The organism is Variovorax sp. Root411, assembly GCF_001425205.1.
In the GTDB taxonomy this organism is placed as follows: Bacteria; Pseudomonadota; Gammaproteobacteria; order Burkholderiales; family Burkholderiaceae_C; genus Variovorax.
In genome coordinates this window covers 1-57,671 of sequence record NZ_LMDW01000019.1, presented here as the reverse complement: position 1 = coordinate 57,671, position 57,671 = coordinate 1, and the positions used below count along the sequence as shown (strand labels likewise).

48 protein-coding genes and 5 pseudogenes (1 of these 53 running past the window's edge) are annotated in these 57,671 nt (G+C 66.9%); 42 read left to right on the top strand and 11 right to left on the bottom strand.

Annotated elements, in window-relative coordinates:
• The 12 genes from ASC92_RS23220 to ASC92_RS23165 form a co-directional block, all read left to right on the top strand.
• Positions 1-98, top strand: the final stretch of a protein-coding gene (locus tag ASC92_RS23220; protein ID WP_056520478.1) for a carbohydrate ABC transporter permease. Its footprint begins 715 nt before the window's first position; only the last 98 of its 813 coding nucleotides appear in the window; its start codon lies off the left edge, out of view; the stop codon is at positions 96-98.
• A 134-nt stretch (positions 99-232) separates the two neighbouring features.
• Positions 233-541 (top strand): DUF2160 domain-containing protein, encoded by a 309-nt coding sequence (locus ASC92_RS23215; protein ID WP_007831606.1) that lies wholly within the window; start codon positions 233-235, stop codon positions 539-541.
• Between the two features lie 100 nt (positions 542-641).
• The gene (locus tag ASC92_RS23210) at positions 642-2,375 is read left to right on the top strand and encodes an ABC transporter substrate-binding protein (RefSeq protein WP_007831607.1); all 1,734 of its coding nucleotides are present in this window, start codon (positions 642-644) and stop codon (positions 2,373-2,375) included.
• Between the two features lie 201 nt (positions 2,376-2,576).
• Entirely contained in the window at positions 2,577-3,581 is a 1,005-nt protein-coding gene (locus ASC92_RS23205) for a hypothetical protein (RefSeq protein WP_056520476.1), read from the top strand.
• Entirely contained in the window at positions 3,571-4,704 is a 1,134-nt protein-coding gene (locus ASC92_RS23200; protein WP_056520475.1) for a beta-ketoacyl-ACP synthase III, read from the top strand. The genes ASC92_RS23205 and ASC92_RS23200 overlap by 11 nt, the downstream gene beginning before the upstream one ends.
• Positions 4,705-4,706: 2 nt before the next feature.
• Entirely contained in the window at positions 4,707-5,102 is a 396-nt protein-coding gene (locus tag ASC92_RS23195) for a hypothetical protein (RefSeq protein WP_056520473.1), read from the top strand.
• Positions 5,099-6,079, top strand: coding sequence for a BtrH N-terminal domain-containing protein (locus ASC92_RS23190; RefSeq protein WP_056520471.1), 981 nt, complete (start codon positions 5,099-5,101; stop codon positions 6,077-6,079). The genes ASC92_RS23195 and ASC92_RS23190 overlap by 4 nt, the downstream gene beginning before the upstream one ends.
• A gap of 330 nt (positions 6,080-6,409) precedes the next feature.
• The gene (locus tag ASC92_RS23185) at positions 6,410-7,318 is read left to right on the top strand and encodes an ABC transporter ATP-binding protein (RefSeq protein ID WP_056520469.1); all 909 of its coding nucleotides are present in this window, start codon (positions 6,410-6,412) and stop codon (positions 7,316-7,318) included.
• Between the two features lie 7 nt (positions 7,319-7,325).
• Positions 7,326-8,483, top strand: a complete 1,158-nt coding sequence (locus ASC92_RS23180; RefSeq protein WP_056520468.1) for an ABC transporter permease — start codon at positions 7,326-7,328, stop codon at positions 8,481-8,483.
• Complete coding sequence (locus tag ASC92_RS23175) at positions 8,480-8,755, top strand: acyl carrier protein (protein WP_235505970.1); 276 nt, start codon at positions 8,480-8,482, stop codon at positions 8,753-8,755. The genes ASC92_RS23180 and ASC92_RS23175 overlap by 4 nt, the downstream gene beginning before the upstream one ends.
• On the top strand, positions 8,752-9,822 hold the full coding sequence (locus tag ASC92_RS23170) for a beta-ketoacyl synthase N-terminal-like domain-containing protein (protein ID WP_056520466.1): 1,071 nt from the start codon (positions 8,752-8,754) through the stop codon (positions 9,820-9,822). Before ASC92_RS23175 ends, ASC92_RS23170 begins: the two co-directional genes overlap by 4 nt.
• Positions 9,819-10,310, top strand: a complete 492-nt coding sequence (locus tag ASC92_RS23165; RefSeq protein ID WP_056520464.1) for a hypothetical protein — start codon at positions 9,819-9,821, stop codon at positions 10,308-10,310. The genes ASC92_RS23170 and ASC92_RS23165 overlap by 4 nt, the downstream gene beginning before the upstream one ends.
• A gap of 9 nt (positions 10,311-10,319) precedes the next feature.
• Here the strand turns inward: ASC92_RS23165 and ASC92_RS23160 are convergent, their stop codons facing one another.
• Genes ASC92_RS23160 through ASC92_RS23140 form a run of 5 tightly spaced genes read right to left on the bottom strand, consistent with a single transcriptional unit; the run spans position 10,320 to position 16,028 of the window.
• Positions 10,320-10,940 carry a hypothetical protein gene (locus ASC92_RS23160; protein WP_056520462.1) on the bottom strand — a complete coding sequence of 207 codons (621 nt, stop codon included), beginning with the start codon at positions 10,938-10,940 and terminating at the stop codon, positions 10,320-10,322.
• Between the two features lie 4 nt (positions 10,941-10,944).
• Positions 10,945-12,045: a lytic murein transglycosylase B gene (gene mltB, locus ASC92_RS23155; protein ID WP_056520460.1), complete on the bottom strand. Its 1,101-nt coding sequence runs from the start codon at positions 12,043-12,045 to the stop codon at positions 10,945-10,947.
• Positions 12,046-12,098: 53 nt separating this feature from the next.
• Positions 12,099-14,120, bottom strand: coding sequence for a transglutaminaseTgpA domain-containing protein (locus ASC92_RS23150; protein WP_056520458.1), 2,022 nt, complete (start codon positions 14,118-14,120; stop codon positions 12,099-12,101).
• Between the two features lie 13 nt (positions 14,121-14,133).
• A complete protein-coding gene (locus tag ASC92_RS23145) occupies positions 14,134-15,111 on the bottom strand; it encodes a DUF58 domain-containing protein (RefSeq protein ID WP_056520456.1) in 978 nt (325 codons plus the stop codon).
• Complete coding sequence (locus ASC92_RS23140) at positions 15,108-16,028, bottom strand: AAA family ATPase (RefSeq protein ID WP_007831639.1); 921 nt, start codon at positions 16,026-16,028, stop codon at positions 15,108-15,110. Before ASC92_RS23140 ends, ASC92_RS23145 begins: the two co-directional genes overlap by 4 nt.
• Before the next feature lie 80 nt (positions 16,029-16,108).
• On the opposite strand from ASC92_RS23140, the gene ASC92_RS23135 reads away from it, so the two are divergent.
• The 14 genes and pseudogenes from ASC92_RS23135 to cydX all read left to right on the top strand — a co-directional run bounded on the left by ASC92_RS23135 (position 16,109) and on the right by cydX (position 31,029).
• A complete protein-coding gene (locus ASC92_RS23135; protein ID WP_056520455.1) occupies positions 16,109-17,062 on the top strand; it encodes a histone deacetylase family protein in 954 nt (317 codons plus the stop codon).
• A gap of 39 nt (positions 17,063-17,101) precedes the next feature.
• Positions 17,102-18,382, top strand: a complete 1,281-nt coding sequence (locus tag ASC92_RS23130) for a mechanosensitive ion channel family protein (protein WP_056520452.1) — start codon at positions 17,102-17,104, stop codon at positions 18,380-18,382.
• 134 nt (positions 18,383-18,516) lie between these two features.
• A pseudogene (locus tag ASC92_RS28255) lies at positions 18,517-18,860 on the top strand (electron transfer flavoprotein subunit beta/FixA family protein); the annotation flags it as partial.
• A gap of 1 nt (position 18,861) precedes the next feature.
• Positions 18,862-19,396: electron transfer flavoprotein subunit beta/FixA family protein (locus ASC92_RS23120; RefSeq protein ID WP_157609120.1), on the top strand; the 535-nt coding region annotated here is incomplete at its 5' end.
• Between the two features lie 2 nt (positions 19,397-19,398).
• A pseudogene (locus ASC92_RS29435) lies at positions 19,399-19,583 on the top strand (electron transfer flavoprotein subunit alpha/FixB family protein); the annotation flags it as partial.
• Position 19,584: 1 nt separating this feature from the next.
• On the top strand, positions 19,585-20,430 hold an 846-nt coding region (locus ASC92_RS23115), incomplete at its 5' end, for an electron transfer flavoprotein subunit alpha/FixB family protein (protein WP_235505968.1).
• A gap of 74 nt (positions 20,431-20,504) precedes the next feature.
• Positions 20,505-22,295: an acyl-CoA dehydrogenase gene (locus ASC92_RS23110; RefSeq protein ID WP_056520445.1), complete on the top strand. Its 1,791-nt coding sequence runs from the start codon at positions 20,505-20,507 to the stop codon at positions 22,293-22,295.
• An 80-nt stretch (positions 22,296-22,375) separates the two neighbouring features.
• Positions 22,376-23,338 (top strand): NAD(P)H-dependent flavin oxidoreductase, encoded by a 963-nt coding sequence (locus ASC92_RS23105; protein WP_056520443.1) that lies wholly within the window; start codon positions 22,376-22,378, stop codon positions 23,336-23,338.
• A 59-nt stretch (positions 23,339-23,397) separates the two neighbouring features.
• Complete coding sequence (locus ASC92_RS23100; RefSeq protein ID WP_056520953.1) at positions 23,398-24,510, top strand: acyltransferase family protein; 1,113 nt, start codon at positions 23,398-23,400, stop codon at positions 24,508-24,510.
• Positions 24,511-24,666: 156 nt separating this feature from the next.
• The gene (cydD, locus tag ASC92_RS23095; RefSeq protein ID WP_056520442.1) at positions 24,667-26,355 is read left to right on the top strand and encodes a thiol reductant ABC exporter subunit CydD; all 1,689 of its coding nucleotides are present in this window, start codon (positions 24,667-24,669) and stop codon (positions 26,353-26,355) included.
• Positions 26,352-28,064 carry a thiol reductant ABC exporter subunit CydC gene (gene cydC / locus ASC92_RS23090; protein WP_056520439.1) on the top strand — a complete coding sequence of 571 codons (1,713 nt, stop codon included), beginning with the start codon at positions 26,352-26,354 and terminating at the stop codon, positions 28,062-28,064. The genes cydD and cydC overlap by 4 nt, the downstream gene beginning before the upstream one ends.
• A 38-nt stretch (positions 28,065-28,102) precedes the next feature.
• On the top strand, positions 28,103-29,713 hold the full coding sequence (locus ASC92_RS23085; RefSeq protein WP_056520437.1) for a cytochrome ubiquinol oxidase subunit I: 1,611 nt from the start codon (positions 28,103-28,105) through the stop codon (positions 29,711-29,713).
• Complete coding sequence (cydB, locus tag ASC92_RS23080) at positions 29,710-30,864, top strand: cytochrome d ubiquinol oxidase subunit II (RefSeq protein ID WP_056520434.1); 1,155 nt, start codon at positions 29,710-29,712, stop codon at positions 30,862-30,864. Before ASC92_RS23085 ends, cydB begins: the two co-directional genes overlap by 4 nt.
• Before the next feature lie 15 nt (positions 30,865-30,879).
• Positions 30,880-31,029, top strand: a complete 150-nt coding sequence (gene cydX / locus ASC92_RS23075) for a cytochrome bd-I oxidase subunit CydX (protein ID WP_007828837.1) — start codon at positions 30,880-30,882, stop codon at positions 31,027-31,029.
• Between the two features lie 235 nt (positions 31,030-31,264).
• Here the strand turns inward: cydX and ASC92_RS23070 are convergent, their stop codons facing one another.
• Positions 31,265-31,843 carry a GbsR/MarR family transcriptional regulator gene (locus ASC92_RS23070; RefSeq protein ID WP_056520432.1) on the bottom strand — a complete coding sequence of 193 codons (579 nt, stop codon included), beginning with the start codon at positions 31,841-31,843 and terminating at the stop codon, positions 31,265-31,267.
• 101 nt (positions 31,844-31,944) lie between these two features.
• On the bottom strand, positions 31,945-32,901 hold the full coding sequence (locus tag ASC92_RS23065) for a LysR family transcriptional regulator (protein ID WP_056520430.1): 957 nt from the start codon (positions 32,899-32,901) through the stop codon (positions 31,945-31,947).
• Positions 32,902-32,987: 86 nt separating this feature from the next.
• On the opposite strand from ASC92_RS23065, the gene ASC92_RS23060 reads away from it, so the two are divergent.
• From ASC92_RS23060 to rhmD, 4 genes are read left to right on the top strand one after another with little or no spacing between them, the layout of a single operon-like run.
• On the top strand, positions 32,988-33,845 hold the full coding sequence (locus ASC92_RS23060; RefSeq protein ID WP_056520428.1) for a fumarylacetoacetate hydrolase family protein: 858 nt from the start codon (positions 32,988-32,990) through the stop codon (positions 33,843-33,845).
• Positions 33,842-34,603, top strand: coding sequence for an SDR family NAD(P)-dependent oxidoreductase (locus tag ASC92_RS23055; RefSeq protein WP_056520427.1), 762 nt, complete (start codon positions 33,842-33,844; stop codon positions 34,601-34,603). The genes ASC92_RS23060 and ASC92_RS23055 overlap by 4 nt, the downstream gene beginning before the upstream one ends.
• 53 nt (positions 34,604-34,656) lie before the next feature.
• The gene (locus tag ASC92_RS23050) at positions 34,657-35,967 is read left to right on the top strand and encodes an MFS transporter (protein ID WP_056520426.1); all 1,311 of its coding nucleotides are present in this window, start codon (positions 34,657-34,659) and stop codon (positions 35,965-35,967) included.
• A 39-nt stretch (positions 35,968-36,006) separates the two neighbouring features.
• Complete coding sequence (gene rhmD / locus ASC92_RS23045; RefSeq protein WP_056520420.1) at positions 36,007-37,194, top strand: L-rhamnonate dehydratase; 1,188 nt, start codon at positions 36,007-36,009, stop codon at positions 37,192-37,194.
• A 6-nt stretch (positions 37,195-37,200) separates the two neighbouring features.
• Here rhmD and ASC92_RS23040 read toward each other — a convergent pair.
• From ASC92_RS23040 to pip, 4 genes and pseudogenes are all read right to left on the bottom strand, one after another.
• A pseudogene (locus ASC92_RS23040) lies at positions 37,201-38,093 on the bottom strand (DUF2167 domain-containing protein).
• Positions 38,094-38,178: 85 nt separating this feature from the next.
• Positions 38,179-38,865, bottom strand: coding sequence for a Fe2+-dependent dioxygenase (locus tag ASC92_RS23035; protein ID WP_056520419.1), 687 nt, complete (start codon positions 38,863-38,865; stop codon positions 38,179-38,181).
• 26 nt (positions 38,866-38,891) lie between these two features.
• Positions 38,892-41,192 carry a TonB-dependent receptor gene (locus ASC92_RS23030; RefSeq protein WP_082519693.1) on the bottom strand — a complete coding sequence of 767 codons (2,301 nt, stop codon included), beginning with the start codon at positions 41,190-41,192 and terminating at the stop codon, positions 38,892-38,894.
• A 196-nt stretch (positions 41,193-41,388) separates the two neighbouring features.
• Positions 41,389-42,339 carry a prolyl aminopeptidase gene (gene pip / locus ASC92_RS23025; RefSeq protein WP_056520416.1) on the bottom strand — a complete coding sequence of 317 codons (951 nt, stop codon included), beginning with the start codon at positions 42,337-42,339 and terminating at the stop codon, positions 41,389-41,391.
• 147 nt (positions 42,340-42,486) lie between these two features.
• Between pip and ASC92_RS28250 the strand changes: the two genes are divergently transcribed.
• The 12 genes and pseudogenes from ASC92_RS28250 to ASC92_RS28735 all read left to right on the top strand — a co-directional run.
• Complete coding sequence (locus ASC92_RS28250) at positions 42,487-42,948, top strand: ArsR/SmtB family transcription factor (RefSeq protein WP_157609119.1); 462 nt, start codon at positions 42,487-42,489, stop codon at positions 42,946-42,948.
• The gene (locus ASC92_RS23020) at positions 42,834-43,298 is read left to right on the top strand and encodes an SRPBCC family protein (protein WP_056520414.1); all 465 of its coding nucleotides are present in this window, start codon (positions 42,834-42,836) and stop codon (positions 43,296-43,298) included. Before ASC92_RS28250 ends, ASC92_RS23020 begins: the two co-directional genes overlap by 115 nt.
• 101 nt (positions 43,299-43,399) lie before the next feature.
• A complete protein-coding gene (locus ASC92_RS23015; RefSeq protein ID WP_056520412.1) occupies positions 43,400-43,585 on the top strand; it encodes a hypothetical protein in 186 nt (61 codons plus the stop codon).
• Between the two features lie 32 nt (positions 43,586-43,617).
• A complete protein-coding gene (aroC, locus tag ASC92_RS23010; protein WP_056520411.1) occupies positions 43,618-44,721 on the top strand; it encodes a chorismate synthase in 1,104 nt (367 codons plus the stop codon).
• A complete protein-coding gene (locus tag ASC92_RS23005; protein WP_056520410.1) occupies positions 44,721-45,914 on the top strand; it encodes an MFS transporter in 1,194 nt (397 codons plus the stop codon). Before aroC ends, ASC92_RS23005 begins: the two co-directional genes overlap by 1 nt.
• Before the next feature lie 93 nt (positions 45,915-46,007).
• A complete protein-coding gene (locus tag ASC92_RS23000) occupies positions 46,008-48,197 on the top strand; it encodes a LamG-like jellyroll fold domain-containing protein (RefSeq protein WP_056520951.1) in 2,190 nt (729 codons plus the stop codon).
• A 306-nt stretch (positions 48,198-48,503) separates the two neighbouring features.
• Complete coding sequence (locus tag ASC92_RS22995) at positions 48,504-51,335, top strand: type VI secretion system Vgr family protein (RefSeq protein ID WP_056520408.1); 2,832 nt, start codon at positions 48,504-48,506, stop codon at positions 51,333-51,335.
• Between the two features lie 45 nt (positions 51,336-51,380).
• A pseudogene (locus ASC92_RS22990) lies at positions 51,381-55,108 on the top strand (DUF6531 domain-containing protein); the annotation flags it as partial.
• Positions 55,109-55,555: 447 nt separating this feature from the next.
• Positions 55,556-56,437: RHS repeat domain-containing protein (locus ASC92_RS22985; protein WP_235505963.1), on the top strand; the 882-nt coding region annotated here is incomplete at its 5' end.
• Between the two features lie 3 nt (positions 56,438-56,440).
• Positions 56,441-56,959, top strand: a complete 519-nt coding sequence (locus ASC92_RS22980; protein ID WP_162245737.1) for a hypothetical protein — start codon at positions 56,441-56,443, stop codon at positions 56,957-56,959.
• 124 nt (positions 56,960-57,083) lie between these two features.
• Positions 57,084-57,422 (top strand): hypothetical protein, encoded by a 339-nt coding sequence (locus tag ASC92_RS22975; protein ID WP_235505962.1) that lies wholly within the window; start codon positions 57,084-57,086, stop codon positions 57,420-57,422.
• Positions 57,423-57,488: 66 nt separating this feature from the next.
• A pseudogene (locus tag ASC92_RS28735) lies at positions 57,489-57,671 on the top strand (hypothetical protein); the annotation flags it as partial.

Below are 57,671 nucleotides of genomic sequence, written 5' to 3'. Positions count from 1 at the left end.
TGGCCGCGGCGGGCGTTCTGACCATCGTGCCGGGCGCGATCGTGATCTGGTTCGTGCGTCACTACATCGCGAAGGGTTTCGCGATGGGGCGCGTGTGAAGAATGGTTTCTCTCCCTCCCCTTCCGGGGGAGGGCAGGGGTGGGGGCAAGCGGCGCATCCATCGAGCGCCGATGCCCCCATCCCAACCTTCCCCCGGAAGGGGAAGGAGCAAGAAAAGACAAGGAGATAGAGCATGTTCGACTGGATGGTATGGACCACCCCCGTGGCCGTTTTTTTCAGCTGCATCGCACTCATGCTGGTCGGCATGACGGTGTGGGAATTCAAGTCGCCCACCACGCTGCGGCGCGGCTGGCTGCCGATGGCCACCACGCGTGGCGACCGGCTGTTCATCGGGCTGCTGTCGGCGGCGTATGTGAACCTGGTCTTCATCGGCCTGGCGGGCAAGTTCCAGGAGTGGTTCAGCCTCGAGGCAGAGCCTTCGATCTGGATCAGCTTCGTGCTGTCGATGGGCCTGCTCGCGCTGGTGATGCGCAAGGGCTGAACATTTCCTTTCGTCTTCTCAGACGCGTTCCGGCTCTCCGCCTCCCCGGAGCCGTGATCGAACACAACACCGGGGAAGCAACAACCGAGGAGACAACTTCATGAAGATGCGCTACACGGCATTGGCACTGGCGGCGGCGATGTTCGCCGCGCATGGTGCGGCGACGGCTGGCGAGGCCGAAGCCAAGAAATGGATCGACAGCGAGTTCCAGCCATCGACCTTGTCCAAGGACAAGCAGATGGAGGAAATGAAATGGTTCATCGATGCGGCCAAGAAGCTGCAGGCCAAGGGCGTGAAGGAGGTGTCCGTCGTCTCCGAAACCCTGACCACCCACGAATACGAGTCGAAGACACTGGCCAAGGCCTTCGAGGAAATCACCGGCATCAAAGTCAAGCACGACCTGATCCAGGAAGGCGACGTGGTCGAGAAGCTGCAGACCTCGATGCAGTCGGGCAAGTCGATCTATGACGGCTGGATTTCCGACTCCGACCTGATCGGCACGCACTATCGCTACGGCAAGATCATGTCGCTGACCGACTACATGAAGGGCGCCGGCAAGGAGTTCACCAACCCCGGCCTCGACCTGAAGGACTTCATCGGCACCAGCTTCACCACCGCGCCCGACGGCCAGCTGTACCAGTTGCCCGACCAGCAGTTCGCCAACCTGTACTGGTTCCGCGCCGACCTGTTCGCGCGCAAGGACCTGCAGGACAAGTTCAAGGCCAAGTACGGCTACGACCTGGGCGTGCCGCTGAACTGGAGCGCCTATGAAGACATCGCCGAGTTCTTCAGCGTCGACGTGAAGACCATCGACGGCAAGCCGATCTACGGCCACATGGACTACGGCAAGAAAGACCCGTCGCTCGGCTGGCGCTTCACCGATGCATGGCTGTCGATGGCCGGCTCCGCCGACAAGGGAATTCCCAACGGCATGCCGATCGACGAATGGGGTATCCGCGTGGCCGACGACAAGTGCACGCCTACCGGCGCCTCGGTGTCGCGCGGCGGTGCCACCAACTCGCCAGCCGCCGTGTACGCGCTCACCAAGTACATCGACTGGATGAAGAAGTACGCGCCCAAGGAGGCCATGGGCATGACCTTCGGCGAATCCGGTCCAGTGCCGGCCCAGGGCCAGATCGCGCAGCAGATCTTCTGGTACACGGCCTTCACCGCCGACATGACCAAGAAGGGCCTGCCGGTCGTGAACGACGACGGCTCCCCCAAGTGGCGCATGGCCCCCGGCCCGAACGGTCCGTACTGGAAGCAGGGCATGCAGAACGGCTACCAGGACGTGGGCTCGTGGACCTTCTTCAAGGGCCATGACGCCAACAAGACGGCGGCAGCATGGCTCTACGCGCAGTTCATCACGGCCAAGACCACCTCGCTGAAGAAGTCGATCACCGGGCTGACGTTCATCCGCGACAGCGACATCCGTGCGGACTACTTCACGCAGAACGCCAACAAGTACGGTGGCCTGATCGAGTTCTACCGCAGCCCGGCACGCGTGGCATGGACGCCGACCGGCACCAACGTGCCCGACTATCCGAAGCTCGCGCAGCTCTGGTGGAAGAATGTGGCCGAGGCCGTCACGGGCGAGAAGACCCCGCAGAAGGCAATGGACAACCTGGCCGACGAGATGGACAACGTGATGGCTCGCCTCGAGCGCGCCGGCATGGCCCATTGCGCGCCCAAGCTCAACCCGAAGGGCGACCCGGCCAAGTACCTGAGCGACGACCACGCCCCGTGGAAGAAGCTGGCCAATGAAAAGCCGAAGGGCGAGACCATCGACTACAACAAGCTGCTGACCGCCTGGAAGGAAGGCAAGGTGCGCTGAGCCTTGCGCACAGCGTCCGCGTTCTGAAAAGATCGCCGCGACAGGGGGCCGTGCCGCGAGGTGCGGCCCTTTTTTGTTCTTTTCCCGCATTGCGGCCATATGACCGATCCGGCCGTCTGATTGGCGCGACGCATGACCAATGGCAGATGCGCTTGGCACGGGCTTCGCGTACATTCGACGGCCCCCGAAACGCCACCGCCAGTGACTTCCAGCCTTTCCAGCCCCCCACGCACGGACCCAGCAGCCGCCCCTCGAAGCGTCAAGCGCGTCCTGGTTCTGCGCTATTCGCAGTCCGGCCAGCTCGACGAGGTTGCCGAGCAGATCGCCGCCCCGCTGCGCGCCGACCCGTCGATCCAGGTGCACGAAGAAACACTGCGGCCGCAGAAGCCGTATCCCTTTCCCTGGCCCTTCCTGACTTTCTTCGACGCCTTCCCCGAGTCGGCCCACATGAAGCCGCAGCCGCTCGGGCCGCTGACGCTCACGGGCGAGGAAGACTTCGACCTGATCGTGCTGCCGTACCAGGTGTGGTTCCTGGCACCTTCGCAGCCCGTTGCGGCCTTTCTGAAACACCCGGTGGCGGCGCGCCTGCTCGAGGGCAAACCGGTGGTCACGGTCATTGCGTGCCGCAACATGTGGCTGCTGGCCCACGAGAAGCTCAAGGGCATGCTCGACGACGTGGGTGCGCGCCTGATCGACAACGTGGTGCTCACCGACCCCGGCCCCACGCTCGCCACCTTCTTCACCACGCCGGCCTGGCTGATCTGGGGCCGCAAGCGCGGCTTCTGGGGCATGCCCGATGCCGGGCTCAGCACCGCACAGATCCGCGGCACCGCCCGCTTCGGACGTGCCCTGCGCGATGCATTGCACAGCGGCCAGGAGCGCGGCACGCAGCCTTTGCTGGCCGGTCTGGGCGCCGTGCGGGCCGACGCGAAACTGCTCATCAGCGAGAAGGCCGGCACCCGCAGCTTCTACCTGTGGGGCAAGCTGATCATGGCGGCCGGCGGCCCCGGTGCATGGCAGCGCAAGCCGCTGCTGCTGCTGTACGTGCTGTTCCTGATCGCGCTGATCGTCACGGTGGTGCCGGTGAGCCTGACGCTGCAGGCGCTCCTGCGGCCTTTGTTCAGAGGGTGGCTGACTAAAATGACGGCTCAATTCGAGTGCCCGTCGGGCTCGGCCACGGATCGCACCGCTCTCTATGACAACTGATGTCTTCCTGACCCGCACCGCCGCCTTTCTGCCGTTTCCCCCCGTCAGCAATGAAGACATCGAAGACGTCCTCGGCCGCATCGGCGGCAAGGCCTCTCGCGCGCGGCGGCTGATTCTTCGCAGCAACGGCATCCAGTCGCGCCACTACGCCATCGATCGCGCCACCGGCGAGCTGGCCATGACCAATGCGCAGCTCACCGCCTCTGCCATCCGCGCGCTCGGCGATATCGGCCCTGTCGACTGCCTCGTCACCGGCACCTCGTTGCCCGACCAGCTCATGCCCAACCACGCGGTGATGGTGCATGGCGAACTCGGCTGGCCGCGGCTCGAAGTGGTGGCCTGCGCGGGCATCTGCCTGGCCGGCGCCACCGCGCTGAAGCATGCGTGGCTCTCGGTGCGCGCGGGCGATGCGCGGCGTGCGGTGGCCACGGGCTCGGAGCTGGCCTCGGCCGTGATGCGCGGCTCGCGCTTCGAGGCCGAGCTGGAGCACAAGCTCGAGGCGCTGGAGGCGCGGCCCGAACTGGCCTTCGAGAAGGACTTCCTGCGCTGGATGCTGTCCGACGGCGCTGGCGCCGTGCTGCTGGAGCGCGAGCCGCGCGGGCCGCTGTCGCTGCGTGTCGATTGGATCGACCTGTCGTCGGCTGCGCATGAGCTGCCGGTGTGCATGTACGCAGGTGCCGAGAAGAATGCCGAAGGCGGCCTCGACGGCTGGGGGCGCAAGACGCCCGCCGAATGGCAGAGCGAGTCGACCTTCGCCGTGAAGCAGGACGTGCGCCTGCTCAACGAGAACATCGTGCGCGCCACGCTGGGCGAGCCGCTCGCGGCCATCATCGAGCGGCGCGGACTGAAATCGGCGGACATCGACTGGTTCCTGCCGCACCTCTCGTCGCAGTATTTCGTCGAGCCGGTGAGCCAGTGCCTCGAATCGCTCGGCCTGCACATTCCGCGCGAGCGCTGGTTCAGCAACCTCGCGAGCAAGGGCAACACGGGGTCGGCGTCGCCGTACATCATGCTCGACGAGCTGTTCCGTTCGGGGCGCATCAAGCCCGGCCAGAAGCTGCTGATGTTCGTGCCCGAAAGCGGCCGCTTCTCCAGCGGTTTCATCCACATGGAAGCGGTGTAGCCATGGATCTCGACGCAGTACCCCAGGAGGGCAATGCGACCCTCGACGGCCATTCCAAGCTGATGTACGCCCGCGACGCGCAAGGCCGTGTCGTCACTACCACCTCGCGCGGCTGGGAGGCGGAAGAGATCGTCACCAGCCATGCGGTCGACGTGCTCGTCGAGCAGGCGCAGGCTGCGAAGGAGCGCGTGAAAGCGGGGCAGGCCTCGCCGCTCGAATACTGGATGTACGAGCGCCGCATGGACGTGGCGCTGCTCTCGCAGACCAGCGGCTTCTGGCAATGGCGCGTGCGGCGCCATCTGCAACCGCGCCATTTCGCCGCGCTATCGCCGGCCCAACTCGCGCGCTACGGCGAAGCGCTGGGCCTGCCCGTTTCTACCTTGCGGGGCTTGCCGTGAACTTTCAACACCAACAGGCGGCGCACTGCGAAAGCGGCGTCATCTCCAGCCTGATGCGCCACCACGGCGCACCGATGAGCGAGAGCATGGCGCTCGGCCTGTCGTCCGCGATCTCGTTCGCGTACCTGCCGTTCATCAAGCTGTCGGGCCTGCCGCTCATTTCGTACCGCATGCCGCCCAAGGCCATCATCAAGGGCCTGCTGGCGCCGATGGCCGCGCGCTTCCGCTTCGAGACCTTCAGCAGCCCTGAGGCCGGACAGCGGCGGCTCGATGCGCTGCTGGCTGACGGCCAACTGGTCGGGCTGCAGACCTCGGTCTACTGGCTGCCTTACTTTCCGCCGAACATGCGCTTTCACTTCAACGCGCACAACCTGCTGGTGTACGGCAAGGACGGCGACGACTACCTGATCAGCGACCCGGTGTTCGAGGAGCCCGTGCGCTGCCCGAGCGGTGACCTGGCACGCGCGCGCTTCGCCAAGGGCGTGCTGGCGCCGAAGGGGCTCATGTACTACCCGCAGGCCATCGATCGCAAGACGGTCGATGCGGCCTCGGTGGTCAAGGCCATCCGCAAGACGGTGCGCAACATGCTGGCGCCCATTCCCATCGTCGGCGTGCGCGGCATGCGCACGCTGGCCAAGCGCATGCAGAAGCTGTCGCCAACGGATCCGCGCAGCGTCGACTTCATCGGCCACGTGGTGCGCATGCAGGAAGAAATCGGCACGGGCGGGGCGGGTTTCCGCTTCATCTACGCGGGCTTCCTGCAGGAGGCGGCGCAGCTGCTCGACAAGCCGCAACTGCAGCAGATGTCCGAACGGCTGATCGCCATCGGCGACGGTTGGCGTGCGTTCGCGCTCAAGGCGGCGCGCATGGTGAAGGGGCGAGAGGCGGTCGACCCCGCCGCGCTGGCTGCGAGGCTGCACGAGCAGGCGCAGCAGGAAGAAAACTTCTTTCGCGACCTGAAGGCTGCCGTGGCCTGAGATGGGTCGTTGTTCTTTTCTTCTTGTTGTTGTTCGTTGTTCGGGGCGCGATCACGCCGACGCGGTGACCTTTTTCGCGAATGTCCCCCGGCCTTCGGCCTCCTCCTTTATTTCGCGAAAAAGGCCCCCGCATCGGCGTGATCGTTCAGAGCACTGGTTGATCAGCGGTACACCAGCAGCGTGCCCACGTGCACAGGGCACCGGGTGCTCCCCGCAGCGAAATAAAGGAGGAGCAAAGCGGGGGACATTCGCGGAGGGGAGCACCCGGTGGCCTGTGCACGCACCCCGAACAGCAGCGCCAAGAATCAAGGCACCTCAAGTGCTAGGCCAATGCTCGAACTGAAGAACCTCAGCTACCGCTATCAGCACGCAGGTGCACCCGCACTGGCCGATGTGTCGCTGACGGTTCCGAGGGGCTGCGTACTGGGCCTGCTGGGCCCCAACGGCGCAGGCAAGACTACGCTGATCTCGCACTTGTCGGGCGCGCTTGCGGTGCAGTCGGGCGAGATCCTCATCGACGGCCAGCCATTGCAGCAGGTGCGCGCGAAGGCTCCGACGCGCATCGCAGTGGCACCGCAGGAGCAGGCCTTCTATCCGATGCTCACCGTGGCCGAGAACCTGGCGGTGTTCGCTGCTGCGGGAAGGCTGTCGGGCGCGCGCAAGAAGCAGCGCATCGAGGTCTGCACGCAATTCGCGCAGCTGGAGCAGTTCGCGGGCGTGCGCGCCGAGCGGCTCTCGGGCGGCCTCAAGCGCCGGCTCAACCTTGCGATCGCCTTGCTGCCCGAGCCCGAGCTGATGCTGTTCGACGAGCCCACCGTGGGCGTCGATCCGCAATCGCGCGCCTTCATTCTCGATGCCATCCGAAGCCTGGCGCAGCAGGGCGCGGCTGTGATCTACGCCTCACACTACATGGAAGAGATCGAGGCCATTGCAGATCGCGTCGCCATCCTCGATCGCGGCCAGGTGCTGCGCGAAGGCGCACTCGACGAGCTGCTGTCGAAGAGCTCGATGCTGCTCACGCTGGCCGCCGATGGGCTCGACACCGGCATGCTCTCGCGCTTCGGTACGGTAGAGCAGGGCGGCGCGCACTGGCGCATTCACCTCGACGCCGGCAGCGGCCCGGGCCCGGTGCTGGCCGCCCTGGAAGCGGCGGGGATCGAAGTGCGCCACGCCGAATTCGGCCGCCACGACCTGGAGCAGCTGTTCATGGCGCTCACCCACCGCTCATTGCGCGACTGAAGAATCCATGCTCCTCGCGCTCATCAAGAAAGAACTGCTCGCCCTCGTGCGCGACATGCACGGCCTTGCCGCGCTGTTCCTGATGCCAATGGTCTTCATCGTGTTGATGTCGCTCACGCTGAAAGATATCTACCGCCCGCCGCTCGCCGAGCTGACCTATGCCATCGACATGCGCGACACGGCCACGCCCGCACAGTGGCTCAAGCAACTCTGGCAGCGCAACCATGGCGCGCCGCAGCCGCTTGGCAACGACTGGCAGGCACGGCTGCGCAACGGCTCGCTCAAATACGTGATCGTGATGGAGCCGGGCCTGTCGCAAGAGTTGGAGTCGGCCGCGCTGTCGACCAACGCGTACATCCATCTGCTGACCGAACCCGGCATCGACGCCAACCTGTTCAATGCACTGCGCGCCGAACTCATCGGCGCCTCGGGCGAGCTCAAGGCGCGCCTTGCGCTGGCGGTGCCCGGCACGGCCAGCCCCACGCCCGAGGCTTCCATCGAGGCGATGGTGCGCGCCGAGCGCTTCTCCACCGCCGGACCGCGGCCGACCTCGGTGCAGCAGAACGTGCCGGCGTGGCTGGTGTTCGGCATGTTCTTCGTGGTGGCCTCGCTCTCCAGCCTGTTCGTGCAGGAGCGCAGTTCGGGCGCGCTCGGACGGCTGCAGAGCCTGGGCGTGTCGCGCACCATGCTGCTGATGTCGAAGGCGCTGCCGTACCTGGGCGTGAACGCGCTGCAGGCCGTGCTGATGCTCGCGGCCGGCATCTGGTTCATGCCGCTGATCGGCGGCGACGCGCTGTCGCTCGCGGGCATCCACTGGGGCGCGCTGCTGCTGTCGCTCGCGGCCCTGAGCCTCGCTGCGGTGAGCCTGTCGCTCGCGCTGGCCTGCCTGGTGCGCAGCCACGCGCAGGCCGCCACCATCGGGCCGATGGTCAATGTGCTGATGGCGGCGGCCGGCGGCATCATGGTGCCCAAGTTCGTCATGCCGGGTTTCATGCAGCGGCTGGTCGAGATTTCCCCGATGAACTGGGGGCTCGAAGCGCTGCTGACCGTGCTGCTGCGCGGCGGCGGAGTTGCCGATGCACTGCCGCAGATCGGCCGGCTGGCCGTGTTCGCGGTGCTGATGTTTCTTCTGGCTGTTTTTCTGTTTCGCAGGCGCGCATCGTGAGCACCACCGTCACCCCTGAATTCATTGCCAGCCTCAAGGCCATGGTGCTCGAAGCCGTCGAGAAGGACGCGCCGCCTGGCGGCCTCGGCGACGACGAGCCATTGTTCGGCCCCGAGGCCCGGCTCGACCTCGACTCGCTCGACGCCCTGCAGGTGTCGATGACGATCCAGCAGCGTTTTGGCGTGCGCATGCCCGACAGCAAGGAAACGCGCCGGGCGATGACTTCCATCGCTCATCTGGCGGAACACCTCGCGCTGACGGGCAAGGCATGAGCGATGTCTACCTGGACGGCATGGGCCTGGCCTGTGTGCTCGGCGACGACATGTCGTCCGTGCTGGCGTCGCTGCAGCGCGGTGGTGTGGCGCCGACGCCGGTAGGGGTGGCCGAAGGGATTCGCTGGCCGGTCTACGCGCTGGCGCAGAGAGAGGGCGACTGGACGCAGCGCCTGTGCAGCACCGTGCGCAGCGTGACCGCGCAGACCGGCGACTGGGGGCCGAGCACCGCGCCGCTGTTCGTGGCCTCGTCATCGCTCGACATCGGCTTCATGGAGCACGAGAAGCAGGACCTCCGGCTCGGCGGCGACCTGCAGGACTTTGCCGGTGTCGTGGCCCGCGCGCTGGATTGGAAGGGGCCGGTGTTCACCGTCTCGACCGCCTGTACATCGGCGCTGAACGCGGTGCTGGCGGCGGCCGACCTGATTCGCAGCGAAGAAGCCGACGAGGCACTGGTGATCGGCATTGAACTCGACAACCGCTTCACGGTCGCCGGCTTCGGTGCGATGCAGCTGCTGGCGCCCGACCGCGCGCAGCCCTTCGGCGCACAGCGCAAGGGGCTGGTGCTCGGCGAAGCGGTGGCCGCATTGCGGCTGACATCGCGCCCTGCACGCTGGCAGGTCGCGGGCGGCGCCAACGTGGTCGACGGGCGCAACCCATCGGGCACCGAAGCCACGGCCGTGCACGCGATGTGCCGCGGCGCGCTGGCGCAGAGCGGCCTGCAGCCCGGCGACATCGACCTGATCAAGGTGCAGGCGGCCGGCAGCCCCGTCAACGACGCCATCGAGGTGGAGGCGCTGAAGCAGGTGTTCGATCCGCTGCCGCCGCTGGTGTCGCTCAAATCGGCGATCGGCCACACGCTCGGGGCGGCGGGTGCGGCGGAGCTGGCCTTGCTGGTCGGCTGCATCGAGGGCGGCGAATGGCCGTCGGTGGACTATCCGCTCGATGCATCGCTCGGCGTTGCGCTGAGCGGGGAGGCACCGCGGAAGCTGCGCAACATCCTGCTCAACGTGGTGGGCTTCGGCGGTGGGCATGCTTCGCTGGTGTTGAAGGACGCCGGCCCATGAGCAGCACCTGGCACGCCACCGCACATTTCATCGCGCATCCGCCGCCGGTCGACTGGCGCGACGACCTCGCCCGCCGCATCGGCCGCCGGCCGCGCCGCGTCGGCCTGTGGACCGAGCTGGCGATGTACGGCGCACGTTGCTGCCTCGACGCGGCGGGCGAGGCCGCATTACCGGCCGGCGCGCGCATCCGCGTCGCCAGCCAACGCGGCGCATGGGGCGCCACGCATGCCGGCCTGACCCAGCTCGATGCAGGCCTGCCGATGCCCTTCACCTTCATGCAGAGCCAGCCCGCGCTGATGCTGGCCGAGGTCGGCCGCTGTCTCGAATGGCAGGGCGACGCCAGCTTTGCGCTGTGCCGCGATGAGGCGCGCACGCTGCAACTGGCGAAGCTGGGTGCGGCGCGCGACGGCCTGTTGTTCGGCATCGTGGAAGAAGAGCGCAATGGCGAGCCGCCGCGCACCGAATGGTGGCGGCTGGTGCCCACCTGACGAGGCCGGTCAGCCCGCGATGGAACGCTGCAGGTTGAGGCGCGCCTGCGCTTCGAGCTGCGCGTGCATCCGCGGCGTCGCATAGATGGCTCGGCGGTCGAGAAAGCGCTGAAGAATCGCGCGGCGGCGCGGCAGCCGCACCTCGTCCGGGACGAAGGCGTACTCGGCATGCACCTGCCGCTCGTATTCGTCGAAACGCCCACGTTCCGCGCCGAGGATCGACAGGTCGATGTCGATCAGCAGCTCGGCATCGCGGCCTTCGGGCACGGCGTCGTGGCGCGTGGCCATCACGAGCGAATGGACTCGTGCAGCGGCTGCTCTGTCCGCACCGGCTTCGAGCAGGGCCTCGCGCGCCCAATCGGCGCTGCGTGCCTCGTTGTCGTGGGCGTGCACGTCGTAGATGGCGTCGTGGAACCACAGCGCGAGCGCCACTTCACCGGGGCGTTCGGCCAACGCCTTCTCGCGCTCGAACCACGCGAGGCATTCGCCCAGGTGCTGCACCGTGTGGTAGTGGCGCTGCGGTTCGCCGTAGCGGCGCTGCAGTTCGGCGCACAGCGCTTCGCCGGGCGATTCGACGCCCAGCGCATGCCAGGCCTCGTTCCAGTTCGCGCGCAGCGCCCCGGGTGTCATGGCGCTATTGCTCCATCGCCGCCTTGACCTCCTGCCCGAGGTCGAGCACGGACATGGCGTAGTAGCTGCTCCAGTTGTAGCGCGTGATCACGTAGAAGTTGCGCGTACCGGCCACGTAGGTCGGTGGCGCGTCGGCGCCGTTCTGCAGCTCGATCAATGCGAGCAAGCCCTTGTGGTTGATGCCGTCGCCTTCGGGCACTGCGCCGGCAGCCACGAAGCTGTCGGTGCTGAAGGTCGGCAGGATGTCGGGCGCCAGCAGCAGCGCCTTCTGCAGCCGCGCTTCCTCGAAATGCATCGGATAGATCGCCGGCATGCCGGCCTTCCAGCCGAAGGCCTTGAAGTAGTTGGCGACCGAGCCGATCACGTCGGCTGGGTTGTTCACGAGGTCGATGCGGCTGTCGCCGTCGAAGTCGACCGCGTACTTGGCGATGCTGCTGGGCATGAACTGCGGCATGCCCATGGCGCCGGCATAGCTGCCGACGGGCGTGAGCGGATCGTCGGCGGTGCGGCTCTCGGTGCTCAGGAAGCTTTCGAGTTCGCCACGGAAGAAGGCCTGGCGCTCGGCCGCGCGCGGATGGCCTTCGGGAAAGTCGAACGAGAGCGTGGCCAGTGCGTCGATCACGCGGAAGTTGCCCATGTTGCGGCCGTAGATGGTCTCCACGCCGACGATGCCGACGATGATTTCCGGCGGCACGCCGTACACCTGCTCGGCGCGGGCGAGCGTGTCGGCATTGGCGCGCCAGAAGCGCACGCCGGCCGCGATGCGCACCGGGTCGATGAAGCGGCTGCGGTAGGTCTGCCAGTTCTTCACCGTGCCGACCGGGCCCGGCAGCATGAGGCGCGGCACGTTGGGCAGGAAGCGCGCGCTGCCGATGGTGGCGCGCACCCAGTCGCGGTCGAGGCCGCGCCGTTCGGCCACTTCGTCGGCGAACTTCATCGCGTCATCGCGCGTGGCGTAGGGCGTGCTGCCGCGCACCGGGCTGGCCGCCGTGCTGCGGCCGTTGGAAGACTTCTGGGCTACAGCCCCCGTGGACCATGCGCAGCAGGCGGCGAGGAGGGCGGCTGCCGCAGCGGCGCGCGAAGGCGTGGGGAGGAAAAATCGCATGGGCCGATTGTGCCGTCCGCCCACACGGCCCCTCTTCAGGGACACATGTGGTTTCAGCCGCGTGGATTGTCGGTCGGCCAGGCGATGCGCCGGAACTCGGCGCGCAGGGTGGAGAGCGAGTCGGGCGTGGCCGGCGCGTAGCGCTGTGCCTCGAGCTTGAGCAGCCAGTCGCGCACGGCCTGCGCGGCGGGGCCGAAGCGTGCGTCGGCCGCCTGCGCCATCTGGCGCGGCGGGGCGGTGTCGGGCAGCTGCAGGCCGGCCTTGGCGAGCCGCGCGCGCGCCCGGCCCAGCAGGCGCAGCCACGGGTCGTGCCGGCTGCGCTCCCACAGCGTCCAGCCGGCGCCGGCCAGGCTCGCGCCCACCAGCAGGTAGAGCAGCACATAGGCCAGGTCTTCGAGGCTCGGCGCCTTGAAGCCGATGTTCTTCAGCAGGTTGAGCTGGCGGCTCTGGGTGTAGTTGAGCACCCACTGGTTCCAGCCGTTGTTGACGGCTTCCCATGCGGCGCGGATGTTCTGCGCGAGGGTGGGGCTCATCGAGCCGAAGGCGCCCGCGATCAGGCCCGGTTGCGGCTGGAGCCGCTGTGTCTGGCCAATGCGCCCCGGGGCCACCGAGCCCGTGGGATCCACGCGCGTCCAGCCGATGCCTTCCTGCCAGATTTCGGCCCAGGCGTGGGCATCGCTCTGGCGCACGATCCAGTAGTTGTCGACGCCGTTGAGTTCTCCGCCCTGGTAGCCCGTCACGATGCGTGCCGGAATGTTCAGGTTGCGCATCAGCACCACGAAGGCCGAGGCGATGTGCTCGCAGAAGCCTTCCTTGCGGTCGAACCAGAACTCGTCGGCGGTGTCGTTGCCGTAGACGCCCGGCTCCAGCGTGTAGCCGTAGCCGCCGGTGCGCAGGCGCCGCAGGGCGGCCTGCACGAAGGCTTGTGCGTTGGCGTTGGCCAGCGCGGGGTCGGCACGCATCTTGGCGGCGAGGGCGGCGGTGCGCGGGTTGGTGCCGGGCGGCAGCGCCAGGTAGGCCTGGAGCTGGCCGCCCGCGCGCTTCAACGGGCCGCTCTGGAACTGCGTGTAGCTCTCGGCGCGGTAGCGCACCAGGTCGGTGACGGGGCGGTTCGCGATCCATTGCAGGTCGGGCGTGCCCGCGACCTCGAAGCCGGGTGCTGCGGGCGGTTGCTGCGACGCGTCGAGGGTCAGCAGCCAGGGGCGGTTGCTGGCCTCGAGCGTGACCTCGTAGCGCACGGGTTCGCCGCTCACGCGAAGATTTGGGGACCATTGCGCGCCGCGCGCCCATGACGGCAGCGCGGTCCATTCACGGCCGTCGAACTGCGTCAGCACCGGTCCGCGGAAATAGAGCTGGCTTTGCGGCGGCGCCCGGTCGCCGTCGAACTTGATGCGCGCGGCGATGCGGTCGTCGAGCGCCAGTTCGGCGATGGTGCCGACGCGCATGGTGTTCGACAGGCCGCTGCGCCCCACCATGGCGTCGCTGGGTGTGCCCCACAGCGGCGCCAGGCGCGGGAACAGCAGGAACAGCGCGAGCATGATCGGCGCGCCCGCCAGCGCCATCCAGCCCGCCATGCGTGCGGCCTGCATCAGCGGCGGCCGACCCACCGGCATGTGCGCGTTGACCAGCGCGGTCAAAAGGCCCAGCAGCGCCAGCAGCATGGTGAATGCGGTCAGCAGCGACTGCGAGTAGAAGAAGTTGGTGAGCATCGCGAAGAAGCCCAGGAAGAAGACGACGAACGCATCGCGCCGCGCGCGCAGCTCCAGCGTCTTGAGCGCGAGCAGGCTGACGATCAGCGTCACGCCCGCGTCGCGGCCCAGCAGCGTGCGGTGCGTGGCGTAGGTGGCGCCGAGGATCAGCGCCAGCAGGGCGATGCGCCACCACTTGCTGGGCAGGGAGCGCGCCTGTACGGACAACGAGGCGCGCCAGAGCAGCACCATGGCCGTGATGGCCGTGCACCACCAGGGCAGGTTCTCGATCTGCGGCAGCAGGATCAGGCCGATCACGCAGAGCAGGAAAAGGGTGTCGCGCGCGTCCCGGGGGAGTGCTGCGAGTTCCCGTATGACTCGGTTCATGCGACGGTTCCGTTCAACACAGCGCCAAGGCCTCGAGGCAGGCGCGCCGGTGGGCTTCGCCTTGCGACGGCTTCACGACCCGGCCTTCTACCCGGATGCCGTAGTCCACGCCCAGCCGGTCGGCCATCAGCACCCACGCGCACAGGCGCGAGAGGCGGGCTTCGGCATCGGCAAGGCCGGTGGTTCGCGCGTCTAGCCAGAGTTCTTCGCGCTGGGTCTGCTGCGTGTCGCGGCTCACCAGCTCTTCCGATCCGGCTGCCTGTGCGCGCGCGGCCTTCTTCCAGACCACGAGTTTCAGCGGATCGCCGCGGCGGTAGGCGCGCACGCCGTCGTACTCGCCGGCGTTGTGCGCCCGCAGCGAGGCGGACACCGCCGCCGGCCCCGACAGCGGCTCGCCCGGCGGCAGCGGCGGCGGATGCGCCTCGGGCCTGGGGTAGACCAGCATCTGCGCGGCCGGCCGCCAGACCGTCCACACGCGGAAAGTGCCGAGCGGAAAGCGTGTCTCGGCCGTGAGCGGCGGTACCGGGTGCAGGCCGCGCCGCTCGGGCTGGAACGCGATCTCGACGGTGGACGTCCCCTCGGCCGGCACGTCGGTCCAGGCCCATTGCCCGCTGCCGCGCACGGCCATGCCGATGCCGTAGCGCACGCGGCGCCGGGTGTTGTGCAGCACCACCCGGAAGACGGCGGCGGCGCCCGCGTAGTGCGCATCGGGCTGCACCATGTGCATCGCCAGCCCGCGCAGCGTGCCGTGGCACACGTGCATGCCCACGGCCACGCTGCCGGCGAGCAGGAAGGTCAGCAGGTAGCCGAGGTTGAGCTGGTAGTTGATCGAGGCGATCAGCAGCACCAGCAGCGTCGCGCCCAGCGTCCATCCGGCCCGCGTGGGCACGATGTAGACATTGCGCTGCGTGAGTTCCAGCGTGTCCGACGGCGGCCGGCGCGACAGGAACCAGCCGTCGATGCGCGAGCGAAGGGCGCCTGCAGGGCTCACGGCAATGGCACGGCGGCGATCATCGCGCGCACCTGCTCCACGGCACCGCGCCCGGCGTCGCCCACGGGCGTGAGGCGGTGCGCGATCGTTTGCGGCAGCACGGCCTGCACGTCGTCGGGTGCGACGTAGCTGCGGTTGGCCAGCAGCGCCTGCGCCTTGGCCGCACGCAGCACCGCGATGCCGGCGCGCGGCGACAGGCCCTGCAGGAACCAGCGGCCAGAGCGCGTGGCCGCGATCAGGTCCTGCAAATAGTTCAGCAGCGGCTCGGCCGCATGCACCTGCTGCACGCGCTGCTGCAGGGCGGTCAGTTCGCCGGCGGTCAGCATGGCGGGCAGGGAGGCCAGCATCTCGCGGCGGTCGCCGCCCGCGAGCAGCAGCCGCTCGGCGGCGCGGTCGGGGTAGCCGAGCGAGATGCGCATCAGGAACCGGTCGAGCTGCGACTCGGGCAGCGCGAAGGTGCCGAGCTGGTCCTGCGGGTTCTGCGTGGCGATCACGAAGAAGGGCGTGGGCAGCGGGCGGGTCTCGCCTTCGACGGTGACCTGCTTTTCTTCCATCGCTTCCAGCAGCGCGCTCTGGGTCTTGGGGCTGGCGCGGTTGATTTCGTCGGCCAGCAGCACCTGCGCGAAGATCGGCCCGGGGTGGAACACGAAGGCCTGCTGCCCCCGGTCGTAGATCGCCACGCCCGACAGGTCGCCCGGCATCAGGTCGGCCGTGAACTGCACCCGCGAGAACTGCATCCCGAAGGTATGCGACAGCGCGTGCGCGAGAGTGGTCTTGCCCACCCCCGGCACGTCCTCGATCAGCAGGTGCCCACCCGCCAGCAGGCAGGCCACGCAGTCGCGCACCTGGGCCTCTTTGCCCACGATCACCGTGTTAAGCTGACTCAGCAAAGTGGCTAGCTTCGCAGCAACGTCCATATTTGTATCCATATGCAAACGATACCGTAAGACCTGCCGGCCCCATGCCGCGTGAGGTCTAGGCGTGGCGACAGAGACACATGGGCAAGACAGGCTACTTCACACACCGCGACTTCTGGAAGCACGACATGGGCGAGGGGCACCCCGAGTGCCCGGGTCGGCTGGATGCCATCGAAGACCGCCTGCTGCTCACCGGCGTGGGCGATGCGCTGGAGCACTGCGAGGTGCCGCTGGCCACCCTGGAACAGATCACCCGGGCGCACAGCACGGCGCACGTCGAGTACCTCGAGGCGCTGAACCAGCGCCTGGTGGCCGACGAACCCGCCGGCGGCCCCGACCATGCGCAGGTCGACCCCGACACGGTGCTCAACCGCTTCACCCTGCTGGCCGCGCGCCGCGCCGCCGGCGCCGCGATCGCCGCGACCGACGCGGTGATTGCCGGCGACCTGGAAAACGCCTTCTGCTCGGTGCGCCCGCCCGGCCACCATGCCTGCCGGGAGCAGGCGATGGGCTTCTGCTTCTTCAACAACGTCGCCATCGCGGCGCGCCACGCCATCGAGGTGCACGGCCTGGAGCGCGTGGCCATCGTCGATTTCGACGTGCACCACGGCAACGGCACCGAGAACATCCTCTCGAACGATCCGCGCGTGCTGATGGTCGGGTTCTTCCAGCATCCGTTCTACCCATACAGCGGCACCGAGCATCCGGCGCCGAACATGCTGAACCTGCCGGTTCCGGCCTACACCAGGGGCATGGACGTGCGGGAGATGATCGAAGCGGCCTGGATGCCGCGGCTCGAGGAGTTCAAGCCGCAGATGGTCTTCATCAGCGCCGGCTTCGACGCCCATCGCGAAGACGACCTGGGCCAGCTGGGCCTCAACGAGAACGACTTCGCCTGGATCACGGGTCGCATACACGATGTTGCGAGGCGCCATGCAAAGGGCCGTATCGTCTCGATGCTCGAAGGCGGCTACAACCTCGACGCGCTCGCGCGCAGCGTGGAAGCCCACATCCGCGTTCTCGCGGACCTCTAACGCAGCCGGCGCGAACGGCGCCTCGCTACCTTTCAACAGATGAATTTCAACGATTTCACTCAACGACTGAGCCAGGTCGATGCGCGCGGCCTCGGCATCGAGCTTGTCGCGCTGGTGGTCTGTGTGGCGCTGGCCTGGGCCGTTTGCAAGTGGTTCGGCCGCGACCAGCCCAAGGATTCGATCTGGTTCGGCGAGAGCACCTTCGACGGATTGCTGTTTCCGCTGCTGGCGCTGGTGTTCACTGATCTCGCCCGGCGCGTGGTGCTCGATTTCCAGACCGTGCTGGTGCTGCGCATCGCGGTGCCGGTGTTCCTGTCGCTGGCGGTCATTCGGCTGGTTGCGCGGGTGCTGCGGGCGGTGTTTCCCGCGTCCAACCTCGTGCGGCTGATCGAGCGAACGATCTCGTGGCTCGCGTGGATCGCGGCGGTGCTCTGGATCGTCGGACTGCTGCCGCCTGTGCTGGCCGAACTCGACGACATCACGCTGGCCTTCGGCAAGACGCGCGTGAGCCTGCAGACCATCTTCCAGGGTGTGCTGTCGGCGGGGCTGGTGCTGGTGGTCGCGCTGTGGATCGCGAGCACCATCGAGAAGCGCATCCTGCGCGAGGCCGTGACTGACCTGTCGATGCGCAAGGTGGCGTCGAATGCGGTGCGTGCCTTCCTGCTGCTGATCGGCCTGCTGTTCGCGCTGTCGGCGGTAGGGGTGGACCTGACGGCGCTGTCCGTGCTCGGCGGCGCGCTCGGCGTGGGCCTGGGTTTCGGCCTGCAGAAGCTGGCGGCCAACTACGTGAGCGGCTTCGTGATCCTGCTCGAACGCTCGATCCGCATCGGCGACAACGTGAAGGTCGACACCTTCGAGGGCCGCATCACCGACATCAAGACGCGCTACACCCTGATCCGCGCGGGCAACGGGCGCGAGGCCATCGTGCCGAACGAATCGCTGATCACCAGCCGCGTCGAAAACCTCTCGCTGGCCGACCGCAAGTTCAACATCACGACCACCATCGTGGTCGGCTACGAGAGCGACGTGGCGCAGGTGCAGTTCATCTTGTGCGAGGCCGCCAAGGCCCAGCCGCGCGTGATGTCCGACCCGGAGCCGGTGGCTTTCCTCATGAACTTCGCGCCCGATGGCCTGGAGTTCACGCTGAACTTCTGGGTCGCCGACCCCGACAAGGGCAAGGACAACCTGCGCTCGGCCATCAACATCGCGATCCTCGACGGGCTGCGCGGCGCTGGCATTGACATTCCTTATCCGCAGCGCGTGCTGCGCGTGGAGTCTTTACCCCCAGGAATCGCCCAGGCGCCCAACGCTGTTTTATAATCACGAAAAAGCACGATCGTTCTTTTTATTGGCTCTTGTGCCGACAAGAAGAATGGAGAGGTGGCAAAGGTCGCGTCCTAAAATGACCGGTTGCCCTCGAAACCCCCTTTTTGCAATCCAATGGAGTCAAGTCAATGAAGGTTCTTGTGCCTGTCAAACGGGTCGTCGATTACAACGTGAAGGTGCGCGTGAAGAGCGACGGCACCGGGGTGGACATTGCCAACGTCAAGATGAGCATGAACCCCTTCGACGAGATCGCTGTCGAAGAAGCGGTTCGCCTGAAGGAAAAGGGCGTGGTCACCGAGGTCATCGCCGTCTCCTGCGGTGACGCCAAGTGCCAGGAAACCCTGCGCACCGCCATGGCCATCGGCGCCGACCGCGGCATCCTGGTCGAGACCACCGAAGAGCTGCAGCCGCTGGCCGTCGCCAAGCTGCTCAAGGCGCTGGTCGACAAGGAGCAGCCTCAGCTGATCATCCTNGCGCACCGCCATGGCCATCGGCGCCGACCGCGGCATCCTGGTCGAGACCACCGAAGAGCTGCAGCCGCTGGCCGTCGCCAAGCTGCTCAAGGCGCTGGTCGACAAGGAGCAGCCTCAGCTGATCATCCTCGGCAAGCAGGCCATCGACGACGATGCCAACCAGACCGGCCAGATGCTGGCTGCGCTGGCCGACCTGCCGCAGGCCACCTTCGCCTCCAAGGTCGAAGTGGCCGGAGACAAGGCCACCGTCGCGCGCGAAGTCGATGGCGGCATGGAAACGCTGACGCTCACGCTGCCGGCCGTCATCACGACCGACCTGCGCCTGAACGAGCCGCGCTACGTGACGCTGCCCAACATCATGAAGGCCAAGAAGAAGCAGCTCGACGTCTTCAAGCCCGAAGACCTGGGTGTGGACGTCAAGCCGCGCCTGAAGACCCTGAAGGTCGCCGAGCCGCCCAAGCGTGGTGCCGGCATCAAGGTGCCTGACGTTGCAACGCTGGTGGACAAACTGAAGAACGAAGCGAAGGTGATCTGAACATGACCGCACTTGTTATTGCCGAACACGACCACGCGACCGTCAAGCCCGCGACCCTCAACACCGTGACCGCGGCGCTGGCCTGCGGTGGCGACGTCCACGTGCTCGTGGCCGGTGCCAATGCCGCCGAAGCCGGCAAGGCCGCCGCGCAGATCGCGGGCGTGGCCAAGGTCATCGTGGCCGACAGNGGCGACGTCCACGTGCTCGTGGCCGGTGCCAATGCCGCCGAAGCCGGCAAGGCCGCCGCGCAGATCGCGGGCGTGGCCAAGGTCATCGTGGCCGACAGCCCGAGCCTGGCCGAGAACCTCGCCGAGAACGTCGCCGCCCAGGTGCTGGCGATTGCGTCCAACTACAGCCACATCCTGTTCCCCTCGACCGCCAACGGCAAGAACGTCGCGCCGCGCGTGGCCGCCAAGCTGGACGTGGCCCAGATCAGCGACATCACTTTGGTTGTCAGCCCCGACACCTTCGAGCGTCCGATCTACGCTGGCAATGCCATCGCAACGGTGCAGAGCAGCGATGCCACCAAGGTGATCACCGTGCGCACGACCGGCTTCGACGCCGCAGCTGCGACCGGTGGCAGCGCAGCGGTCGAAACGGCCGAAGGCGTGGCCGACAGCGGCAAGAGCAGCTTCGTCGGCCGGGAAGTCACGAAGAGCGAACGCCCCGAGCTGACGGCCGCCAAGATCATCGTCTCCGGTGGCCGTGCCCTGGGCAGCGCGGAGAAGTTCCAGGAAGTGATGGCGCCGCTGGCCGACAAGCTCAACGCGGGCCTGGGCGCCAGCCGCGCTGCGGTGGACGCGGGCTACGCCCCGAACGACTGGCAGGTGGGCCAGACGGGCAAGATCGTCGCGCCGCAGCTGTACATCGCAGCGGGCATCTCGGGTGCGATCCAGCACTTGGCCGGCATGAAGGACTCCAAGGTGATCGTGGCGATCAACAAGGACGAAGAAGCACCGATCTTCTCGGTGGCCGACTACGGGCTCGTGGCCGACCTGTTCACGGCGGTGCCGGAACTGGTGAAGGCGCTCTGACCGCATCGCTGCACTGAGCCAGAGGGCATCGTTCGCGATGCCCTTTTCGTATCCGCTGTATCTGGAGACAAGACATGAGCTACACCGCCCCCCTCAAGGACATGCTGTTCGACATCGAGCACCTGGCCAACATCGGCGAGATCGCGAAGCTGCCGGGCTTCGAAGACGCCGGCCTCGAAACCGCGCAGGCCGTGCTCGAGGAATGCGCGCGCTTCAACCAGGACGTGGTCGCGCCGCTGAACATCGAGGGCGACCGCAACCCGTCGTCGTTCAAGGACGGCGCGGTCACGACCACGCCGGGCTTCAAGGAGGCTTTTGCGCAATACGTGGCCGGAGGTTGGCAGGGCCTGCAGCATCCGGCGGACTTTGGCGGCCAGGGCCTGCCCAAGACCATCGGCGCGGCTTGCGGCGAGATGCTCAACTCGGCCAACATGAGCTTCGCGCTGTGCCCGCTGCTGAGCGACGGCGCCATCGAGGCGCTGCTCACTGCCGGCTCCGACGAACTGAAGGCGGTGTACCTCGAAAAGCTCGTGAGCGGCCAGTGGACCGGCACGATGAACCTCACCGAGCCGCAGGCCGGCAGCGACCTCGCCATGGTGCGCAGCCGCGCCGAGCCGCAGCCCGACGGCACCTACAAGGTGTTCGGCACCAAGATCTTCATCACCTACGGTGAGCACGACATGGCAGAGAACATCGTGCACCTGGTACTGGCCCGCGTGAGCGGCGCGCCCGAGGGCGTGAAGGGCATCAGCCTGTTCGTGGTGCCCAAGTTCCTCGTCGGCAAGGACGGGTCGCTGGGCGCGCGCAACGACGTGCACTGCGTGAGCATCGAACACAAGATGGGCATCAAGGCCTCGCCGACCGCTGTGCTGCAGTACGGCGACCATGGCGGCGCCGTCGGCTACCTCGTCGGCCAGGAGAACCGCGGCCTCGAGTACATGTTCATCATGATGAACTCGGCCCGCTACGCAGTGGGTATGCAGGGCATCGCGATTGCCGAGCGCGCTTATCAGCACGCCGTGGCCTACGCCAAGGACCGCGTGCAGAGCCGCCCGGTCGACGGCTCCATCAACGCCAGTGCGCCGATCATTCATCACCCGGATGTGAAGCGCATGCTGATGACGATGCGCGCGTACACCGAAGGCTGCCGCGCGATGGCCTCGGTGGCCGCCGCCGCCTATGACGCCGCGCACCACCACCCCGACGCGGATGCGCGCAAGCAGAACCAGGCCTTCTATGAATTCATGGTGCCGCTGGTCAAGGGCTACAGCACCGAGATGAGCCTCGAAGTGGCCTCGCTCGGCGTGCAGGTGCACGGCGGCATGGGCTTCATCGAGGAGACGGGCGCGGCGCAGTACTACCGCGACGCGAAGATCCTCACGATCTACGAAGGCACCACCGCCATTCAGGCCAACGACCTCGTGGGCCGCAAGACCGCGCGCGACGGCGGCCAGACCGCGAAGGCGATTGCCGCGCAGATCGAGAAGACCGAAGTAGAACTCGCCAAGAGCGACAGCCCCACGGCCGCCGCGGTGCTCAAGCGCCTGAAGGCCGCGCGACTGGCGTTCATCGAGGTGGTCGACTTCGTCGCGGGCCAGACCAAGGCTTCGCCCAATGCGGTGTTCGCGGGCAGCGTGCCCTACCTGATGCTCGCGGGCAACCTCGTGGCCGGCTGGCAGCTTGCGCGCTCGCTGATCATTGCGCAGGACCTCGCCTCGCGCAGCTTCGATACCGACTTCATGCTGGCGAAGATCGCCACCGCGCGCTTCTATGCCGAGCACATCCTCAACAAGGTGCCGGGCATGCGCGACAGCATCGTGGACGGCGCCGAGAGCGTCACGGCGCTCGCGCTCGACGCTTTTTGAGCCCCGCCCCGTGTCGCCCACCTGACGGGCGGCAGGGGCGCCTCTCTCTTATAAAACCGACATCCATTTCCGGAGACAACATGTCCAAGCTGCCCCCCGTCCTCGCGAACCTGCCGCTGCCGATCATCGGCTCGCCGCTGTTCATCATCAGCAACCCCAAGCTCGTGATTGCGCAATGCAAGGCCGGCGTGGTCGGCTCGATGCCCGCGCTCAACGCGCGTCCCGCGGCGCAGCTGGAAGACTGGCTCGCGGAGATCACCGAAGAACTCACGGCCTACAACAAGGCCAATCCGGACAAGCCCGCCGCGCCGTTCGCCATCAACCAGATCGTGCACAAGAGCAATGACCGGCTGGACCACGACATGGAAATGGTCGTGAAGTACAAGGTGCCGATCGTAATCACCTCGCTGGGCGCGCGCACCGACGTGAACGACGCGGTGCACAGCTACGGCGGCGTGACGCTGCACGACATCATCAACAACAAGTTTGCCCAGAAGGCGATCGAAAAGGGCGCCGACGGCATCATCGCCGTGGCGGCCGGTGCCGGCGGCCACGCGGGCGTGAAGAGCCCATTCGCGCTGGTGCAGGAAATCCGCCAGTGGTTCGACGGCCCGATCGCGCTGTCGGGCTCCATAGCCAATGGCGGCGCTGTGCTCGCAGCGCAGGCCATGGGCGCCGACTTCGCCTACATCGGCACCGCCTTCATCGCGACCGAGGAAGCGCGCGCCAGCGAAGACTACAAGCAGGCCATCGTCGACGGCACCTCGGACGACATCGTCTATTCGAGCCTCTTCACCGGCGTGCACGGCAACTACCTCGCGCCCAGCATCGTCAAGGCCGGCATGGACCCGGCCAACCTGCCCGAAGGCGACGTGAAGACCATGAACTTCGGCGGCGGCGAAGGCAGCAAGGCCAAGGCCTGGAAGGACATCTGGGGCTCGGGCCAGGGCATCGGCGCCGTGACCGAAGTGGCGAGCGCCGCGGCCTTCATCGAGAAGCTCAAGCGCGAATACCAGGAAGCAAGGCAACGGCTCGCGCTTTGACTTCCATTGCGAACGGCGCGGCGCCTGCTGGCGGCGCATTGCCGCCATCGCTGGGGCGCATGCCGCTGCTCGACGCGGCAAAGGGCATCGCCTGTGCCGTGATCGTCGGACACCATCTCTCGCGCTACGGCCCGATGCCGGCTGGCGCGTACGCGCTCGCGCCCGATTTCTTCGCCTGGCTGGCCGACGAGGGCCGGCTGGCGGTGCAGGTGTTCCTCGTGATCGCCGGCTTCCTGGCGGCCGCCAGCCTCGCGCCTGACGGCCTGCTGCGCGTGGAGCGGCCGGTGACGCGCATCCTGCAGCGCTATGGGCGGCTGGTCATGCCGTACCTTGCTGCGCTCACGGTGTGCGTGCTGGTCGCGGCGGTGGTGCGGCCATGGCTCGACGAGGAGGTGGTGCCTGCGGCGCCGACCTTCGGGCAGTTGGTCGCGCATGGATTGCTGCTGCAGGACCTGCTGGGCTTCGAGTCGCTGTCGACGGGTGTCTGGTACGTGGCCATCGACTTCCAGCTGTTTGCATTGGCGCTGGCGCTGGTGGGCCTGCCCACGCTGCTGCGGCGCTCGAGCGGCTCGCCGCCGTCGGGCGCGCAGGTGCGCTGGATGCCCGTGGCGCTGGTGGTCGGCCTGGCGGTGGCTTCGCTCGTGCTCTTCAACCGCAATGCGGGGCTGGACGACACCGCCTTCTATTTCTTCGGAACCTATGGCTTGGGCATGCTGGTGTTCTGGATCGGCCGCGCCACGCGCGCCAGCACCTGGCAGAGCGCGATCGCATTGCTGGCGCTGATGGGCGCGGGCGCGCTTGCCATCGACTGGCGCAGCCGCATCGCGACCGCGCTGGTCACGGCGCTGTTGCTGGCCGTCGCGCAGCGCCGGAACTGGCTGTCGCCGCCCCATTGGCCTGCCGTGGCCATGCCGTTGCTGCGGCTGGGGCGCATGTCTTACTCGCTGTTCCTGATCCACTTCCCGGTGCTGCTCGCCATGAATGCGGCGGTGGCGAATTCCGGGCCGCACGGCGCGTGGTTCGATGCGGCCGGCCTCGTCGCGACCTTCGGCCTGTCGGTGGCCGCGGCGGCGCTGCTGTATCGCTGGGTGGAAGCGCGCCCGGCCTCATGGCGCGGGGTCTTCACGCTGTTTGCCGCGCTGCTTGTCAGCGGAATAGTCGTTTCTCATTAGAGGACAGGCGCGCCCGCGCAGGCGCACTGGCCGAATCTTCCTGAACCGGTTGCGCTCGAGCGCGGGAGCGTGCAGTCTGCGGGCTCGTCAGTCGCACCCGTCTCCGGTATGATTGTGGAAATTTCAGTAAATACTGAAAATACACGAAAACAAGGAATGATCAAGCACTCGCCACCCCGATCGCCGCTGCGGGCTTTCGCGTCGCCCGACGTCGGCGGGATGGTGCAGGGCGCCGCGGCGCTGTTCTGGCTGCCACAGGCGGCGCTGCTGGCGATGGCGGTGCAGGGGCTGGCTTCAGGTCGCGGTTTCGCGGCCGTGACCTGGCCCGCCGGCGCGATCCTGTTGCTCGGGCTGCTGCGGGCAGGCTGCGAGGCCTGGGGTGCGCGCCGGACCTTCGCCCGGGCGCGTGCGCAGCTCACGGCGCTGCGTGCACAAACGGCCGCGGCGCTGGCCGGCGGCTCGCCGCTGGATCGCCGCCGCGCGCCTTCCGGGCTGGCCGCCAGCGTGCTCGCCGAGCAGGCCGAGGCGCTGGTGCCATACCTCGTGCGCTACCAGCCCGCGCGCTGGCGCGCGACGGTGATGCCGATCTTCATCCTGTGCGCGGTGGCCGCCTTTTCGTGGGTGGCCGCGCTGGTGCTGCTGGTCGCGGCGCCGCTCATTCCGGTGTTCATGGCCATCGTCGGCTGGCGCGCCAAGGCGGCGAGCCAGGCGCAGATGGTGGAGATGGGCGGCATGAATGCGTTCCTGCTCGACCGGCTTCGCGGGCTGGCGACGCTGCGTGCGCTCGATGCGGTGGAGACCACGGCGCAGCGGCTGGACGATGCCGCGCAATCCCTGCGCCGGCGGACGATGGCGGTGCTGCGTATCGCGTTTCTCTCGTCCGCCGTGCTGGAGCTTTTCTCGGCGCTGGGTGTGGCGATGGTGGCCGCGTACGTCGGTTTTCACTTGTTGGGCACGATCGGTTTCGGTACCTGGGGGCGGCAGCTGAGCCTGGGCGAGGGGTTGTTCGTGCTGCTGCTGGCACCGGCATTCTTCGAGCCATTGCGCGAGCTGTCGGCGGTCTGGCATGACCGGGCCGCAGGCGAAGCGGCGCTGGAAGCGCTCGACCGCTTGCAGCGCAACGAACTGCCGCTGCCCGGTGCGAACGCTTCGCTGACGCGCGCAGCGATGGCTCCGAGCGGCGGGGCACCGGCTGTCGCCGTCCGCAACCTGCATTTCTCCTGGCCCGGTGAGCCGCAAGAAGTTTTCGAAGGCTTCGAGCTTCGCATCGCCGCCGGCGAACACGTCGCGTTGATGGGTCCCAGCGGCTCGGGCAAGACCGCCTTGCTGTCCTTGCTCGCAGGCCTCGTGCCCGCGACGCGCGGCGAGATCTCGATCGGCGGCGTGGTGCTCACGGATCGCACGGTGGCGGCGCTGCGCCAGCGCATGGCATGGATGGGTCAGGCGCCCCACGTCTTCGCCGGCTCGGTCATGACCAATGTGGCGTTGGGGCGCGCGGAGGTGGGCACCTCGGAGGTCGCCGAGGCGATGCGCTTCGCGTCGCTCGACGCTGTGGCGCAGGCGCATCCCGGCGTGACGCTCGGAGAGGGCGGCCATGGCCTGTCCGGCGGAGAAGCCGTGCGGCTCGCGCTCGCGCGCATCGCGGTGCATTCGCATGCCGACCTGCTGCTGGTGGACGAACCGACGGCCCACCTCGACACCGAAACGGCCGAGCGCGTGGCCGATGCGCTGGTGGCGCTGGCGCGTGGCAAGACCCTCGTCGTCGCCACGCACGACCCGGTGCTGGCCGCGCGCATGGACCGCGCGGTGAACCTAGGCGTCGAAGCGTTGGAGAAGGCCGCATGAAGGCGTCGCCTCTCGTCGCTGCGAACTGGCGCGATCTGCGCCTGGTGCTGCGCCCCTTCCTTGCCGCGCAGCCGTGTCCCCTGCTGCTGGGTTGCCTGCTCGCGGCAGTCACCGTGCTTGCAGGCATGGCACTGCTGGGGCTTTCGGGCTGGTTCATCACCGCGACCGCATTGGCCGGCCTTCATGCGGCCACGGCCTTCACCTTCGACGTGTTCATGCCGTCGGCCGGCATCCGTTTGCTGGCGCTCGGGCGCACGGCATCGCGCTACGGCGAGCGGCTGGTGACACACGACGCGACCTTCGCCGTGCTCGCCGCGCTGCGCGTTCGCCTGTTCCGCGGTTGGGCGAGGGCCGAGGCGGCGCGCGAACTGCTGATGCGCCCGGCCCGCCTGCTGTTTCGCCTGACGGCCGACATCGATGCGCTGGAGTCGCTCTACCTTCGCCTGTTCGTGCCGGCCGCTGCCGCATTGGGCGCCGCATTGCTGGCCGGCCTCGTGCTCGGCTTCATGCACACCGGCATGGGCATCGCGCTGATGCTCTGGCTCGTGGTCGCCGGCTGGGGCATTGCGCTCCTCGTCGCAAGGCGCGCGCGCCGGCCGGCCGTGCAGCGGGCGCATGCCATGGAAGCGCTGCGCGCACGCGCGGTCGACCTCGTGGCGGGGCAGACCGACCTGGTGATGGCAGGCCGCATCGGCGCTCAGCGCGAGGCATTGAAGAATGCCGACATGCACCTCGCCAACGCCGACCTCGCGCTGAACAAGCTCGAAGCGGCTGCTGGTCTGGCCTATGGCAGCGCAAGCACCCTGACCCTCGTCGGCGTGCTGCTGGCTGTCGGCGTGCTGGTAGGCGAGGGCGTCATCGGCGCCCCCGCCGCGGCGCTGGCGTTGCTGGTGGCGCTCACTGCGGCCGAACCTTTCGCGGCCTTGCGCCGTGGTGCGCTCGATGCGGGCCGCACGTGGCTGGCGGTGCGGCGCCTTGCACCGCGCATGGCTTCGGAAGACGGCGAGGTTGCCGCGACGCACGCTCACGACTCAGCGTTTGCGGTGCAGCTGGAGGGCGTCACCGTGGCTCACCCGGGCAGCCGCACGCAAGTGTTGAGCGACGTGTCGCTGACCCTGAACGCAGGCGAGCGCGTCGCGCTGATCGGCGCAAGCGGCGCCGGAAAGTCCACGCTGCTCGCGGCTATCGCCAACGAGATCACGCCGGAGTCCGGCAGCGCGAGCGCGCAACCCGCATGCCTGCTCACGCAGCGCACCGAACTGTTCCAGGACAGCCTGCGCGACAACCTCCGCCTTGCAGCCCCCGACGCCACCGACGACCAGTTGCACGCCGCACTGCGCGCCGCAGGTCTAGAAAGCGACGTGCGCGCAATGGCCGCGGGCCTCGACACCCGCCTCGGCGAAGGCGGCCTCGGCCTCTCGGGCGGGCAGTCGCGCCGGCTCGCACTGGCCCGCCTGCTGCTGCGCCCCGTGCCGCTCTGGCTGCTCGACGAACCGACCGAAGCGCTCGATACCACTACCGCGCACGACGTGCTGCACCGCCTTGCGCAACACGCCGGCCGGCGCACCTTGCTGATCGCCACGCACCTGCGCCGCGAAGCTGCGCTGGCCGACCGCATCGTGTGCATGAACCAGGGCCGCATCACCGCCGACCTGCGGCGCGGCAGCGGTGCCTTCGACACTGCGCTGCGCAGCCTGCGGCCGGATTGATTTCAGAACGGGAAAACAGGGAACACAAAGGAAGACTCATGGACCTCGACATCGTCGCGCTATCGCGCCTGCAGTTCGCCGTCACGGCGCTGTATCACTTCCTGTTCGTGCCGCTGACGCTCGGGCTTTCGATCATCCTTGCCATCATGGAGACGGTCTACGTGATGACCGGCCGCACGATCTGGCGCGACATGACGAAGTTCTGGGGCGTGCTGTTCGGCATCAACTTCGCAATGGGCGTGGCCACCGGCATCGTGATGGAGTTCCAGTTCGGCATGAACTGGAGCTACTACAGCCACTACGTCGGCGACATCTTCGGCGCGCCGCTGGCCATCGAGGGGCTCATGGCCTTCTTCATGGAGGCCACCTTCGTCGGCCTGTTCTTCTTCGGCTGGGACAAGCTCTCGAAGGTGGGCCACCTCATTGCGACGTGGGCCGTGGCCATCGGCTCGAACTTCTCGGCGCTTTGGATCCTGATCGCCAACGGCTGGATGCAGAACCCCGTGGGCGCGGCCTTCAACCCGCAGACCATGCGCATGGAAGTGACCGACTTCGCCGCGGTGCTGACCAACCCGGTGGCGCAGGCCAAGTTCGTGCACACCGTGTCGGCGGGGTACGTGTGCGCCGCGGTGTTCGTGCTCGGCGTGTCGGCCTGGTACGTACTCAAGGGTCGTCACCTCGAACTGGCAAAGCGCTCGATGACCGTCGCGGCCTCCTTCGGCCTCGCCGCGGCGCTGTCGGTGGCGGTGCTCGGCGACGAAAGCGGCTACCTCTCGGGCGAACACCAGAAGATGAAGCTGGCCGCCATCGAAGCCATGTGGGAAACGCAACCCGCGCCCGCCGCCTTCACCGTCATCGGGTTTCCCGACCAGGAGGCGCGCGAGACGCACTACGCCATCCACATTCCGGCGGTGATGGGCCTGATCGGCACGCGATCGCTCGACACCGTGATGCCCGGCATCGACGAGCTCGTGAAGCGCGCCGAAGCCCGCATCCGCGAAGGCCTCAAGGCCTACGACGCGCTGCAGAAGATCCGCGAAGCCGGCGGCACCGGCAAGGTCACGCAGGGCGTGCGCGGCGACTTCGAGGACAACGGCATCAACATGGGCTACGCGCTGCTGCTCAAGCGCTACGTGGACGACCCTCGCACCGCCACCGACGAGCAGATCGCCAAGGCCGCGTGGGACACCGTGCCGCAGGTGGCGCCGCTGTTCTGGCTGTTCCGCGTGATGGTGGGCATCGGCATGCTGCTGATCGTGCTGACGGGCATCTTCTTCGTGCTCTCGGCGCGCCGCAGGCTCGACCGCTACCGCTGGCTGCTGAAGCTCGCCGTGTTCGCGATTCCGCTGCCGTGGATCGCCATCGAGTCGGGCTGGCTGGTGGCGGAGTTCGGCCGCCAGCCGTGGGTGATCGAAGGCGTGCTGCCGACCGCGGTGGCCGTGTCGAACCTCGGCGTGAAGACGCTGCTTCTCACGCTCGCGGGCTTCATCGCGATCTACAGCACGCTGCTCGTCATCGAGATGAAGCTGATGCTCAAGGCCATCCGCAAGGGGCCCGAGGCCGAGCACGCGCCCCACGAGGGCGACACCCGCTCGCACATTCCGCCGGCGCACACCGCCGCTGTTTCAACCACCGGGAGCGCCGCATGATCCTCCACACACTCCTCGACTACGACACCTTGCGCGTCATCTGGTGGCTGCTGATCGGTGTGCTGCTGGTGGGCTTCGCCGTGACCGACGGCTTCGACCTGGGCAGCGGCATGCTGCTGCCTTTCGCGGCGCGCAACGACATCGAGCGCCGTGTCGTCATCAACAGCGTGGGCCCGGTGTGGGAGGGCAACCAGGTGTGGCTGATCCTCGGCGGCGGTTCGATCTTCGCGGCCTGGCCGCAGCTGTACGCCGTGTCGTTCTCGGGCTTCTACCTGGCGATGTTCGTGATTCTCACGGCGCTGATCCTCCGGCCAGTGGCCTTCAAGTTCCGCAGCAAGCGCGAGTCGCCGCAATGGCGCGCGCGCTGGGACGGCGTGCTGTTCTTCAGCGGCTTCGTGCCCGCGCTGATCTGCGGCGTGGCCGTGGGCAACGTGCTGCAGGGCGTGCCGTTTCGCTTCGGAAACGATATGCACATCTTCTACGACGGCGGCTTCTTCGGCCTGCTGAATCCGTTCGCCGTCCTGTGCGGGCTGGTGTCGGTGGCAATGCTCGTGATGCACGGCGCTTCGTGGCTGCTGCTGAAGACGGCGGGGCCGGTGGCCGAGCGTGCGCGCAGCTACGGCATGGTCGCCGCGGTGCTCACCATCGCGCTGTATGCGCTGGCCAGCGTGCTGCTGGCGACGAGCATCGGCGGCTATCGCATCAGCAGCGTGATCGATGCGGCAGGACCGTCGAACCCGATGTTGAAGACTGTCGAGCTGCATGCCGGTGCATGGACCGCCAACTATGCGGCGCACCCGTGGACATGGGCCGCACCGGCCGCGGGCTTCGTCGGCGCGCTGGGTGCGCTGCTCGGCCTCGCGCTGCGCCGCCCGGTGCTCGCGCTGCTGGCGGCGGCGCTCGGCATCGCGGGCATCATCCTCAGCGTGGGGGCGTCGATGTTCCCGTTCATCCTGCCGTCGTCGATCGATCCGCGCGCGAGCCTCACGGTGTGGGACTCGTCGTCGAGCCACCTCACGCTGTTCGTCATGCTGGTGGTCACGGCCTTCTTCATTCCCCTGATCGTGGCCTACACCACCTGGGTCTACCACGTGCTGTGGGGCAAGGTCGACGAACAGGCGATCCGCGACGAGAGCGGCCACGCCTACTGAACGGAGGAAAAAAAGATGTGGTACTTCGCCTGGATCCTCGGCCTGCCGCTGGCAGCTGCTTTCGCCGTGCTCAATGCCATGTGGTACGAACTCATGGACGACGACGCCATCCGCAGGGAGAAGCTGGAGATGCCTGAAGCGCCGCAGGGGCAGGAGCGGCTTTGAGAGTCCGGGGTACGTGCACAGGCCACCGGGTACTCCCCTCCGCGAATGTCCCCCGCCTTCGGCTCCTCCTTTATTTCGCTGCGGGGAGCACCCGGTGCCCTGTGCCCGATGGGCCTGAACGATCACGCCGATGGGGTGCCTTGCGCAGCGAAATAAAGGAGGAGGCCGCAGGCCGGGGGACATTCGCGGAGCAAGGTACCCCGTCGGCGTGAGCGCGCCCCGAACAGAACTCCCTTCAACCCGCCGGCTTTTTATTCTTCGCCGAGCCCCCCGTGATGCGGTCCTTGAGCGTCAGCACCTTCGTCACGGTCGCGCCCATGCCCATGAGCTTCATGGCGGTCTCGGGCGCGAGCCGCTGCACGTCGTCGAACCATTTCATCAGCCGGTCGATCAGGTCGTGCATCTCGCGCATGCGCTCCTGCGCGTGGCGTTCGGCGTCGCTGGTGGGTGATTCGAGCAGCGCGTTGCGCAGCATCGAGAGCGTGGGTTCGATCTCGCGGCGGCGGCGCTCCTCGGCCAGCACGCGAAAGATTTCCCACACGTCCGAGGGGGCCTCGAAGTATTCGCGCCGGTCGCCCGCGTGATGCCGCAGGTGCACCAACCGCCAGGCCTGCAGTTCCTTCAAGCCCATGCTGACGTTCGAGCGTGAGAACTCGAGCATCTCGGCAATCTCGTCGGCATTGAGCGCGTGCTCGGAAATGAAGATCAGCGCATAGATCTGGCCGACGGTGCGGTTGATGCCCCACTTGCTGCCCATTTCCCCGAAGTGAGCGACGAACTGGCGGTTGAGCGGGGGGAGGGTGGCGGTGGGCATGGGCAGATTTTCGTTGCGAATTGCTGTAGCTTCAAGAAAGACTGAATCCGGCTGACCGGCGGCCACCTCGCCGCTCGGGAAGCAAGCTGCTTCAACCGCGCTCAGGCGGCCTGCGCATCGGCGAAGCGCCGCAGGTGCGCGATGAAAGTCGCTGCCGTCTCTGACAGCGGCTCACCGATGCGTGTGAGCACGCCGAAGCCCTTGAGATCCTTGCCGATCGGCACGGGCAGTACGCGCAGCAGCTTCGCACGCACGTGGTCGCGGACGACGGATTCCGGCAGGGCGCCCACGGCATCGCTGGCCTGCAGCAGCTGCAAGGTGGCGAAGACCGATGCGCATTCCACGAGGTTGGCCGGCGTGCTCCGTCCCACCGAGGTGAATTCTTCCTCCATCAGCTGCCGGGCCGGGCTGGCGAGAGGCTGAAGAATCCAGGGCCAGGCCGTGAGCGCTTCGAGCGTCAGGCCGCGCTGGCGTATGCAAGGGTGCCCGCGCCGCACCACCACCTGCATGGTCTCGTTGGCCAGCGGTGCGAACGCGAAGGTGTTGTGCTGCTCGAGCGAGGAGAAGCGCCCGACGGCGAATTCGATCTCGTGCCGCTCGAGCAGGGCGCCGACCTGGTCGCTGGTTTCGCCGAGGAGGCGGACGTTGAGGAGCGGGCGCTCGCGCTTGATTTCCGCCATTGCGCGCGCCACGAGGTCGGGGGCCGCGCCCATGATCGCGCCGATGACCAGCTGGCCGTGACCGCCGCGCCGCTTGATCTCTAGGCCTTCGAGGAAGCGGGACAGGCCGGACTGCGACTGGCGCGCGTAGGCGACGACTTCCTCACCGAGCGGCGTGGGACGCAGGCCACGCGAGTGGCGTTCGAACAGTGGAAACCGGAACGCCGATTCGATGTCCGCCAGCATCTTGGTGGCCGAGGGTTGCGTCACGCTGATCGCCGACGCGGCCTGCGCGAGCACCGGGTTGTCCGCCAACGCGGCGAGCAGCGCCCAGTGCTTCAGCCGCAGGCGATTGATGAGCCGGGGCGCGCTGTTGGGGCTGTCGATTCGATATTCCATTTTGGAAATGCTAATGCCAAATTTTCGATTGGATCGTAATGGCGGCGGCTTCTAGAGTCCAGGCCTCGAACATCAAGGAGACAACCATGAGACTGCTGCGATATGGCCCCGCGGGCCAGGAACGACCGGGCCTGCTCGATGCCGACGGGATCCTGCGGGACCTGTCGTCCTTTGCGCCGGACATCAACGGCGACGTGCTTTCACCCGCGAGCCTTGCCAGGCTCGCGGCGCTCGACCCGCAGGGCTTTCCGGCCGTGCAGGGCCAGCCGCGGCTGGGTGCACCGGTTGCAAACATCGGCAAGTTCATCGCGATCGGCCTGAACTACGCCGACCATGCGGCCGAGTCGAACCTGCCGCTGCCGACCGAGCCGACGGTCTTCACCAAGGCGATTTCCTGCATCGTTGGCCCCAATGACGATGTCACCATTCCGCGCGGGTCGGCCAAGACGGACTGGGAAGTCGAGCTGGGCTTCGTGGTCGGCACGCGCGCAAGCCATGTGCCGAAGGAACGCGCGCTGGAGCACATCGCGGGCTACGTGCTCGTCAACGACGTGTCCGAGCGCGCCTTCCAGATCGAGCGCGGCGGCACCTGGGACAAGGGCAAGGGTTGCGACACCTTCGGCCCGATCGGCCCCTGGCTCGTGACACGCGACGAAGTGGGGGATGCGCAGCAGCTGCGCATGTGGCTCGACGTGAACGGCCAGCGCCGCCAGACCGGCAACACCGCAACGATGGTGTTCGACTGCGCAACGATCCTGAGCTACCTGAGCGAGTTCATGACGCTGATGCCGGGTGACGTGGTCACCACTGGCACGCCGCCCGGCGTCGGCATGGGCATGAAGCCGCAGCCCGTGTACCTCAAGCCCGGCGACGTGATGGCCCTGGGCATCGACAAGCTCGGCACGCAGCGGCAGACGCTGGTCGCATGGAAGGAGGCCGCATGACCGCTGCCTTCTACGCCAACCGCTTCGCGGGCCGCCGCGCCATCGTCACCGGCGGTGCCGCCGGCATCGGCCTGACCTTTGCCACGCGTTTCATCGCCGAAGGCGGCTCCGTGAGCCTGTGGGACATGAACCAGGAGGCGCTGGACCAGGCGAGCGCCGCACTCGGCGCCAGGGCCTTCGGCGTCAAGGTCAACGTGGCCGACTGGAATGAGGTCGAGGCGGCGGCCGCAGCGTCTGCCGCGCAGCTCGGCGGCGGCATCGACGTGCTCGTGGCCTGCGCGGGCATCACCGGCCCCAACGTGCCGCTGGCGGAGTACCCGGTGGACCAGTGGCGACGGGTGGTCGACGTCAATCTGAACGGGCTCTTCCACTGCAACCGCGCGGTGGTGCCGTACATGCAGGCCGGCAACTACGGCCGCATCGTCAACGTGGCCTCGGTGGCGGGCAAGGAGGGCAATCCCAACGCCTCGGCCTACAGCGCATCGAAGGCGGCGGTGATCGGGCTGACCAAGTCGCTCGGCAAGGAACTCGCCAAGGCCAACATCACTGTCAACGCCGTGACGCCGGCGGCCGTGAAGACCGCGATCTTCGACCAGATGTCGCCCCAGCACATCGAGTTCATGCTGTCGAAGATTCCGATGGGACGCTTCGGCACGGTGGACGAGATCGCGGCGGTGATCGGCTGGCTCGCGAGCGAGGAGTGCTCGTTCACCACGGGCAGCGTGTTCGACGCCTCGGGCGGCCGCGCCACCTATTGAGGGCGCCGCGGCGCACCTCGAACAAACAAACATAAATACCGGAGACCTCGATCATGAATTCAATCGCCACGAGCACCGCGCTCGACAAGGTGATCGCCAAGGCGATCCGCCGCCTGGTGCCCTTCCTGCTGCTGATGTACGTGCTGGCCTTTCTCGACCGCGCGAATGTCGGCTTCGCCAAGAAGGCCTTCCAGCTCGATACCGGCCTGTCGGACGCCGTGTTCGCCTTCGGCGCCGGCGTCTTCTTCATCGGCTATGCGCTGTTCGAAGTGCCGAGCAACCTGATCATGCATCGCGTCGGCGCACGCGTCTGGATGTGCCGGATCATGGTGACCTGGGGCCTCGTGTCGGCCGCGCTCATGTTCGCACACAACGAGACCAGTTTCTACGCACTGCGCTTCCTGCTCGGCGTGGCCGAGGCGGGCTTCTTTCCCGGCGTCATCTACTTTCTCACGCGGTGGTTCCCGGCCAGGGCGCGCACACGCGTGATCGGCATGTTCTATTTCGGCGCGCCGCTCGCATTCATCTTCGGCAGCCCACTGTCCGGCCTGCTGCTCGAACTGAACGGCGTGGGGGGGCTGAAGGGCTGGCAATGGCTGTTCCTGGTCGAAGGCGTGATGGCGTCGCTGGTCGGCGTGTGGGCCTATTGGTACCTGGACAACAAGCCGCAGGACGCACGCTGGCTGTCCGCCGACGAGCGCTGGACGCTGGAGCGTGCCATCGATGCGGAAGAGGAACAGAAGACCGCGCACGGCCCCGCCACGGTGCTGAAGGCGCTGACCAATGGCCGCGTGCTGTTCCTCTCGCTGATCTACTTCCTGATCCAGGTCAGCGTCTATGGCGTGGTGTTCTACCTGCCGACCCAGGTGGCGGCCCTGCTCGGCAAGAACGTGGGGCTGCTGGTGGGCTTCGTCACCGCCATTCCCTGGGTCTGCGCACTGGTGGCCGCGTACTTCGTGCCGCGCCTGGCGGAGCGCAGCGGCAAGCATGCGCTGATCGCCCTGGTGGTGATGGCGATCTCGGCGGCCGGCATCGCGGTGTCGGTCAATGCAGCCTCGCCGCTCGTCGCACTGATCGCGCTGTGCTTCGCGGCCGCCGGCTTCATTGCGGTGCAGCCCGTGTTCTGGAGCTTCCCCACCGCGTACCTCGGCGGCGCGGCGGCGGCGGGCGGGATCGCGCTGATCAACTCGCTAGGCGCGATGGGCGGTTTTGTCGCCCCGAACGTCAAGACCTGGGCCGAGCGCGCCTTCGCATCTCCCAGCGCGGGGCTGAACCTGCTGGCGGCCACCACGGTGGTCGGCGCCATGCTGTTCCTGGCACTGCGCCAGACGCGCGGCGCCGCAGTGGCAAAGGCCGCCGCGTAGCACCGCCCTTCATCTCTCTGCTCGACGAAAGGACTTCCCATGAGCATGCCCATCATCAAGCACGTGCGCGCCTTCACCATCCGCGGTGGCGGCGCCGACTACCACGACCAGGCCGACGGCCACTGGATCGACGACCACATCTCGACGCCCATGAGCAAGTACCCCGAGTACCGGCAGAGCCGCCGCAGCTTCGGCCTCAATGTGCTCGGCACGCTGGTGGTGGAGATCGAGGCCAGCGACGGGACCGTCGGCTTCTCGGTCACGACCGGCGGCGACCTCGGCTGCTGGATCGTCGAGAAGCACCTGGCCCGCTTCGTCGAGGGCGCCAGCGTGACGGACATCGAGAAGATCTGGGACCAGATGTACAACGCCACGCTGTTCTATGGCCGCAAGGGCATCGTGCTCAACACCATCTCCGGGGTTGACCTGGCGCTGTGGGACCTGCTGGCCAAGGTCCGCAAGGAGCCGGTCCATGCGCTGCTCGGCGGCCCGGTGCGCGACGAACTGAGCTTCTACGCCACCGGCGCCCGGCCCGACCTCGCGAAGGACATGGGATTCATCGGCGGCAAGATGCCGCTGCACCACGGGCCGGCCGAGCGCGAGGAGGGCCTGAAGAAGAACCTCGATATGCTGGCCGACATGCGCGCCAGGGTGGGTTCCGACTTCTGGCTCATGCTGGACTGCTGGATGAGCCTGGACGTGGAATACGCCACGCGCCTGGCGACGGCCGCGCGCAACGAGTTCGGTCTCAAGTGGATCGAGGAGGCGTTGTCGCCCGACGACTACTGGGGCTACGCCGAACTGCGCCGCAACGTGCCGCGCGGCTTGCTGGTGAGCACTGGAGAGCACGAAGCCACGCGCTGGGGTTTCCGGCTGCTGCTGGAGATGGAGTGCTGCGACATTCTGCAGCCCGACGTCGGCTGGTGCGGTGGCATCACCGAGCTGATCAAGATCTCGAACCTGGCCGATGCGCACGGCAAGCTGGTGGTGCCGCACGGCTCGTCGGTCTACAGCTACCACTTCGTCATCACGCGCCACAACAGTCCGTTCGCCGAGTTCCTGATGATGGCGCCGAAGGCCGACGAGGTGGTGCCGATGTTCAACCCGCAGCTTCTCGACGAGCCGGTGCCGGTCAACGGCCACATGAAGGCCTCCGCGCTCGATGCGCCGGGCTTCGGCGTGCGGCTGAACCCGGACTGCGCGCTGCACCGTCCGTTTCCGAGGTGAGCGTGCCTAGCTGCTGTTGCGCTTGAACAGCTTCGCGATGCCCCACAGCGCCGCACCGCCCGCCACCACGGCCAACTTGGCGAACTTGGCCAGGAAGGCCAGCGCAATCGCGAACAGGCCCAGCTTCTTCACCGCCACGCCAGCCACCAGCGCGGCCAGGCCGTAGGCGGCGACCTTGTCGGTCGACGAATTGAAGTCCGCGTACTTCTTGCCGTCGTCGTACTGGATCGCGGCAAGCAGCTTGCTCGCGTCGGGTTTGTACTTGTCGAGGTCCTTGGCGTTGGTGATGAGGTTCAGGCTCAGGTAGCCGTCGCGGCCCAGCGCGTAGGTGTTGTAGTTGACGCCCTGGCTGCCGTCGGTGCTGCCCTTGCGCTGGGACAGGGCCGACCACACGAGGCGGTGCGATGCAGCCTCGTACTGCGGCTTCTGCGCCCAGCCCGTCACCTCGATGGCGGGGATGCTGCGCTTGGCGCGTTCCTCGTTCGCTGCCTCGGTGCCTTCCTTCAGGCTCTTGAGCAGGTCGTCGGCGTTCCAGTCCTTCGCATCGTCGTCCTTGATGTAGCCCTCTTTGACGAACTTCACGACGGCCATCCAGTCGGCGTCGTCGGCGGGGAAGATGGCGCCGACGAAGGTGTCGTCGGTGCACCCATGCTGCGCATCAACTGCGCGGCGGCGGGCGTCGGCACCCACACATAGCCCGCGGGCAGCTGCAGGTGGGCCTGGTCGCGCAGCACGATGTCGGCGGGGCCGGCTTTCTGCACGGCCTTGGCGGCCTTGAAGGCCGCGTCCCGTTCTGCTTCCAGCGAACTGGCGGTCGAAGCGGGGGCGGTCGGGGTGGTGCTGGTCGGCGATGCGGCGTGGCCGGTGTGGGCCACGAAAGCGGCGCACGCGAGCAGCACGCCGGCCGTCAGGCGGGTGGTTTGAATACGCAAGTTCTCTCTCCTCGGTTGTTGTCTGTTTGGCGAGCCGGAGGAGTTTAAAGAACTAGGTGTCGCTCCACTTCCTGAGCAGGTTGTGGTACGTGCCCACGAGCGTGCGGCGCGCCGATTCGTCGGCGCCGCTCTGGTTGAGCCGCTGGATCGCGTTGTCCATGTCGAACAGCAGCGCGCGGTCGCCCGCGTCGCGCACGAGGCTTTGCACCCAGAAGAAACACGCCACGCGCACGCCGCGTGTGATGGGCGTCACCTGGTGCAGACTGGTGGCGGGGTACAGCACCATGTCGCCGGCCGCGAGCTTCACGGTCTGCATGCCGTGCGTGTCTTCCATCTGCAGCTCGCCGCCGTCGTAGCTGTCGGCGTCCGACAGGAACAGCGTGGCCGACAGGTCGGTGCGCAGCTTGCGGCCGGTGCGCGGGTCGATGCGCACGCCGCCGTCCACGTGCAGGCCGAAGCGCATGCCTTCGCTGTAGCGGTTGAACATCGGCGGGTACAGCAGGTTCGGCAGTGCCGCGCTGATGAAGGTCGGGTGGCGTTCGAGCGCGCTCGCCACGATGGACTGGCATTCGTGCGCCACCGCCGAGCCTTCGTCGATCTGCTGGTTGAACTTGACCGGCGCGCCCTGGTGGCCCGCGGTGACGCGGCCGTCGACCCACGCATCGCCGGCCGCGTCGAGGCGCGCTCGGACCGCCGCGAGCGCTTCGCGGTCCAGGACGCCGGGGATGCAGACCAGCATGGCGAATCGTCTTCTTCTTCAGGGCCTCAAAGGCGGTAGGTGAGCGACAGCGTGGCGGCGCGGCCCGAGCCCGGCACTGCACGGCCGCCGTCGGAGGGGATCAGCGCGTCGTAGTAGTGGCGGTTGGCCAGGTTGAACAGGTTCAGCCGGATGTCGTACTTGGGCTGATGGTAAGCCACCATCGCGTCGAGGCGCGCGTAGCCGCCGACCTGCACGAGGTTGGTGTTGTTCGCGAAGCGCTTCGCGCTGTAGGTGGTGCCGCCGCCGATCTCCCACTCGGGCGTGATGGCGTAGGTGGCCCACAGGCTGGCCGCGTCCTTCGGCGTGTTGGCGGGCGTCTTGCCGAGCGTGCCGGGCGCGATGCCGTTGACGATGGTGGCGTCCAGGTGCGTGTAGGCGCCGAACAGCTGCAGCTTGTCGGTCACCCGGCCCGCGACACCGGCGCGCGCGCCGTTCACGCGCACCGTGCCGGTCGCGCTGTAGGTGCCGTCGCTGTTCTGCGAGCGCGCGTTGGTCTGGGTGATCTGGAAGGCGGCCGCGCTCAGCGAGAGGTTGCCGTCGTTCAGGTCCCACTTGCCGCCGAGTTCGTAGGCCTTGTTCTTCTGCGGCGGCAGCGGCTGCGTGCTGCCGGTGGTGGCGACCAGCTGTTCGAGCGAGGGGTTGAACGAGGTGCTGTACGACACGTAGTACGACTGCGAGGGAGTGGGCTGCCAGATCGCGCCGGCGCGCACGCTGGTGAAGTCGACGGTCTGGCTTTCGCTGGCGAGCGTGGTCGCGGTCGGGATGCTGTTGTAGACGCTTGCGCGGTAATGGTCCTGCCGCACGCCGGCCACCAGCTTCCATTGGGGGCCCAGCTCGATGGTGTCGTTGACGTAGCCGGCCACCGTGGTGGCGCTGGCTGTGGCGAGGTTGCCGGGCAGGCTGGGCGCGGTGCTCGGCGTGTTGCCCTGGTAAGGCGCGAGCAGCGGTGAGCATGTCGCGTAGCCGCTGGTGCCGCCCGCCGGGTTCAGCGCGACGCCGTTGCAGGTGCCGTTGCGGTAGTAGGCCTGGTTGTCGTAGGTGTCATGGCCCAGCTCCAGACCTGCGAGCAGCGTGTGCTTGATGGCGCCGGTCGTGAACTTCGTGTTGAGCTCGGTCAGGTTGAACAGCGACTTGTCGTGGATCGTGCGGTCATGACTTTGCTGGCGCACCCACAGGCTGCTCAGCGGCAGCGACGAGAACGCGGCCGCGGGCGCGGCCGTGGTGCCGGTGGAGAAGGGCGTGAACACACCCTTGGCCGACAGCGTGCCGATGCCCTGCGGCGCCGTCTCGCGCGCGTCGGTGGTCACGTCGTTGTACTGCGTCTGGTTGCGGATCGACGTGTCGGGCGTGAGCTTGTGCTGGATCACGGCGCTGAAGGCCTGGATGTCGGAGATCGTGCGGTCATCGCCGAAGCCATAGGCCGTGTCGCGGTCGACTTTGGCCGGGTGGCCGTTGAGCGGCGGCACGCCGTAGTCGGGCTGGTCGCGGTTGTGCTGCACCAGCGCCGAGAGCGTGACCTGCGTCGGCGTGTTGATGCCGAACTTCAGCGAGGCATCGAGGCCGAAGTCCTTCAGCTTCGTCTGCTCGCGCGTGCTGGCGTCGCCCTGCTGGCCCATGGCCGCGATGCGGAAGGCCGAGGTGTCGGACAGCGGGCGGTTGATGTCGATCGTCGAGCGCACGAGGCCCGTGGTGCTGGCCGACACCGAGACCTCGCCCGCGGGCGTGAGCGATGGCTTCTTCGTGACCTGGTTGATCACGCCGCCGGTGGAGCCGCGGCCGAACAGCATCGACGAGGGGCCCATCAGCACCTCGACCGATTCGAGCGCGAAGGTGTCACGGTAGTACTGGGCGCGGTCGCGTGCGCCGTCCAGGTAGATGTCGGTGCGCGCCGAGAAGCCGTTGAGGTTGATGTTGGTGCCGATCTGCCCGCCCTCGGCGCCGCCGATGGTCAGGCCCGGCACGTTGCGCAGCGCGCTCGCGAGCGAGGTGGCGCCTTGCGACTGCATCACGGCCTGGTTGATGACGGTGACGGACTGCGGCGCATCGCGCAGGTCGGCCGGCAGGCGGTTGAGCGAGGCGGGGTTGGCGCCGAAGCCGGTCTTGTCCTGCGCATCGTGGACCTGCACTTCGCGCAGCGTGGTGGGCACGGAGGTGCCGGCAGCGGACGAGGGCGTGGGGACGGGCGAGGACGCGGCGGGCTGCGCGACCTGTTGAGCGAACGCCGGGGGAAGGGAGGAAGCGCACAGGCCGATCAGGGCCAGTGCGATGGGCGTGCGGCGACGCATCGGGCGGGTGGGGGGAGTCATCGTGGAGCCTTCGGGAGGACGCAAACAAAAGCGTCGGCCGGCATTCTGACTGCGAATCACTCTTGTTTGAAATCTGCTGCACCAGGTGTATGGCCGAGGAGACAGCTACCCGTCTTTACATATGAAGTCAGGTTCCAGACAGGTTGGGTTGTCGGGAGTCAGGGTTGCATGCCGCGCCTCGACATGCGCCGACCCGCTAGCCTGCGAAACCGTCGGTCGCGCGCACCAGCCGGTCGAGGATGCCGGGCTCCGAATAGGCGTGCCCTGCGCCTTCGATCAGGTGGAACTCTGCTTCGGGCCAGGCCCTGTGCAGTGCCCAGGCGTAGCGCGCGGGGCAGGGCATGTCGTAGCGGCCGTGCACGATCACACCGGGAATGCCGTGCAGTTTGTGCGCGTCGCGCAGCAGCTGGCCTTCTTCGAGCCAGGCGCCGTGCACGAAGTAGTGGTTCTCCAGCCGCGCGAAGGCCAGCGCGAAATGATCGTCGGCATGCGTCTCGGCGAGCGCGGGGTTCGGCAGCAGGGTGATGGTCTCGCCCTCCCATACGCTCCAGGCGCGCGCCGCCTCGATGCGCGCCACCGGATCGTCGCCGGTCAGGCGCTTGCGGTAGGCCGCGATCATGTCGCCGCGTTCGGCCTCGGGAACGGGCGCCTGGAACTTCTCCCACTTGTCGGGGAACATCTCCGACACGCCGAACTGGTAGTACCACTGCAGCTCGGCCCGCGTCACGGTGTAGATACCGCGCAGCACCAGTTCGCTCACGCGCTCGGGGTGCTTCTGTGCGTAGGCGAGGGCGAGCGTGGAGCCCCATGAACCGCCGAACACCAGCCAGCGGTCGGCGCCCGCGCGCTTGCGCAGGCGCTCGATGTCGGCCACCAGGTGCCAGGTGGTGTTGGCCTCCAGGCCGGCGTGCGGCTGCGACTGGCCGCAGCCGCGCTGGTCGAACAGCATCAGGTCGTAGCGCGCCGGATCGAACAGCCGCCGATGCTCGGACGAGATGCCCCCGCCGGGCCCGCCATGCAGGAAGACCGCCGGCTTGGCGCCGGGCGTGCCCACGCGTTCGTAGCGGATGCGGTGGCCGTCGCCCACGTCGAGCATGCCGGTTTCGTAGGGTTCGATCAGGGGGTACAGCGGGTGCAGGTCGGGCATCGATGGTTCTCCTTTGGCGGTTGTTGGCGCTCCGAGGTCGAGCATATGGCCCCGGGGAAGGTGAGCGGCGGCAACGTGCCGGAGCTTGCCACGCATGTCGTCGAACACGGCTTGACGAGCCCGCAGGCCCTCCAGATACTCAACCGCATGGTTCACTCAACCGCTCACCCGGACGCCGTCACCCTCGACGTAGTCTTCGCCGCACTCTCCGATTCCACGCGCCGCGCGGTGCTCGAAACCCTGGGCGAACGCAGCCTCAGCGTGACCGAACTGGCCGAGCCGCACGACATGTCGCTCACCGGGTTCATGAAGCACCTGCGTGTGCTCGAGGATGCCGGCCTGATCTCGCGCACGAAAGAGGGGCGCATCGTGCGCTGCGCGCTGTCGCCCCGGCCCATGCAGGAGGCTGCCGTGTGGTTGTCGCGCTATGAAAGATTCTGGACCGGGCGCCTCGATGCACTGGCGCGCTTTCTCTATCACCAGGAGGAGACCGAATGGCGAACCCTTCCGCCCGAGACGCCGCCGAGCGTCCCTCGCTCACGCTCCGCCGGCACTACCGCGTTGCGGCCGACAAAGTCTGGCGCGCGTGGACCGACCCGCAAGCGCTGAAGCACTGGTTCGGGCCTGGGGAGATCGTCTCGGTTCCCATCGCTGAGGTCGACCTGCGCGTGGGCGGCCGCTTCCGCGTGGCCATGCTGGCGGCCGACGGTGAAACGCACGACGTGAGCGGCACGTATCTCCAAGTCGAGCCGAACCGCAAACTGGTCTTCAGCTGGGCATGGCGCAGCACGCCGGAGCGCGAGTCGCGCGTCACCGTGCGCATCGAACCCGATGCCGAGGGCTGCGAACTGGTGTTGCTGCACGAGCAGTTCTTCGACGAGGCTGCGCGCGACGGGCACAACCATGGATGGACCGGCGCTCTCCTCAAGCTCGAAAGCTGGCTGCTGCCGGCCGCGTAAAGCGTGTGCGCCCGAAGCCCCGGGTGCCGCCGCATTGCCGCAGCGCTGACGAAACCCCATACTGGGGCCATCCACGATGCGATAGACCAACGGAGCCTCCCATGAGCAACGAACTGCGCAAGAAGCTGCACGACCTGGCCGAACTCTGTGACAACACATCCGATCCGCAGACCAAGGCCATCATCGAGGCGATCCGGCTCCAGACGGCGGTGCTGAACGAACGGCTGTTTTCCATCGAGCTGCAGGTGGGCGCGCTGACCAAGCGCATAGAAAACACGACCGGCTGAGGGGCCGCCGCTTTGTAGGGATAATCCCGGCCATGAGCGGCAACACCTTCGGAACACTCTTCGCGGTCACCAATTTCGGCGAGTCGCATGGCCCGGCCATCGGCTGCGTCATCGATGGCTGCCCCCCCGGCATGGAACTCAGCGAGGCCGACATCCAGGCCGACCTGGACCGTCGCCGCCCCGGCACCAGCCGCCACGTCACGCAGCGCGCCGAGCCCGACGCGGTGCAGATCCTGTCCGGCGTCTACGAAGGCAAGACCACCGGCACCCCCATCGCGCTGCTGATCCAGAACACCGACCAGCGCAGCAAGGACTACGGGCAGATCGCCCAGCAGTTCCGCCCCGGTCACGCCGACTTCACCTACTGGAAGAAGTACGGCATCCGCGATCCGCGCGGTGGCGGGCGCTCCTCGGCGCGGCTCACGGCCCCCACGGTGGCGGCCGGTGCGGTCGCCAAGAAGTGGTTGGCCGAGAAATACGGCATGGTGTTCCGCGGCTGCATGACGCAGATCGGCGAAATCGCGATCCCGTTCGAGAGCTGGGACCACGTGCCCAACAACCCCTTCTTCGCGCCCGTGGCCGATGTGAGCGCGCTCGAGGACTACATGGACCGCCTGCGCAAGGCCGGCGATTCGTGCGGCGCGCGCATCCGCGTCACCGCCACCAAGGTGCCCGTCGGCCTGGGCGAACCGCTGTACGACAAGCTCGACGCCGAAATCGCCTACGCCATGATGGGCCTCAACGCGGTGAAGGCGGTGGAGATCGGTGCGGGCTGGGACAGCATCACGCAGCGCGGAACCACGCACGGCGACTCGATCACGCCCACCGGCTTCCTGAGCAATAACGCGGGCGGCATCCTGGGCGGTATCAGCTCGGGACAGGACCTCGAGGTGAGCATCGCGATCAAGCCGACCAGCTCGATCATCAGCCCGCGCCAGTCCATCGACATCCACAACAATCCCGTCGAGGTCGTCACCAAGGGCCGCCACGACCCATGCGTCGGCATCCGCGCGACGCCCATCGCCGAGTCACTGCTGGCGCTGGTGGTCATGGATCACGTGCTGCGCAACCGCGCGCAGTGCGGCGATGTACAGCAGGCTCCAGAAGCCACGTCGCCCCAGGCGTCCTTCCTGTAGTGTCCGCCCCGCCACCAGTGGCCGCCGGGCGCGGCCACCTGCTGGCGTTCGCTGGTCTGTCGGCCAGCTATTTCGCGCACATCGGCTTCTTCAATCCCTACCTGCCACTCTGGCTCAAGGACCTGGGGCTTCCGATCTTCACCATCAGCCTGCTGGCGTCGGTGCAGTCGATCACGCGGGTGTTCGCGCCGTACGCCTGGGGGGCGCTCAGCGACCACACGGGGCAGCGCGTCAAGCTGCTGCGCTTCAGCGCGGCGGTGGCGCTGCTCAGTTCCTTCGGGCTGTGGTGGCACGGCGGCGCCTGGTGGCTCGCGCTGGTGCTGCTCGTGATGTTCACCCACACCAGCTCGATGATGTCGCTCACCGAGGCCGCGATGGCGCAGCTGGTGGCCGGCGACTGGGGGCGCTACGGGCGCATCCGGCTGTGCGGCTCGGCCGGCTTTTTGCTCACGGTGTTTGTGGCGGGCGAGTGGTTCGAGCGCTTCGGCATGAAGCACTTTCCGGCCTGGGCGGCCGGCACGCTGGCCATCGTGCTGCTCGCGACGATGAAGCTGCCCGACGTGCGCGAGCCGCCCGCGGCCCACGATGCGGTGAGGGCGCCCATCGGCCCGGTGCTGCGCAACCCGGCGGTGCGATGGTTCTTCGCGGCATTGTTCTTCCAGGTGATGTCGCACTTCTCGGTGTATGCCTTCTTCTCGCTGTATCTCGATTCGATAGGCTACGGCAAGAGCACCATCGGCCTGCTGTGGGCGCTGTCGGTGGTGGCGGAGATCGTGTGGTTCTTCCTGCAGGGCCGGCTCATCGGCCTGATGCCGATGCCGCGCTGGATGCTGGTGTGCGGCATCGCGGCCGTGGCGCGGCTGGGGTTGACGGCAGGGCTCGGCGGCTGGATCGCGGCGCTCGTCGTGGCGCAGTGGCTGCATGCGCTGAGCTTCGCGGCGCACCACACGACCTGCATCGCTGTGGTGTCGCGCCGCTTCCCCGGCCATCTGCGCGGACGCGGCCAGGCGCTGTTCACGGTGATCGGCTATGGCTTCGGCGGTGTGCTGGGCGTGCTGCTTGGTGGCGCGGTCGCGCAGGCCTTCGGCTACCGCACGATGTTCACCGCGGCTGCGCTGCTGGCGGTGCTCGGCAGCCTGTGCGCATGGCGGGTGATGAAGCTGGAGCCGATGGAGCGAGTGCGCAACGCCTGAAGGCGAACCGGTGCACCGAAGTGTCACGGGCCTTGCACGCCCGTGTCATCGCAGCCTCCTACGCTGCGCGCTTCGCAATTTCTCCTCATTCCCATGTCCGTTTCCGACGATACGCGCGGCGCCCGCGCGCCGCGCATTGCCGCGCCTGCCGAACCGAGCAACACCCCATCGAATGGCAGTGACCACCACAGCACCCCACCGCGCCGCCAGGTGCTCAAGCTTGGCGCATCTCTGCTGACGGTCGGCGGCAGCAGCGCCTTGCTTGCTGCCTGCGGTGGTGGTGGCGGTGGTTCACCCGCCTTCGGTCCGCTGCCCGCGCCCGCGCCTGCGCCCACGTCGGCACCCCCGCCGTCCGCGCCACCGGCCGCCGCTGCCAAGATCTCCAGCTTCGCACTCGCCGTGATGCCCGACACGCAGTTCTATGCGCGCTACGCCACCGCCGCCGAGAGCGACCAGTACGACAAGCGCTTCGGCAGCGCACCGTTCGCCGCGCAGACGAAATGGATCGCCGCCAACGCCAAGGCGTTGAACATCCCGTTCACCATCCATCTCGGCGACGTGGTCGACCAGGTCGGCAAGCCCGACCAGTGGAAGGTGGCCGATGCCGCCATGAAGGTGCTCGAAGACGCGAAGCTGCCCTACAGCGTGCTCGCCGGCAACCACGACGTGCTGAAGGATTTCGACTACAGCATCGACCCCGTCGGCGGCACCGATGCCGACCGCGACCCCACCAAGGAGCCCTACATCCAGTGGTTCGGCCCCGAGCGTGCGAAGAAGCAGGCCACCTTTGGCGCACGCGACCCGAGCGGCTTTCACGAGTACCACGTGTTCGACGCGCAGGGCCAGAAGTTCATGGTGCTGTCGCTGTCGTGGCGCATCTCCACCGCGGGCATTGCCTGGGCACGCCAGGTGATCGCGAGCAACCCGACGCTGCCCGTCATTCTGGTGAACCACCAGTTGCTCAACATCGACGCCGACGGCAAGAGCCCGCTCGAAACCGACTACGGCAAGATGCTGTGGGAGAAGCTGATCCGCGACAACGACCAGATCTTCATGACGCTCAACGGCCACCATCACGGCGCCGCGCACCTCACGAAGACCAACGACTTCGGCCACAAGGTCGAGGAGATGGTGGTCGACTACCAGATGGCCTACCAGGGCGGCAACGGCCTGATGCGCCTCTACGAGTTCGACCTGACGAACAGGCAGATCAAGGTGCTGTCGTTCTCGCCTTGGGTGCCGCAGAAACCGGCCAATACGCTAAATACCTTCGACCAGGCCGTGCTCACCACCCCCAACGAGGCCTTCGTCATCGACATGGACTTCGCGCAGCGCTTCGCCGGGTTCAACAAGAGCTTCGGCACCGGCAGCGCCACCATCGACAACTCCCTGGTGGACCAGGCCCGCGCGATGATCCTGGCCAACTACAAGGACCCGGCAATGGTCGAGCAGCGGCCCGCCGCGAATTCGGACGACTACCCGAAGGTCGCGAACACGCTGGCGCACTGGCGCTTCTTTGGCGGCGCGGTCAACCAGCCTGTGCTGCCGGGCACGGTCGTCGCAGACGTCACGGGCAACAACCCGTTGCACCGCGATGCGCTGAACCAGGGCGGCGTGGTGGGAGCCGCCGATGGCGACATCGTGTGGACCGACGACCGCCATTACCTGTCGGCGGCGCCGGGCTCGGTGCGCTTCCTCAACACCAACAAGAACACGCCGCGGCTGAGCTACTTCCTCACCGACGTGGCGGCGCCGATCAACGCGCAGACGCTGGAGAACGGCTACACCGTCGAGGCCTTCATCAAGATCGACAAGAGCTGGACCAGCGGCAACCAAGCGTGGATGAACATCATGACGCGCGACGGCCGCCGCGGCGATCTTGCTGGCTACTCGGGCGGCGACCCGGAGTCCCCGCCGATGCTGTTCGCCATTTCGAGCCTGCGCGAGGTGCAGTGGGAAGTGGTGCCGAGCCCGGCCGGCACGCGCGCGCCCAAGGCCAATTGGTCGGGCGAAGTGATTGCCGACCGCTGGGTGCACGTCGCGATCGTGAACGACCCGGTGTCGCACGACACCACGATGTACGTCGAAGGCGCGCCGGTGCTGCGCAATGCGTCGGCCATCCCGGGCCTGGCCACGCTTTCGGCCACCTCGCCGTGGGTGGTGGGCGGCGGCTCGTGGGACGGTGCTCGCGCCGACGGCTTCTTCGGCAACATCGGCGAGGTGCGCGTGGCGGCGGCGGCTTTGACGCCCGCGCAGTGGCTGACGGCGCGCAAGGCGGCCTGAGCCATTGGATTTCTTGCGGGGATGAATTGCGGGGCTGATCCCGGGAGCATGGGATTTTTGCTATTGCGCACGGGTCTGCAATAACCCGCTCGAGTTGCCGATCGCCAGCAAGGCCTTTGATTGGGCTGCGCTGTCGGTCGGCCGCATCTTCATTTTTTGCATTGGGTCTTACGCAAATTGACCATTTAGAATAATTGGAAAGGTATTTCACGGGGAGGTGAGCATGACGCTCATTATTAAAACAATATTCTTATTGGTTTCATTGCATTTGGGTAATTTGGCTTATTTGCCAGATCCCGCGGCGCAATGACCCGCCGCGTCAGCATCCAGACGCCGCTGGGCGAGGCGTTGCAATTTCGCCAATTGGTGGGTCGCGAAGCGCTGAGCCAGCTGTACGCGTTCGACATCGAGCTGCTGGGTAACAGCAACGGCATCGACCCCAAGACACTGCTCGGCAAGGCCGTCACCGTGTCGGTGGAAACCGAGGGCGGCGTGCGCTACCTGGGCGGCATTGCCACGCGCTTCGGCCTCGAGCAGGAAGACGCGCGCCATTCCTTCTACCGCCTGGAATTGCGTCCCTGGCTGTGGCTGGCCACGCGGCGCAGCGACTTCCGCATCTTCCAGGGCAAGAGCGTGCCCGACATCTTGATGGAAGTGCTTGGCAGCTACGGCTACCCCATCGAGAAGAAGCTCACGCGCGGCGACTACCGGCGCTGGGACTACTGCGTGCAGTACCACGAGAGCGACTTCAACTTCGTCTCGCGCCTGTGCGAACTCGAAGGCATCTACTTCTACTTCAGGCACGAGGCGAGTCAGCACGTGCTCGTGTTCGCAGACGACATCGCAAACTCGCACAACCCGCTGCCCGGCGGGGAAGAGGTGCGCTACCACCCGCTGGAAAAGTCCGGCATGGGCCAGCGCGAGCGCATCTACGCGTGGGAGATCGCCGAAGAGGTGCGGCCCGGCCACCACTACAACGACGACTACGACTTCGAGAAGCCCAAGGCCGAGCTGTCGCACCTGCGGCAGATGCCGCCCGGGCACGACCACGACGCCTACGAGAACTACGAATGGCCCGGCGGTTTCGTGCAGCACGGCGACGGCGAGACCTATGCGCGCATCCGCAACGAAGAACAGCTCAGCCAGCGCAACCGCGTCACCGGCCGCTCCAACCTGCGCGAGCTGGCCACCGGCCATACCCTGCGGCTGACTGGCCACCCCAAGGCCGACCAGAACCAGCAGTACCTGCTCGTGGGCGTGAGCTACCACCTGCAGGAGAACCTGCAGGCCAGCGAAGGAGCCGACGGCACCGAAGGCTCCGTGCAGCGCTTCGCCTTCGACGCGCAGCCCACCAGCTACGCGTGGCGCCCGCAGCGCACCACCCCCAGGCCGCGCACGCGCGGGCCGCAGACCGCCAGGGTGGTGGGTCCGGCGGGCGAGGAGATCTGGACCGACCAGTACGGGCGCATCAAGGTGCAGTTTCACTGGGACCGCATCGGACAGGAGAACGAGCACTCCAGTTGCTGGGTGCGCGTGTCCACCGCATGGGCCGGCGCCACCTTCGGCATGACCAGCGTGCCGCGCATCGGCATGGAGGTCATCGTCGACTTCCTCAACGGCGACCCCGACTACCCCATCGTCACGGGCTGCGTGCACAACGCCGACACCATGCCGGCGTGGGAGCTGCCCGGGCAGAAGTACCTGTCGGGCATCCGCAGCCGCGAGTTGGGCGGGGGCCGAGGCAACCACATCGTGCTGGACGATACGACGGGGAAGATCCAGGCGCAGCTGCGCAGCGATCACCAGGCCAGCCAGTTGAGCGTGGGGCATATCGGGCGCATCGAGGACACGGCTGGGCGCAAGGAGCCACGAGGGCAGGGCTTCGAGCTGCGCACGGATGGGCATGGGGCGGTGCGTGCGGGCAAGGGCCTGCTGGTCACGACCGAGGCGCGGGCGAACGCGCAGGCGCATATGACCGACATGGGCGAGACCGTCGCGCGGCTCACACAGGGGCGCGACCTGCACGAGAGCCTTGGCGAGGTCGCGCGCAATGCCAAGGCGCACGAAGCGGGCGACCAGGATGAGGTTGCCAGGGGCCTGAAGGAGCAGATCGATGCGATCAAGGGGCAGGGCGGCAACAGGGGGCAGGGAGAGTTCCCCGAGTTCCAGGAGCCGCACCTCACGCTGGCCAGCCCCGCGGGCATCCAGAGCACGGCGCAGGGCTCCACCCACATCGTGAGCGTCGAGCACACGGCCATCACCAGCGGTGCGCATGCAAGCTTTGCGGCGGGCAAGAGCTTCCTGGTCAGCGCCAAGGATGCGGTGCGCATGGTCGCCTTCAACAACGGCATCCGCATGGCCGCCGCTGCAGCCGACATCGACATTACGGCGCTGAAGGACAGCATCAACGKSGGCACCAGCTACACGCGCTGGAATGCCGGCGGCATCGAGAGCGGGACCAATGGCCTGTGGCGTGCGCATGCCTCGTCGCATTCGATGGTGGGGCCGAAAAGCGATGGGCAGCCGCGGCTGCCGCAGCCGACGCAGCTCCCCAAGGGGCAGCTCGATCTGTACCACCAGTACATCAAGGGCGACGGCGCCAAGCGGCTCGGCGTGCGGCAGGGCGACTACACGGTGGTGGATTCCGAAGGCGCCACGCACAACGGCACGCTCGACGCCAACGGCTTCGCCTCGGTGTCCGGCCTGCCACTCGGGCAGGCGAAGGTCGTCTTCGGCAACGACCCGAGCGATCCGTGGGACAAGGGCAACTATTTCGCCCAGGCGGACCGCTGGCCGGCAAAGCCTGCAAGCGAGAACGCGGCCGAGTCGGAAGGCGGGGGCACGAGCTTCCTCGGCGGGCTGGGCCAGACGGGCGGTGCGCTCGGCAAGGCGGGCGGCGTTGTGAGCCAGGCCGGCCAGGTCGCAGGGACGGCGCAGCAGGCCGTTGGCGCCGCGCAGGCGATTCAACAAGGCGGGGCCAAGGCGCTGCTCGGCCAGGCGGCCACCGGCATGGCCACACAGGCGATCGGCTCCAGGTTGCCCGCGGGGCTGCCCAGCCTCAAGGCCAGCACGCTGATGGCTGGCGTCCCGAAGCTGCCGGGCGGCGTGCCAGGACAGACACCGGGATTCGTGGGCTGAGCTTCAGCACCGCATCGACGACACAAAAAAAACAGGGAAATAGAGATGGCTGATCAGGCCCCACAGAACAACTCGCAGGGCAACGAGCGCGAACGCCAGACCGCGGTGGCACCGCTCAACACCATTGGCGCGGAGGACATCGGCGCTGGAGCCGCCAAGATCGACAAATGGCTGCGCAAGCTCACCAACGACTACGTCACGCTGAACGTGTTGACGACCTTCGCGGGCAGCCTGCCAGTCATCGGCAACATCATGGCGCTGATCGATGCCGTGTGGGACATCGTCGAGATGGTCACCAAGAAGGCCTACACCGACGTTTTGCAATGGGTCAGCCTCGCGATCAACCTGCTCGGTGTGATTCCGTTTCCGCCGAGCACGGGCGCCGCGCGCATGAGCCTGCGGCCCATGCTGCACCTGCTCAAGCAGGAGATCGCGAAGACGGCGAAGAACGTGGTGCCGAACCTCGGCGAGGCGTTCGTCGCCGTCCTGATCACCCACCTGAACGACACCATCGCCGGCACGCTCGACAAGTTCGTGGACGAGGCACTGGGCTATCTCGACGACTTTCTGCACTCCTGCGCCGAGAAGGTCGACGGCATTGTCGATGCGCTCATCGGCGCGCTGAAGATGGCGCTGGGCGAGAAACCGCTGTTCGCGACCGGCGCGCAGGCCGAGAAGAAGACCTACGACCCGAACACCCAGAGCACCTGGGGCCGCATGGTCGGAGCCGTTTCGAAGGCGGCAAAGAACTCGGCCAACTATGCGGCGGCGACGGCGAGCCACTATGCCTTGCCCGACAGCGCCAAGGCCCTGATCCGGGGCACCGTCGCCAGCCTGACCGACGTGAAGGGCATGGCGCGGCAGCAGATCATGCGGATGGCCGACGAGAACGTGCAGTACGGCATCAAGTGGATGATCCGGATACTCAAGAATGCGCTGCTCAAGCGCAAGGGGAAGTTCGGCGCGAACATCTCCGCGAGCAACGGGGCGAAGGTCGAGAGCAAGAAGCCCGGCGGGGAGCTGGGTGCGACGTCCGCCCAGGTTCCCGCCAGCGGCGACCCCGGCTGCAAGAACTGCGCGATCTCCGGTGCCGGCGGCGCCATCAGCCTGGCCACGGGCTGCGAGAGCTTCAACCACACCGACTTCGTGCTGGGCGCGCCCCTGCCGATTGCCTGGACGCGCACCTACCGCAGCGATCTTGGCGCATTCGACAACGCCAGCCTCGGCGCGCGCTGGATCACCCCGTACAGCACGCGCGTGGACATCGCCAAGGCCATCAAGGGCCGCCGTCAGGGGCAGATGAGCCTTATCTATCGCGGCGCCGATGGCCGCAGCCATGCGTACCCCTTGCTCGCCGTGGGGCACAGCCACCGTGACCCCATCGAGGAAGTGACGCTCACCCGCCTGAGCGACACGCTCCTGGCGTTGGACTTCGGCAAGCCCATGCCGGCCGGCGCGCCCAGCGACTGGCGCGAGACCTACGAACTCGTCGACACCGTCGCCGCCAAGGCCGGGACGCAGGGCAAGCAGCATTTCCGCCTGGTGGCGCAGCACGCCACCGGCGGCGCCGCCATCGGGCTGCGCTACGACCATGTGATCGCCACAACCGGCGAGCAGGTGCTCAGCGACATCGTCAGCAAGCAGGGCGAGGCCGTCATCGCCCACGTCGGTACGCAACCAGATGCGCAGACCGGCCTGATCAAGTCGTTGTGGGAACTGAAAGACGGCCAGGTCGTTCGCCAGCTGGCCGCCTACACCCACGACGTCGTCGAAGGCGACCTCGCCACGGCCCAGGACGAGAACGGCGGCGGTTGGCAATACAGCTACAGCCACCACCTCGTGACGCGCTACACCGACCGCACCGGCCGCGGCATGAACCTGCAGTACGACGGCACCGGCGTCGACGCCAAGGCCGTGCGCGAATGGTCCGACGACGGCAGCTTCGCGCTCACGCTGGAGTGGGACCGGAACATCCGCCTCACCTACCTGACCGACGCCATCGGCGGCGAGACCTGGTACTACTACGACGTGCTGGGCTACACCTACCGGATCATCCACCCGGACAAGCGCGAGGAATGGTTCCTGCGCGACGACGCCAAGAACATCACGCGCCACATCCACACCGACGGCACCACGGACGACTACGTCTACGACGTCAACGGCAACCTGAAGACCCACACCCGCGCGGACGGCAGCAACGTTCACTACGAGTACGACGCGCGCCACCGGATGGCGGGCATCCTCGATCCCGAAGGCGGGGTCTGGAAGCGCGAGCACGACGCCAACGGCAACCTCACTGAAGAGATCGACCCGCTCGGCCACAAAACCGAGTACGCCTACGACGAGGCTGGCCGACCCGTGCGCATCACCGACGCCAAAGGCGGAGTGAAGAAGCTCGACTACACGCCAGCCGGCGAACTCGCAAGCTACACCGACTGCTCGGAGAAGACCAGCCACTGGGCATACGACAGCCGCGGGCGCCTCGTCAAGGCCACCGATGCGGCCGGCAATGCCACCCGCTACCGCTACACCCCCGTGGGCGAAGCTGCAGCACACGGCGACGGTAACCATCCCGGCCAGCTCGAGGAAATCGCGCTGGCCGATGACAGCCGCGAACACTTCGCGCACGACGCCGAAGGTCGTCTGCTTGCACACACCGATGCGCTCGGGCGCCGCACGCGCTACAGCTACACCCGCGCCGGCCTCGTCACCGGGCGCACCGATGCCGCGGGCCGTACGCTCAAGTACCACTGGGACCTGCTGGGCCGACTGAGCGAGCTGCACAACGAGAACGGCAGCCGCTACGACTTCCGCTACGACCCGGTCGGCAGGCTGCTCGAAGAGACCGGCTTCGACCGCAAGTCCACGCAGTACCGCTACGACGAAACCAGCGGCGTGCTGGCCGAGGTCGTCGAAGCCGGGCACCGCACCGAGCTGGAGTTCGACCCGCTGGGCCGCCTGAGCGAGCGCAAGGCCGGGGAGCAGGCCGAGCGTTTCGCGTACGACGGCAACGGGCGCCTGATCGAAGCCACGAACAGCGATGCCCGGCTGCAATGGTTCTACGACCGCGCGGGCAACCTCGTGCGCGAGCACCAGCACTACCTGGACGAGAAGCACACGGCCGTCTGGCAGCACGGCTACGACGAACTCAACCAGCGCGTGACCACCATCCGCCCCGACGGCCACATCACGCAATGGCTGACCTACGGCTCCGGCCACGTGCACGGATTGCTCATCGACGGGCAGGACATCCTGGGCTTCGAGCGCGACGACCTGCACCGCGAAATCGGACGGGATCAGGGCAATGGACTGCACCAGGGCCAGAAGTACGACCCGGCTGGCCGCCTGCTGGAGCAGCAGATTTCTCAGACCAGACCTGGTGCCATCGAAGCCAATGGCATTCGCCGCATCTACCAGTACGACAAGGCCGGTCAGTTGACGGCTATCGGCGACAGCAGGCGCGGCAATCTGAACTACCGCTACGACCCGGTGGGGCGCTTGCTCGAAGCCAACAGCCGGTTGGGCCGCGAGACCTTCGCCTTCGATCCGGCGGGGAATATCGGCGATGCCGGTCAGGATGTCGGAGCTGCGACCGATGGCCGAGTCACCACCCGTGTGGCCGTCAGTCTCGACAGCCAGGGCCGCAGCATGGCCGGGCGGTTGATGGACAACCTGCTCAAGAGCTACGCCGGCACCTTCTATTCGTGGGACGAGCGCGGCAATCTGGTGGAGCGTGCCCGCAATGGGGAAACGACCGCCTTCACGTGGGACGGNGCTCAAGAGCTACGCCGGCACCTTCTATTCGTGGGACGAGCGCGGCAATCTGGTGGAGCGTGCCCGCAATGGGGAAACGACCGCCTTCACGTGGGACGGYTACAACCGCATGCGCAGCGCGACCACCTACGGCARGACAACGACYTTCRGCTACGACGCGCTGGGCCGGCGCATCGCCAARCGCACAAGCGATGCAGTGACRTTGTTCGGCTGGGACGGCGACACGCTGGCCTTCGAGAGCACGCAGAGCACCGARGGGCAGCAGGAGTGGGCCTGGCGCGGCGACAGCGTGCACTACATCCACGAGCCCGGCTCGTTCGTGCCGCTGTTGCAGATCCGGCAGGCYCATGCTGTCGAACTGAGCGAGACGACGGACGTGAAGGCGCTGATGGCCGGCAACGGCGGGCGCTACGACATCGAGCAGGACCCGCTATGGAACGGGCAGNTGGCGCGGCGACAGCGTGCACTACATCCACGAGCCCGGCTCGTTCGTGCCGCTGTTGCAGATCCGGCAGGCTCATGCTGTCGAACTGAGCGAGACGACGGACGTGAAGGCGCTGATGGCCGGCAACGGCGGGCGCTATGACATCGAGCAGGACCCGCTATGGAACGGGCAGCAGCAGAGAACGCCGGAGGCCTTCGCGAAGGAAGAGATCGCGTTCTACCAGTGCGACCATTTGGGCACGCCGCAGGAGCTGACGGACCATGAGGGGCGCATTGCCTGGTCGGCGAGCTACAAGGCGTGGGGTGAAGCCAAGCAGGCGATCAGCGAGGCGGGCAGGAAGGCCGGGTTCAGAAATCCGATTCGGTTCCAGGGGCAGTATTGGGATGAAGAGACTGGGTTGCACTACAACCGGTATCGGTACTACGACCCGCAGAGCGGGAGGTTTGTCAGCCATGACCCGATTCGCTTGGCTGGCGGAATTAATTTGCAAGAGTATGCGTTCAACCCGTTGGAATGGGTGGACCCGTTGGGATTGGCAAAGGTCGGAAAGGCTGGGCGATATCACGGACCAAAGCCGGAGTACACGAATCCGGGCCACCACGATACGACGTCGCCTGATTTCCGTGGGGGAAGAAAGACATCGAAGCTGCCTTGCCATCATGAAGCATTGGCCTCTCGTGCTGTGCCCGATGCCGAAGGAAAGCACTGGTACGCGGTCGATGATAAGGGGGTCTACCACCGCTTTGGGAATAGCAACGACGGAACCATGCATTGGAACGGCGACTCGGTTCAAAATGGCGGTTTTCCCGTACCTCCGGCTGTTCAAAAACGGTTGGATGGATTGGTAAGAGATGGCAGGACTGTTAAAGCCAATTGCCCATAAATCATGAAAAATATTATTGAAATTTCTACTCGAAGATCGAGTGATGGTCGATACGTATTTGTTGATCGAATGCTGATCTCCATAGAAGATTTGACTTTTGGCGAGGAAGGAGCGGTCTCCGTTTCAGGTCTGATGATAGGGGCAATAGATGATCTACTTTCAAATATTGAGAAGCAAAAAATCAACATTGATTTTGCAAGGAAGGTCTTTGATCGAAAATTGCCAGCGGCTCATTTTTTTCAGCTGTTGCACGATGCGTGTTGGAAAGAGGGGGGTTGGCCAAAAGATTTGCGTGGCAGTGAAATAGCCCCTGCGGCATATATTGGCCTTCCCGTCGGCACTGAAATATTTGATGCAGATGAGGCCTATTTTGTTGTTCTGGATTTGGAGAGGGCAATCTTGTTTGCTAAAAACAAGATTGAAAACGAATTTGTTGCGCTGAAGATGGATGTGCGCGACTATGTGAAAATTTGGGAGCAGGCGAGGGCGGAGATTGTTCTCGAGAAGAGTCAAAGTGGATGACGAAGTTCGAGGGAGTGAGTTTTCATTCGAATTTTTGGACAACCAACTAGGGGAATTGAGGCTTTGATATATGAGGCAAATTTTCCCTAACTACATCCGTGAGTTGGACTGCTACCTGGGGTCCATGAGCGACGACGATCTGGTGGACTTCTACATCAACGATGCCGATTGCCGCTCCCAGTTTTTTGGCGCGATGAAGGCCGACTTCGATCGCTTCGGTCCTTTGAGCAAGCGGCGGGTTTTGGAGGCCATCGAGTTCATCCTATCGTCGGGTCAGATCGACAAGTTTTGGGGGTACGTTTTGCCGCATGCAGTACCACTTGATGAGGTCGAAGACAAGCCGGGCTATTTGCGCGCGCTCTACGAGAAGTTGGCGGGGCGAGAGCCGCTGCTAAGAGACTTCGACTCGGATGTGGAATTGGTCGATGCCATCGGGCCGCACGGCATCGATGTCAGGCAATAGAAGTCAAACGCGCAAAAATCGGCGGAGTCGAAGACCGGTTCCCCCACTTACGGCAAGACAACGACCTTCAGCTACGACGCACTGGGCCGGCGCATCGCCAAGCGCACAAGCGATGCAGTGACGTTGTTCGGCTGGGACGGCGACACGCTGGCCTTCGAGAGCACGCAGAGCACCGAGGGGCAGCAGGAGTGGGCCTGGCGCGGCGACAGCGTGCACTACATCCACGAGCCCGGCTCGTTCGTGCCGCTG

Coding starts and splice junctions, on each gene's coding strand:
- ASC92_RS22980 (WP_162245737.1), top strand. CDS start 56,441: ATGAAAAATATTATTGAAATTTCTACTCGAAGATCGAGTGATGGTCGA.
- ASC92_RS23150 (WP_056520458.1), bottom strand. CDS start 14,120: ATGAACCGAGTCATACGGGAACTCGCAGCACTCCCCCGGGACGCGCGC.
- ASC92_RS23065 (WP_056520430.1), bottom strand. CDS start 32,901: ATGGAATATCGAATCGACAGCCCCAACAGCGCGCCCCGGCTCATCAAT.
- aroC (WP_056520411.1), top strand. CDS start 43,618: ATGAGCGGCAACACCTTCGGAACACTCTTCGCGGTCACCAATTTCGGC.
- ASC92_RS23050 (WP_056520426.1), top strand. CDS start 34,657: ATGAATTCAATCGCCACGAGCACCGCGCTCGACAAGGTGATCGCCAAG.
- ASC92_RS23160 (WP_056520462.1), bottom strand. CDS start 10,940: ATGACACCCGGGGCGCTGCGCGCGAACTGGAACGAGGCCTGGCATGCG.
- ASC92_RS23105 (WP_056520443.1), top strand. CDS start 22,376: ATGTCCAAGCTGCCCCCCGTCCTCGCGAACCTGCCGCTGCCGATCATC.
- ASC92_RS22975 (WP_235505962.1), top strand. CDS start 57,084: ATGAGCGACGACGATCTGGTGGACTTCTACATCAACGATGCCGATTGC.
- ASC92_RS23135 (WP_056520455.1), top strand. CDS start 16,109: ATGGGCAAGACAGGCTACTTCACACACCGCGACTTCTGGAAGCACGAC.
- ASC92_RS23195 (WP_056520473.1), top strand. CDS start 4,707: ATGGATCTCGACGCAGTACCCCAGGAGGGCAATGCGACCCTCGACGGC.
- ASC92_RS23200 (WP_056520475.1), top strand. CDS start 3,571: ATGACAACTGATGTCTTCCTGACCCGCACCGCCGCCTTTCTGCCGTTT.
- ASC92_RS23085 (WP_056520437.1), top strand. CDS start 28,103: ATGGACCTCGACATCGTCGCGCTATCGCGCCTGCAGTTCGCCGTCACG.
- ASC92_RS23070 (WP_056520432.1), bottom strand. CDS start 31,843: ATGCCCACCGCCACCCTCCCCCCGCTCAACCGCCAGTTCGTCGCTCAC.
- ASC92_RS23000 (WP_056520951.1), top strand. CDS start 46,008: ATGTCCGTTTCCGACGATACGCGCGGCGCCCGCGCGCCGCGCATTGCC.
- ASC92_RS23035 (WP_056520419.1), bottom strand. CDS start 38,865: ATGCTGGTCTGCATCCCCGGCGTCCTGGACCGCGAAGCGCTCGCGGCG.
- ASC92_RS23015 (WP_056520412.1), top strand. CDS start 43,400: ATGAGCAACGAACTGCGCAAGAAGCTGCACGACCTGGCCGAACTCTGT.
- rhmD (WP_056520420.1), top strand. CDS start 36,007: ATGAGCATGCCCATCATCAAGCACGTGCGCGCCTTCACCATCCGCGGT.
- ASC92_RS23110 (WP_056520445.1), top strand. CDS start 20,505: ATGAGCTACACCGCCCCCCTCAAGGACATGCTGTTCGACATCGAGCAC.
- ASC92_RS28250 (WP_157609119.1), top strand. CDS start 42,487: ATGGTTCACTCAACCGCTCACCCGGACGCCGTCACCCTCGACGTAGTC.
- ASC92_RS23020 (WP_056520414.1), top strand. CDS start 42,834: ATGGCGAACCCTTCCGCCCGAGACGCCGCCGAGCGTCCCTCGCTCACG.
- ASC92_RS23055 (WP_056520427.1), top strand. CDS start 33,842: ATGACCGCTGCCTTCTACGCCAACCGCTTCGCGGGCCGCCGCGCCATC.
- mltB (WP_056520460.1), bottom strand. CDS start 12,045: ATGCGATTTTTCCTCCCCACGCCTTCGCGCGCCGCTGCGGCAGCCGCC.
- cydD (WP_056520442.1), top strand. CDS start 24,667: ATGATCAAGCACTCGCCACCCCGATCGCCGCTGCGGGCTTTCGCGTCG.
- cydC (WP_056520439.1), top strand. CDS start 26,352: ATGAAGGCGTCGCCTCTCGTCGCTGCGAACTGGCGCGATCTGCGCCTG.
- ASC92_RS23140 (WP_007831639.1), bottom strand. CDS start 16,028: ATGGACGTTGCTGCGAAGCTAGCCACTTTGCTGAGTCAGCTTAACACG.
- ASC92_RS23060 (WP_056520428.1), top strand. CDS start 32,988: ATGAGACTGCTGCGATATGGCCCCGCGGGCCAGGAACGACCGGGCCTG.
- ASC92_RS23100 (WP_056520953.1), top strand. CDS start 23,398: ATGCCGCTGCTCGACGCGGCAAAGGGCATCGCCTGTGCCGTGATCGTC.
- cydB (WP_056520434.1), top strand. CDS start 29,710: ATGATCCTCCACACACTCCTCGACTACGACACCTTGCGCGTCATCTGG.
- ASC92_RS23165 (WP_056520464.1), top strand. CDS start 9,819: ATGAGCAGCACCTGGCACGCCACCGCACATTTCATCGCGCATCCGCCG.
- cydX (WP_007828837.1), top strand. CDS start 30,880: ATGTGGTACTTCGCCTGGATCCTCGGCCTGCCGCTGGCAGCTGCTTTC.
- ASC92_RS23215 (WP_007831606.1), top strand. CDS start 233: ATGTTCGACTGGATGGTATGGACCACCCCCGTGGCCGTTTTTTTCAGC.
- pip (WP_056520416.1), bottom strand. CDS start 42,339: ATGCCCGACCTGCACCCGCTGTACCCCCTGATCGAACCCTACGAAACC.
- ASC92_RS23030 (WP_082519693.1), bottom strand. CDS start 41,192: ATGACTCCCCCCACCCGCCCGATGCGTCGCCGCACGCCCATCGCACTG.
- ASC92_RS23170 (WP_056520466.1), top strand. CDS start 8,752: ATGAGCGATGTCTACCTGGACGGCATGGGCCTGGCCTGTGTGCTCGGC.
- ASC92_RS23180 (WP_056520468.1), top strand. CDS start 7,326: ATGCTCCTCGCGCTCATCAAGAAAGAACTGCTCGCCCTCGTGCGCGAC.
- ASC92_RS23185 (WP_056520469.1), top strand. CDS start 6,410: ATGCTCGAACTGAAGAACCTCAGCTACCGCTATCAGCACGCAGGTGCA.
- ASC92_RS23210 (WP_007831607.1), top strand. CDS start 642: ATGAAGATGCGCTACACGGCATTGGCACTGGCGGCGGCGATGTTCGCC.
- ASC92_RS23130 (WP_056520452.1), top strand. CDS start 17,102: ATGAATTTCAACGATTTCACTCAACGACTGAGCCAGGTCGATGCGCGC.